Below are 57,671 nucleotides of genomic sequence, written 5' to 3'. Positions count from 1 at the left end.
AAGGAAAGCCAATTAAGAAATGGGCAATTGTTCTTTTGATTCTTACAGGAGCACTTGGGGGCTTTATTTCAACACTGCTTGGTGTAGGCGGAGGGTTTATCATCGTTCCGCTGCTGATTTCGTTATCCGGTTTTCATCCTAAGGACGCAATCGGGACAAGTCTTCTCAGTGTTTTATTTATTGTCAGCATAGGCTTTATTACGTATTTTATAAAATCTCCGATTGATTTATCTACTGGCGCTTTCCTGATTGCAGGAGGTCTTGCAGGTGCACAGGCCGGAGCTTATATGACAGACAAATTTGACCATGCAGAAATGAAATTGCTTCTGGGGCTGCTGTATTTTTTCACAGCAGTAAGCGTTGGAATGAAACTGATCAGGTTTGAGGTATTGGGAATGGTCATTCTGTTTATATTTTTAGGGTTATTATATATAAAAATGGCAGCATCCGTTATCACCAGCCGAAAAAAAATCCGTTCTAATTGAGCGGATTTTTTTACATTAGCTTGATTTGTTTTCTGATTTCTAATCAAACCTTTCCTTCACAACAACACCATCTACAGCTAGTCTTTTTACGTTCCTGTAATCATATTTATTGTGTATGCCCCAAATATACAAAGTCAGCTTCGCCCGTTTGGCCTGCTGATAAACATAAAGATTCAGGCATCGTTTATGCAGAGTGATAAAATCAATTTCATGACCCAGTCCGTTTAACTGATGATAGGGAATTGGAGAGGATATGACGAGGCCTTTGTTTATTTGCGGCAGCAAGATGTTTAAAAGCATAATACTTTTTAGTTCAGTGGATTGTATAGAGAGCAAAGAAAACTCGCGGGGAGAGTAGGCGTTTAAAATCGAATCAGTTAAAACTTTTTCAATGCCGGGATATAAAGAGGGGCGTTTTAAATCAATCAGCAGATGATGCTGATTCTTATATTTTATAAAGACCTCATCCAGCGTTGGGATTTGCTCACCTTTAAACGATTCGTTATACCACAGGCCAGCATCAAGATTCTTTATCTCTTTCAGCGTCAGATCTGCTACTTTTTCATCAAGACCTGCTGTTCTCTTGAGGGAGAGGTCGTGCATCACAATCAAATGTTTGTCCTTGCTCATTTGAACATCAAGCTCAATCATATCAAAACCTTCACGTGCGGCCCTATCAAATGCTGTCATTGTATTTTCTGGAGCCTGTGATGACAGTCCTCTGTGTGCAATCAGGAGATTTCCGCCTGAGGCTTGTGATCCATCCGCCAGAGAAAAATGTACAATAATAATATAAGAAAGAAAAAAGATGAGGGTCCCGAGATATCTCAGTTAAATCACCCTTTCTGACTGAAACTGAGTCTTTTACCCTACTATATGCCATTAATGTACAAAGCGTTTGTATGAATGTTTCTGCGGCTTTTTGAAACCATAAAAGAGTAACAACTTTTTAAAAAAAGGAGGAACTTGTATGGCGCATAAACATCAAAATAGTGCTGAGCAAAAGGCAAAAAAACAGTCTGATAAGCATCAGGAAGAATATTCGGCTGAGATTGCCCATAAAGCAAAGCCTGCTCCTGGACATAAAGAACAAAAAAAACATAAAAAAATCTAGGGATGCAGCGGGGGAGGAGAACCATTGAAAAATATAGCTCTTTTTCTTTTTCTTTTTCTATTTTTCGCTGTACTTTACCGGATAGATGGCGTTCAGATGCTGGATAATTCGGTTGTAAGAGGTGCAGAAGAATTTCGCACAGAGGCTTTTACGGCTTTATTTATTACCATCAGTGATATTGGTTCAATAAAAGTGGAATATCCTCTCATGATTATCGCATCTGTTTTCCTTTTATTTTTCAGAAAATTTTTGCCTGTTATCTTTTTATGGGGCACATTTTATTCCACTCGCTTTATTAATATTGAGCTGAAGGATTTTTTTCACCGCGAAAGACCATCGTTTGATGCCGTTATCCATGCCGCGCATTACAGCTTTCCAAGCGGTCATGCGATGAATTCAACGGCATTTTATGGTTTTCTTTGCTATATAATTCTTGAGGGCACGTCTTTAAATGAACGCAAAAGTAAATGGCTGATCAGTATGACAGCTATACTGGTCGGCGTTATCGGAACAAGCAGGATCTATCTTGGCGTTCATTACTTAATTGACATTTTAGCGGGGTTTTCTGCAGGGATGGTATGGCTTCTTATCCTGATAAAAATGTATGAAATAATAAATGCTAAAATAAAAAAATCAAGGCCAGTTACTAAGTAAAGGAAGCAGATTGGGATAAAACAAGGGGCTGGAAGAAAATAAACAAGATTCCCCTCAAATGAAGAAGGCTGCGATTTCAGATCGCTGCCTTTTTACGTTTAAAGGTTGTGGCCGGGCCCATTTTTTCGTTTAGCTGAAGTTTCTTCTTTGCCGTGTGCATTTTCTTCTGCTTCAATTGCTTCAGGCGGTATGTGATTGTTCTTTTTCTGACCATTGATACGATTGCGGTGTTTTTTGCCCAAATGTAATCCCTCCTTGTCCATTCTATTTTTTACATAACGAGCGATTTTCACTACAGTAAATAAATTTCATGTATAAGATGCCGGATAAATCGGAAATGTAGAAGGAGATATGATTTTTTAGCGCAGATTATGGTATATTGAAAAAGCACCTTTTTATACATATAACTGGAGGTATGAACAATGAGTGTTCACATAGGAGCAAAACCAAATGAAATCGCAGAATCCATTTTATTGCCTGGAGATCCGCTACGTGCTAAATATATAGCAGAAACGTTTTTAGAAGATGCAGTATGCTATAACGAAGTACGCGGCATGCTCGGATATACTGGAACTTATAAAGGGCATCGCATCTCTGTACAGGGTACGGGAATGGGTGTTCCATCCATCGCCATTTATGTTAATGAACTTATGCAAAGCTATAATGTTCAAAAATTAATCCGCGTTGGAACATGCGGTGCGATTCAGCAGGATGTAAAAGTAAGAGACGTGATTCTGGCAATGAGTGCATCAACTGATTCTCAAATGAACAGAATGACTTTCGGCGGTGTTGATTATGCACCGACAGCAGATTTTGAATTGCTGAAGCATGCATACGATGCCGGAACAGAAAAAGGGTTAAAATTAAAAGTAGGCAACGTCTTTACAGCAGATATGTTCTATAATGACAATTCTGAGCTTGAAAAATGGGCGAAATACGGTGTACTTGCAATCGAAATGGAATCAGCTGCGCTATATACGCTTGCAGCTAAGTTCGGCCGCCAGGCTTTATCTGTACTAACAGTAAGCGATCACATTTTAACAGGCGAAGAAACAACTTCTGAAGAACGTCAAACGACGTTTAATGAGATGATGGAAATTGCTTTAGAGGCAGCAATTAAATAAAATATTAAAAAACGATGTTGAACAGGGAACCGATAGTCAGTTTTTTCTGAAGATTACTCTCAACAGCGTTTAAGTAAGAGCAAAAAAGAAGCGCACGAAAATTTTTTCGTGCGTTTTCTCTATTTTTCGACAAGATCTGCCACAATTGACAGATATAGTTTTTCTCATTTTAGGCAATAGTGATAAAATGAAAGCATGAAAGACATACAGGCAGGTAGGGTGAACTAATTTTGAACTTTAAAAAAGCAACTGTAACGACGATTATTCCAATGGCGTTTTTCCTTTCGGCATGTTCAGGAATTCAGCTGTCAAAGGATCTTAATCCATTTGAAGAAGGCCAATCTGAAACTCAGCAGGAAAATCAGAAGCCAGTAGAAGAACCTAAAGAGGAAACGGCACAATTTCAATTAGAAGAGCAATTCTTCAACCAGATTCAAGAAGTTAATGGAAAGCCGACCATTAAGAATCCCGAAAATCGAATGGTGCTCGTAAATAAGGAATACTCTCTTCCTTCAACATATGAGCCTGCTGACCTTGTGTCTCCAAAGGTTGAGTTTTCTTTTGGAGATACGGAAGTTCCTCAGCGTTACATTCGCAAAGAAGCTGCCGCTGCGCTTGAGAAGATGTTTGCACAGGCAACAAAAGAAGGCATTGAGCTATTTGCTGTATCCGGCTATAGATCATATGAACGCCAAACTGGTATTCTAAATGTTGAGAAAGCTCGAAAAGGTGATGAAGCGGCACTTGAAACAGTCGCACTTCCGGGTCAAAGCGAGCATCAGACAGGACTTGCCATGGATGTGACAAGCAAAAGCGCAGGTATGGACATCACCGAAAAATTCGGAGATACGCCTGAAGGGAAATGGGTGAAAGAGAATGCCCATAGATTCGGCTTTATTATCCGCTATCAAAAAGGAAAAGAAGACATTACTCAGTTTGCATACGAACCTTGGCATTTACGCTATGTAGGAGTAAATGAAGCGGCTGAAATGTATAAAAACGATCTGACGCTCGAAGAATTTTTTGATAAAGTGAAGAAAATATAATGAATCATCCTGATCTTGATCTGTTGAGGCATGATCTGGATGTGATCTTCATCGGGTTTAATCCGAGTTTGTATTCCGCAGAAGTTATGCACCATTATGCAAGTAAAAGCAATCGTTTTTGGAAAATTCTTTATCAGGCAGGAATAACGGACAGGCTTTATAGGCCCAGTGAAGATACAGCTCTGCTTGAAAAAGGATTTGGTTTTACAAATATCGTTCACCGGCCAACAAAAGCTGCTGCTGAAATAACAGCTGAAGAATATCGGACAGGCAAAAAAGAGCTCTTAAACAAGCTTTTGTTCTATCAGCCTAAAATAGCCTGCTTTGTCGGTAAAGGTGTTTATTTATCGTACAGCGGAAAAAAGAAGGCAGATTGGGGCCTCCAGCCTGAATCGACTGCACGTGGCGTTGCGGAATTCACAGCTCCATCTTCAAGCGGTCTGGTAAGAATGAAGCAGGATGAAATTGTCGCCATCTACAAGGATTTAACAAAACTTCTAAAAGAAAAGCAGGTTCTCAAATAATGAGAACCTGCTTTTTTGTCATAGAATTTCTACCAAAAAAGCAAACCGCCTAAAACGATGCCTGTTACAAACGCAAGCCCGATTCCATACGGGGCTCCATAGCCGTATCCGCCGCCGTAGAAGCCAATGCCGTAACCGCCGCGTCCGCGTCCTCCCATGGGCTGGATGTAGACCTTTTGTCTAGAAACATTCGTGATTCTGCCAACATGCTGATTTCCAAATCGGTCACTGATGCGGACAACCTTTCCATGATACTGACAGCAAAGGTTATAATAATTTTGAGACAAATTTTTTTCCTCCCTTCAACCTGCTTCTTCATAAACTATGAAAAAAAGGAAAGAAGGGTTTGTACGAATACCCCGATTGGTTCTATTTCATACACCTGAAAATGCGGAATTGAACAGCATGATGATAGTCTTCCCGCAATTTTTCATGCTCAGCAAGCAAATCAAAGTACACGGAATCCAGATTTTCTGACATATCAAACTCTGTTGTTGGTTCATCTTCTTCTATTATATAGTCATTTTCTGTGCGCACTTCAATCGTTTGAAAACCTGCTGTTTGAAATTCTGTTATCCATTCCTGTTCATTATATAGATGATGAAATCCGTAAAATGACTGGATTTTCCCCGTTAATTTGCGGTCTGGCTGGTCTGATCTAGTTACTTCAATCGAAAGCAGAACGCCGTTATCCTTCAGCACACGATTCAATTCTTTCAATGACTCAGCAGAATTTGTAAAGCTTAATACAGACTCACAAAATATGAAATCAAATCGATTGTCCTCAAATGGAAGCTTCTCTAATGATCCTTGAACAAGGCAAGTATCTTCTTTTAACCTGTTTTTGGCCTTTAATAGCATAATGGGATCTATATCTAAACCAGTCACATCGTAATTCAGCGCTTTCAGAAACTGCATCGTTTGGCCTGTGCCGCAGCCGGCATCAAGAATGGATGCAGATTCAGGAATCATTTCAAGTTCGATAATCTCTTTTGTCAGCATAAAGCCGCCGGGATGGGCGCCTCCAACTCCTAGCTGTGCAAGTAAATCAAGATAGCGGGGCATTTGCATGAACTCCTTTCAACCTAAATTATGCTGATTCTGCCTATCAGGTGAAGCGGGATTCTCGAATTTGCCCGAAATCTTAACAGGTAAGGGAGATAATAAATACAGGAAGAATGGTTTTCGCCTAATAGTAAATACTGTTTGAGGGTACCTGTGATCCACTGGATTTATCACAGCGAAGAATATGATTAAAGTATAAAGGCTGTTGATGCGGAAATACCTTTATCTGTACCCATCTCCGGCAGCTAAAACCAGTGTCAGAACGATTTCGCCTTTGTTCTTGACGTTTCTGTGTTCGTTACTCATAATGATTACATAATGAGGGTGGTGTTAATTTGTTTAAAAATAATAATGTGAAATTTCTGTTTGCAATCCTATTAACTGCCATCATTAGCGCAGGTATTACGTTTGCGGTCGTTCAGAAAGACAGCGGCCTGAGTCAGGCAGAGGGGAAAAGCGATGACCCCTTTGAAAAGCTTTATTCTACATACGACACGCTAAAAGGCGAATTTTATCAGGATACAAATCAGGAAAAACTTGTAGACGGTGCAATCAAAGGAATGCTTCAATCTTTGGATGACCCATATTCAACTTATATGGACCAAGAGGAAGCAAAGGGTTTCAATGAGAATATTTCATCTTCTTTTGAAGGTATTGGTGCTGAGGTTCAGGAATCTGACGGGAAAATTATGATTGTGTCCCCAATTAAAGGTTCACCGGCTGAAAAAGCAGGATTAAAGCCCAAGGACAAGATTTTGAAAGTTGATGACAAAAGCGTTGAAGGCATGACAGTAAACGAAGCAGTGATGCTGATTCGCGGAGAAAAAGGCTCAAAGGTTCAGCTGGTAATTGAACGTGACGGTGTTGGTGAGCTCGATTTTAATCTCACAAGAGATACCATTCCATTGGAAACCGTTTATACAGAGGTAGAAAACGGAATAGGCAAGGTCCAGATTACGAAGTTTTCAGAGACAACCGGTAAAGAACTTGCTGATGCTTTAAACGAACTGAATGAGCAGGAAGTTAAGGGACTTGTGCTTGATTTAAGACAAAATCCAGGCGGTTTGCTTGATCAGGCGATTGCAATGAGTGATATTTTTGTCCCTAAAGGAAAAACCATCATGCAAATCGAAAACAAAGATGGTTCAAAAGAAGTTCAAAAATCACAAAATGATTCAGCAGTGAATGTTCCAGTTGTTATTGTAGTAGATAATGGAACCGCAAGTGCTGCTGAAATTATGGCAGGTGCTTTGCATCAATCAGCCGGCATTCCAATAGTCGGAGAAAAAACGTTTGGAAAAGGGACGATCCAGACAGCAAAAAGCTTTGAAGACGGATCCTCAATTAAATATACAATTGCAAAATGGCTGACACCAGACGGATCTTGGATCCATAAAAAAGGAATCGAACCGCAGCATAAAGCTTCACTGCCGGCATACGCCAATCTCCCATATTTAAACCCGGAAAAAGAATTAAAGCAGGGAGATTCATCTGCTGAAGTGAAAGTTGCTCAGCAGATGCTGCAGGCATTAGGATACAAAAATGTAAAAACAGACGGTTTTTACGAAGAAACAACAAAACAAGCTGTCACAGAATTTCAGACAAAAAACAGTTTGAAAACGAGTGGAACGATCAGCGGCGAAACAACAATCAAAATGCTTGAAACGCTGCAGGCCCAGCTAAAAGAAAATGATACCCAGATGGAAGAAGCCATCAAAGTATTGAATGAACAAATGTAGAGAACAGGTTTTAATAGGGGCTGTCCATAAAGTCATTTTTACTGACTTTTTGGACAGCCTCTTCTTTTGGGTTCTTGCTCCATCAAAAGTGTTTAGCACTGAAGAGAGTAGCGCCATTTTTTAAGTTTTGATCTGAAAGAAGTGGAAGCACTAGGGAGAGTGGCGCCATTTTTTTAGATTTGACCCGTAAGAAGTGGCAGTACTAAGAAGAGTGGCGCCATTTTTTTAGATTTTGATCCGTAAGAAGAGGCAGCACTAAGGAGAGTGGCGCCATTTTTTTAGATTTTGATCCGTAAGAAGAGGCAGCACTAAGGAGAGTGGCGCCATTTTTTTAGATTTGATCCGTAAGAAGAGGCAGCACTAAGGTGAGTGGCGCCATTTTTTATATTTCGACCCGTAAGAAGTGGCAGCACTAAAGAGAGTGGCGCCATTTTTTTAGATTTGATCCGTAAGAAGAGGCAGCACTAAGGAGAGTGGCGCCAGATTTAAAGTTTTGAACCGTTAGAATTGTCTGCACTAAGAAGAATGATAAAGCTATAAACTGTTGCTTCATTTTTTAAATTTATTGAATAGCCATTTTTCCATATTAAGGAGTTTTTTCTTATCAAAGAAGGGTATAGTAATAATGGAAAATTAACTTGTTATGAGTTGACTTTAAATTTGGGACAACTTATAATTAACTTGAATTCGAGATATATTGATTAAAGATAGTTGATTTCAAAAAAATACATTGCATGAGGAGAGATCGGAATGTCAAATGTAAAATTAGCAGTCATTTATTACAGTTCTACGGGCACGAACCACAAGCTTGCAGCTTGGGCTGAAGCAGGTGCAAAAGAAGCTGGTGCAGAAGTAAAAGTACTTAAAGTTCCTGAACTTGCCCCACAATCTGCGATTGATTCAAATCCTGCCTGGAAAGCACACCTTGAAGCAACGAAAGATGTTCCTGAAGTAACTTTAAATGACCTTGAATGGGCAGATGCCATTATTTTCAGCGTCCCGACTCGATTTGGCAATGTTCCTGCACAAATGAAACAGTTTCTTGATACTACCGGAGGCTTGTGGTTCCAAGGGAAACTTGCGAATAAAGTAGTGAGTGCGATGGCTTCTGCAAGCAATCCGCACGGCGGACAGGAAGCAACTATTTTAAGCTTGTACACAACGATGTATCACTGGGGAGCGATTGTAGCAGCACCAGGCTACACGGATCAGTCTCTATTTGAAGCAGGGGGAAATCCTTACGGTACCTCTGTCACAGCGGATCAGGACGGAAATTTAAAAGAAAATGTTGAAGCAGCAGTCAAGCATCAGGCTAAACGGACAGTCACGATTGCAGAATCCATTAAAAAAGGCATGCAATAAATAGAAAAGCGGAAGCGCCCGTTTAGCTCAGACAGACAGATAAGAATCCGGCGGAAAAGTCCGGGTTTGACTTCTTTGCTGAATTTGTTCTGGCCGAGGATTTTTGCGGTGGAGCTAGACATTGAAGCGCAACATTTTTTATTAGATTATTTTTAAAAAAGAGGTTTGGCTAACAAGCCAAACCTTTTGATTTCTATACAGGAGTGATTAAGCATGAAACATATTTTTGAAAAAGGCAGAAATCGAAACCGGACATTACTGCTGCTGCATGGAACAGGAGGGGATGAAAATGATCTCATTCCGCTCGCTAAGCATATCGATGCAGAAGCAAATATATTAAGTGTTAGAGGAAACGTACTTGAGCACGGAATGCCCCGCTTCTTTAAAAGATTGGCTGAAGGCGTATTTGATGAAGAGGATCTGATTTTCCGTACAGGTGAATTACATGACTTTTTAACGGAAGCGGCTGAAAAGTATTCATTTGATCGATCGGAACTGGTTGCAGTAGGCTATTCAAACGGTGCCAATATCGCAGGAAGTCTGCTTTTCCATTACGAAAATTCTTTGAAGTCTGCCATTCTTCATCATCCAATGGTTCCTAGAAGAAATATCGATATTCCATCTTTAAACGGAACACCAATTTTTATCGGAGCAGGCATGAACGATCCGATTTGTCTGCCTCAGGAAACACATGATCTTGCGGATATCCTGAAAGCGGCGGGTGGGGAAGTCGTCATCCACTGGGAAAATCACGGACATCAGCTCACTTCATCAGAAGTAGAAGCTGCATCTGCCTGGTATATTGAGAACTTAAAGTAAACTGCAGTAATACGGAAACAGTTAGCTAATTAAGAATACGATTAACAGTTTAACGCGAAAAGACTCGTCATCGATTTTTATGACGAGTCTTTTCGTATGGCTGTTTTCGCATAGATTGTTGTTTTTCATTATAAATGTTGCCCGTTCCTTTCCGCGGCCCGCCTGGAGCTTCATCGGCGTTGCCTGTTCGGTCTCCGGATTTGCTCGATTACCCGCAGGAGTAAAATTTGATCGAACATCGGTGATTAATATTGTACAAGCAAATATTAATCATTATCTTCGGTATATGTATGTTTGCTATTAATAAGTTTTTGTAAATCTTCTCGATAAAATACATCTTTTAATTCTTGTATTTTAAATGGGATTAAAGGTGAAAGATAGGGAACACCTATTGATTTAAGGCTCACCATATAAATGATTAGAACTGTTGTAGCAATGATTATACCGTTAAACCCCAAAAAATTAGAAATAAGCAAAAAGGATATTCTTAAAGTAGCATCAGCTCCCACTAGTCCTCTATTAGCCCCTAAGAAACTAGAAAGTGCTGTTATCCCTACAACGATTAGACTGACTGGATGGATTAATTTTGCCGTAACCGCTGTTTCGCCAATTACTATAGTTCCAATTAAAGAGACCAAAATGACCGCACTTTTAGGAAGACGAAATGAAACATCTACTAACATCTTTATTAAAAATAAGAGAATGGAAATTTCCCAAAAAGTCGGCAATAGCTCATCCTTAGAAATGATTGCTTTTGAAATGTTGTTTGATAAATCATCTTTATGAAAATTTGCTGTCGCAATATAAACGCCGGGCAGATATACTCCTAATAATAAGGCGATAAATCGCATGATCCGATTAGCAGATCTCCCCATTGATATATGATAGTCATCAGGTGCCTGAATAAAATCAACAAATAAAGCAGGGGCTATTATGGCGAAAGGATACCCATCAACAATAACGACTACTCTTCCTTCAAATAAGGAAGATACTACCCCGTCAATTCGTTCTGAATGTCTTACACGAGGAAAAAAAGACTTAGGTTTTCCTTCTAACACATCCTCCAAAACTCTTTCACTAAGGACATACTTTACGGGTAAACTTTTTAGTCTCTTTTTAACTTCTTTTAATATTCCGTTATCAACAATCCCATCTAAATATAATATAGAAGCAGACGTTGGTGAAATCGAGCCAACTTCTATTGTTTCTACACATAAATCGGGAGTTTTTAATGAACTTCTTATCAAATTAATATTTGTTTTCAGTTTTTCTGTTAATCCAATTTGAGGACCCCTTGCTGAGCGTTCTCCTATTGAAGCTTCGATGCTTCTTTCCGCCCACTTAGGGGATGGGATAATTATTCCTTTTTGATACCCGTTAATTAGCAAAACGGTATTTCCTTGTACGATGGCATCTGTCAATTCTTTATATTGGGCTGTGGTTTTCACATCTGCTGTTTCAATAATTCTTTCAAGTATCTGATCAATTGGGGATTCGTTAAAACCTACAGTCTTGAATGGTTCTAATAAAGGTTTGATCACATGTTCCTGTATAAGATCTAAATCGATAATTCCATCTAGATAAACAACATCGATTTCGAAAGAACCTTCGAAGTCCGCTTTCATCTTTCTTACTATAAGGTCAGAAGTATCGTGAAAGGAATTCTTTATATTTTTGATGTTTTTATTAAGGCATTTTTGAATTTCTATAGTAGACATCCTTCTTCCTCCCTTAAAGATAGTATTAGGAAATGTCAAAATACTATACTTTTTACTGTACCTGCACCGTTCGAAAAGGGGATAAAGCTTCTTTTGGTGCTTTAAATTTATTGCCTTAGTGTTTACATTTACTTTAATCACAGCAACTAGCTCCTGATGGAAAAAACATAAAATCTAATTCATACCAGTAAAATAAAATCCATAAATGCATATTAATTGATCTGTTGATTCTTAAGCGATTTAGTTTTGAAAAATTAGTCATATCAAGGGAATAAAAAAGACCAATCGATTGTCGATTGGTCTCTTTTATTCTTGCTAATTGCGGTTTTTGCATCTTAATTTGGATACCTTAGGTGTCCATTTCCACCTCCCAGCTCCTCGGCCAGAACGTCTCCGTCAGTAAAGGCAAAAAGCGCCTTTTCTGGCGAAGTCTTATCTGTCTGTCGGAGCTAAACAGGGCGGTTCCGCTTTTCGGGTTACTGAGCAGTATACCCGCCATCAAGCAATACGGCTTGGCCTGTTACTCCTTTAGCTTTTTCGCTTGCAAGGAAGACAGCGTAGTCAGCAATTTCATCAACTGACAAGAGACGCTTTTGCGGAACGAGAGGGTAGATGACTTCTTCAAGCACTTTTTCCAGGTCGACATTTCTTGTTTTGGCGAGATCCTGTAATTGGTTTCGTACTAGCGGTGTGTCAACGTAGCCAGGGCATAGGGCATTAACAGTAATACCGTCAGCTGCTCCTTCTAATGCTGAAACCTTTGTTAACCCGATGACGCCGTGTTTAGCAGAGTTATATGCTGCTTTTCCTGCAAAGCCAATGACGCCATTGATGGAAGCCATATTGATAATTCGGCCGTATTTTTGTTTTTTCATGTGTGGAAATACATGTTTTGTAGCAAGGAATGGTGCTGTCAGCATGATCTTAATTAAAAGTTCGAATTTTTCTGTCGGGAATTCTTCAATAGGAGAAACATACTGAAGGCCGGCATTATTAATCAAGATATGAAATTCTCCAAAATGGGCGATCGTATCATCAATTGCTTTTTTGATTTCTTCTTCACTTGTTACGTCGCATTTCAGTCCGAGTGTTTCATAGCCTTTTTGTGCTAGCTGGTCAGCCGCTTTTTTTACGCCTTCTTCATTTACATCAGTAAGGACAACTTTTGCTCCATTTTCTGCAAATCGTTCACCTACTTCATAACCAATACCTTGTGCTGCCCCAGTAATAAAAACAACTTTATCTTTTAACATAATAAAATTCTCCTTTTCATTTTACTAAATGCCAAGTGATGCGAGGACAATGGCTGAAATGACGGCAATGATCGGAATGATCAAACCGACTACAGCAACGTCTAAGTATGTTTGTTTATGTTTTAGTCCCGTTACGGCAAGAAGGGTGAGCAGAGCCCCGTTATGCGGAAGAATCGATGCCCCTGAGGCAACAGCTGCTACACGATGGAAGGCTTCCGGTGAGATTCCTGTGCTTTTGGCAAGCTCCATATATTGACCTCCGAGCGCTTCTAATGCAATCCCCATACCCCCTGAAGCTGATCCTGTGATGCTTGCCAAAAGCTGAACGGCAATCGCTTCTGAGATAAGGGGGTTTCCCTTAACACCCAATATTAAATCTGTGAGCTGTTCAAAACTTGGCACAGCCGTTACAACCGCTCCAAATCCAACAGCTGCACTCGTATTGACAATCGCCATAACAGATCCTGCTGCACCGCCATTTATCGATTTGATGAACGTTTTAAACTTGTTCATGCTGAAGAGCATAATAGAGAGGATTCCAATAACCAGAGCCAGCAGAATATCAAGTTTGAACACATTCAAAACGACAACAACAACGACTAAGGGGATGATTGACAAATAGGCATTAGGCAAAGTTGAAGGATCGATGTCCTTTACTTCATCTCCGCCTTTAGGCTCAGTGAATTTTTCGCCTTTGCTATGTAATTTCTTTCCTCGCCATGCGAGATAAAAGTAGCCGCCGACGGCCATAATCAATCCTGAAACAATGCCCATGATGGGTCCGGCAGTGGGAGTCGTTCCAAAATAGTCCGTTGGAATAATATTTTGGATCTGCGGAGTACCGGGAAGTGCCGTCATTGTAAATGTAAAAGCACCAAGTACTATTGTAGCTGGAATCAAGTTGCGCGATACATCTGCAGACCTGAATAGGGCAATTGCAAGAGGATAGATCGCAAATACAACGACGAATAAGCTTACTCCGCCATATGTTAAAACAGCTGCACCAGCAAGAACACCCAGAACCGCACGTTTTTTTCCGATAAACTGGGTAATCTTAAATGCAACCGATTGCGCCATTCCCGTTTCTTCCATCAGTTTTCCGAAGATTGCTCCAAGAAGGAAGATTGGAAACCATTTCAGAGTGAATTCCACAAATCCTGTCATATACGTTTCTGTATAAGCCGGAAGGAGTTCAATCCCCTCAAGAGCTGCTACAATTAGAGCAATTAGAGGGGCAATCCAGATGATGGACCAGCCCAGATAGGCAAGTGCCATCAGTAAAACCAAACCGATAATGATGTTTATCATGCTGCTTTTAGCTCCTTTAGTAAATTTACCTAGGGTTAATTTCCCCTAAAGAAACCAAATAAAACAAAAACCGGCAAAGTTTTTCCTTTGCCGGAGTGAAATTACAAGAATGTGCTCAATTCATCGATGCTGATGCGAGAGCTTTGATGAGCAGGTTTTGCCGCTTTTCCAATTGAGATAAGCATAACTGGGACAAAACGATCTTCAATTTTAAATGTTTCAGATAATTGCTGAGCATTAAAACCGCCGATAGCACAAGTATCGTAGCCTTTAGCTTTAGCTGTTAGCATTAGCTGCATAGCTGCAAGTGATGCATTGCTGAAAGCTGCATCGCGGGCGTATACAGGATTTTGATAAGCGCCATTGATTTGGCCTGCAAGTGTGTCTTTGATTTCTTCTTTCATAAATCCTGCTTCTACAAGCGGATTATATACTTGGTCTGTATTTTTGTTTGCTTCAAGATCCCCTAAAATAGCAACTACTGCTGAAGCTTCAGTAATTTGGCTTTGGTTATAAGCAATAGGAAGAAGTCTTTCTTTAGACTCGTCACTGTGGAAAACCATGAAATTCCAGTGCTGCAGGTTCCATGCAGATGGAGCCTTGCCTGTAAATTCAAGAATTTCTTTGAGTTCATCCTTGCTTATTTTTGCAGATGGATCATATTTGCGCACAGAGCTCCGTTCAGACATAATAGATAAGATACTTTCAGTAGTAGCTGTTGACATTGTGAAAACCTCCATTGTTGAATATCGTTTATAAATAAGGTATAATATACAAAAAGTGACAGACTAACTTTTCGTAAGTTAAATGATTGACTTTTGTTATCATAAAATGATTAAGATTATATGTCAAGAAAAAGACGGTAAAGGAGATTCAGGATGGAATCTAATTTATGTCCCAAAATGGAAAAAGCATTCGGGTTTTTAGGGAAAAGATGGACGGGCTTAATCATCCATGTCATGTTAGACGGACCTAAGCGGTTTAAAGATTTAACAGATACCATTCCTAGTATTAGCCAAAAAATGCTTGTTGAACGATTGAAAGAATTGGAATCAGCCGGTATTGTACAGCGGGTTGTCATTCCTGATACACCAGTTAAGGTTACGTATCAGCTGACTGAAATGGGCCACTCATTAGAAAAAGTGATGATAGAAGTGAAAGAATGGGCAGATCGCTATTGCTTTGAGGAGGGGAAAATGGAATGAAACGGACAGTCCTTATCACAGGCGGCGCAAACGGAATAGGCGAAGAATTGGTCAGGCAGTATGCTGCAGCCGGTGATTCCGTTATATTTGCAGATATCGATGCAAAAAAGGGTAAAAGCATTGAAAGCAGCACTGAAAATGCACATTTTGTGCAAACAGATGTAAAAAATGTTCAGGAAATTGAACATTTGATAAAAGAAGCTGTGCGTTTGACTGGAACCATCGATATCTTAATAAATAATGCAGGTGTATCCGGATTTAAATCTCCTTATGAGCTTACTTTAGAGGATTGGGATCATGTCATAAACACAAATTTAAGAAGCACATTCTTTTGTTCAAAAGAAGCAGCAAAAGTGATGAGAAAGAATCCTGCCGGCGGTTTTATTGTCAATATCGCTTCAACACGGGCTTCAATGTCAGAACCGGGAACAGAGGCATATGCCGCAACGAAAGGCGGAATCGTTGCGCTTACCCATTCGCTTGCCGTTTCCTTTAGCGAAGACCTGATTAAGGTAAACAGCATTTCGCCTGGATGGATCGAAACTAAGGATTACGAGAACCTAAGACAAATCGATCACGATCAGCACCTTTCAAAACGGGTTGGGAAGCCTGCTGATATTGCCAAAGCATGTTTTTATTTAACAGATCCTGAAAATGATTTTGTAACAGGTACGGATATAGTAGTTGACGGCGGCATGACAAGAAAGATGATATATGAACATTAAGGACTGCAGATGTGCAGTCTTTTTTTGTCTGGCTCTTTTCGTAAATATTGCTGCTTTCCGACTAGATGTTTATAACCATTCGTGTATCTACGCAAGAGGAACGTTGACTCCTGCTGGAAAACAGAAAAATGGAGACCCCGCTGGCATACCGAGCAAGGTTCAGCAGCGGAACGAGAATAAAGGCTGTTATTTCCCGGAAGTGCTGAAACACATAATTGAGATAGAATGATATGATGGTAAACAGGCTATATTTCTTACAGTTGTAAATGAAACCAAACTTCCTTAGAGATAAACTAAATGGTAAATTTGTGAAATTATTATATGGTATAATGAGTTCTGGAGGGGGATGTATTATGCAAAAGGCTATCGTAGTTTATTATTTGACCGATAAGAAGAATAACTTAAGTGATTTGAATCAACATTTGCAAGAGGGCTGGAAGGTTGTCTCTCAAAGTGCTATGTCAGGTGCAGGCGGCGGTGGTGCAGTTTATTCACTTGTTATATTAGAGAAAGATTAGGAAACAATGCTTTGGGATTCATTTATAATAACTGGATACGATTTTTATATTAACCGCCTTTTCAAAGGGCGGTTTTTTTGAAGGCGAAAAACATAAGATTGGGAATAGAGTTCAGAAAAGCTTTCACCATAGTAGTTGGGCGGATTTCACTTTTTTTTCTAGTTTTCTATGATTCAACAACGTAATTCCATCAATCCGTGATACAGGCAATCACTTAAAACTTAAGGCTTTTTTTAACTAGTCTCCAATCATTTCGTTTGAATTCATATCACCCGGGTAAACAATGAATAAATAACCCTGAAAGGAATGAGTCTGAAATGCCTTGGACAAAACAAGATTACCCAAGTTCAATGAAAAACCTTCCTGGTAAAACCCGTGAAAAAGCTATTGAGATCGGCAATGCCCTGCTTGATGATGGGTATGAAGAGGGACGAGCCATTCCGATTGCTGTTTCACAGGCTGAAAAATGGGCTGACAATGACTCAGGCAAAGAGGAGTATCTCCTGATGGCAGATGACGATGGATGGATGCTGAAAAAGGAAGGAAACAAACGGGCCAGTTATCGCTTTGATACGAAACAAGAGGCGCTTGAAAAAGGCAGAAAGCTTGTAAAGCAAAATAATTGTGCTTTGATCGTTCATCTGAAGGACGGATCAGTTGATACCAGAATAAACGATTAGAGGGAATGGTTTTTCATAAAATTGACTTTCCCTGAGATATTCGCCCACTCCAAAACCTTTTAGGTGAATACCCTTATAAGGTAAGTGACTTATGGAGGAGGGGAAAGCATGTACCCGCACTATGCAGCACGAGGCTACCGCAGCGCAGGCAATAGAGGACCTTTCTTTTTCGGATTTGGAGCTCCGCTTGTAGGAGGATTGTTGGGAGGATTCCTTGGAAGTGCGCTTTTTAACTATCCAAGACCTTATTATTATCCGCCGCCACCGCCTCCGGCACCGTTTTATGGAGGGTATCCGGGAGGACCAGGACCTGGCGCTTATCCTGGTTATCCGGGTGGACCATATCCGGGAGGACAATATCCAGGAGGACCGTACTAAGAAGAACACTTGAGGAACCATAAACTTAAAAACAATGGACCAGAGCAGAAGCTCTGGTCCATTGTTTTTGGCCTTTATCGTATACTTTGCCGCTGACTCCTGGGGGAAAAGCAAATGTCTGAAAAGTGAGGGACGAACCACTTTCTGGCGTCACTCATATGAGATCCGCCGCCTTTCGGAAAGCAACGAACTATATTAATAATTAAAACAGAAATCTATGAGAAAACAGCCTTGTTTTTTTATTTAAATTAGATCTTTGTCCCTTACTCGTGTGTAATTTCAATCTCCGAAATTTGCAGATCCTCATTTTTCAGCAATTTAATTTCAAGGATTCCATTCCGATAAGATGCTTTTGTACCTTTTCGTTTTACAAGTGCAGGCAAGACGACCTTTTTTTGTTCGCCTTTTGACGGATAGTCTAGAATGAAGAGGTGATTGCTGCTGTGCTGAATGCGGAGATCTTTCAACTGTTCATCTGAAGCCTGCACTTTGACGAAGATGTGGTCATTTGTTTCAAAAAGCTCAATATTATTTTGAGTTGATTGCTGCTGTTTATTGGTTTGCGGGACGCTTCCTGACATATTGCCCTGAAAAGGGAACTGCTGAGGAAAGCCCTCTCCGAAAACATTTCCCATGATATTTTGAATGTAATCCTCCACATTTTTAGGGTTCATATTTTTAAAAGCATCAGGCATTTGCCCGGATTCATTAAATGGAAAGTTTTTTTTCCAGGGAAACATGAATGTTCACGCCCTTTTTCACAGGTATACTTCACTATATGTAAAAGGCTGGGTCATTGTTAAGTTTTTTTTCTTGTAGAAGTCCTTGTATCGGGATTATAATGAGCATGGAGTTTTGAAAAGGAAGGTGCTGTAAAATGGAGCAAAGAAATATAGATATATATCGAACAGGCCTGATGCATACAGCACTAGCCTATTTTTTATGGGGGATCCTTCCGGTTTATTGGAAGCTTATTGATCATGTCGGGGCTGAAGAGATTCTTGCACACCGTGTATTTTGGTCATTTCTCTTCATGATGGGGCTGATTCACCTCAATAAACAATGGGCGCAGCTGCTAGAAGTCTGCAAGAGAATGATAAAAAAACCTCTTCTTCTGCTTTCCCTTATTTTATCATCCGTACTGATCAGCATTAACTGGTTCTTATACATCTGGGCCGTAAACCATAATCACATCCTTGAAACGAGCTTAGGGTATTATATTAATCCTTTAATCAGTGTTCTCCTTGGCATGGTGTTTTTGAAAGAACGGCTTAATAGATGGCAATATGCTTCATTTATCCTTGCTGCTGCAGGTGTTCTTTTCATGACCATGCAATATGGGAAGTTTCCATTTGTAGCTGTCATACTGGCATTGAGCTTTGGTTTTTACGGCTTAACCAAAAAAATAACGAAATTAAATGCTTCAATCGGACTTACACTTGAGACAATGATGGTCATGCCGGTTGCCCTGATTTATTTGATCATGATTGCAAATAAAGGGGAGTCTGCATTTTTTGCCTTTAATACAGGCACGAATGCCTTCTTAATTGGAGCGGGAATCGTGACGGCGGTTCCATTGCTGCTGTTTGCAAAAGGAGCACAGCATATACCATTGTTCATGGTTGGCATCCTGCAATATATCGCACCAACCATCACGCTTTTACTTGGAGTTTTAATATATGATGAATCATTCACAAGCACGGAAATTATTACGTTTTCGTTAATTTGGAGTGCACTTGTGCTCTTTTCATTCTCACATGTAAGAGGAATGAAGGAACATGCATGGAAGCTTAAAAAGAAGAAAACAATGGAGATGTAAAACAGCCTGCCCTGTGCAAGGCTTTTTTCTTTCATTGATATGATTTTTCAGTATACAATAAAAGAGTCAGGAAAGGAATGATGACAGAAGATGACGGAGAACCGCGAGCTTTTAAAGGTATACCGGAAGCTTTGGTCGAATCGGCAGCTTGAGGTCAGTGATGATGATATGCAGACACTTCTCGGCGCCATTAAAGTTGAACTGCAGGATGAAATGACCCATCCGCGCCTGCGGAAAAACACAGAGAAGAAGTTTTTTTCAGCAATCAAACGGATTTCCGCATCCAGCATTCTCGATCAGGAAAAGCTGACCCTGATTGACTTGCATATAAAAGTGTATGAAGAAATCAGACAATCTACATAAAAAGGAGCAGAATGATGGTCCCCATTACGAAAGATGACATTCAAAAACATTTAGACGTTCTCGTGAACAAAGAAGTTTATGTTCACCTTGAAACAACGACAGGCGCTTACTCTGCTCATATAAATGAAAACAATATGACAGTCGTGGCATTTATCAGAAATGCAAAGGTTTCTTTTGAGCAGGCTAAGATCACCGGTCAGGGTCCCTACCGTGTCGGTCTTAAAATAGAACATGGCTGGATTTATGCAGAAGGACTGACAGACTGGGTATACAATGAACATAATCAGCTGCTGATGGCAGGGCATGACCGCGATGGAAAGCTTGCCATCGCGCTTCAAATCAGCGAGACTCCGTTTGCAGAGTAGAAAGGGAGAATGAAAATGAGAGAGCATGTATTAGTCGTTTTGCCTCATCCGGATGACGAGTCATTTGGAGTAGGAGGTTTAATGTCGTTAAAACGCAAAGAAGGGATTCCTGTTACATATGCCTGTGCAACACTTGGCCAAATGGGAAGAAACATGGGAAATCCGCTGTTTGCAAACCGGGAGATCCTGCCTGAAATCCGTAAAAAAGAACTGCGGGATGCCTGTGATGCACTTGATGTTCACGATTTAAGAATGCTTGGCCTGCGCGACAAAACACTTGAATTTGAAGATATCGACCGATTTGCAGATATAATAGAAGAAATTATTCAGGAAGTGAATCCGACTCTCGTTGTTACGTTTTACCCTGGTCACGGTGTACATCCTGATCATGATGCAACTGGTGCTGCAACCATTCGCGCATTAAGCAGAATGCCGCTTGAAGAACGTCCTGTGACATACTGTGTTGCCATTACTAGAAATCGAGTAGAAGTGCTTGGCGAGCATGATGTTGCAATTGACATCTCAAGTGTTGCCGAAATGAAGTTAAATGCCTTGCGTGCTCATCGCAGCCAGACAGAAGGCATGCTTAAACAGATGGAAGAAAAGTTTAAAAATAAAGATCCTGAAGTCATGCATTGGGTGGAGCAGGAGATTTTCTGGACGTATAAATGGAATGATGAATAAAAAAAGATGATCTCGTTATTTCGAGATCATCTTTTTTTATGATGAATGCTTATCCTTGTTTTTCATCTATTGAATAAACCTTTTTTTGAATAAACCACAGCCTTGCAGTCAGTGCAGCAGCGGCAGCGGCAAGACCTGCAATCAAGCCGATCCAGTAGCCAAAAGCCATGAAAGACGTATTGTTTGCGAGCCAGTATCCTGTTGGAAGTCCGATAACCCAGTAAGAAACAAGCGCCATCACCAGGGTGACATTCACATCTTTATAGCCCCGCAATGCTCCTTGTATGGGAGCGGCTATTGCATCTGACAGCTGGAAAAAAATCGCATAGATCAAAAACTGGGCCGAGAGTTTTATGACAATGCCTTCGTTCGTATAGATCGCCGCAATTTCACTTCTTAAGAAATAGATAACCGCTGCTGTAATAAGCGACAGAATTACAGCCATGACAATTCCCATATAACTATATTGCTTTGCATCCCTGTACCTTTTCGCACCAACTTCATAACCGACGACTATTGTCAGCGCCATTGATATGCTGAGCGGAAGCATGTACAAAAGTGAAGCAAAATTGATGGCGATTTGATGAGAGGCAATCGTGACTGTGTCATAATTGCTCATCAATAAAGTAACCGCTGCAAAAATACTGGTTTCGAAAAATATGGCAATCCCAATTGGAATTCCGATTTTTAAGAGACTGAGCCATGCTTTTGCAGAAGCACGGTACAGTTTCTTGAAAATGCCGTAGTTCACAAAAGGGTGCTTTTTCACAATGACATAAACAGAAATCAGAAAAATGCTCCAGTATGTAATCGTTGAAGCAACACCAGCTCCTACACCGCCAAGAGCCGGAAAACCGAACTTTCCATAGATAAATAAATAATTGAATACTACGTTGATCGGCAGAGATAATAAAGTGATGATCATGGAGACTCTGGTAAATCCGAGCGCATCTATGAAACACCGCAATACATTATAAGCAAAGAGCGGCAGAATGCCAAAAGCCAAAGCAGCGAGATAAAGCTTAGCCGTCTCTCTTACATGATCCTCGAGTGTCATCGTGTTTAAAATGGGATCAATGACAAAAAGTCCGATTACTCCAACGATAATGGACAGTAACACGGAAAGGTACAAACCTTGAATGACTGTAAAAGGTATTTTCTCCTTCTGTTTAGCACCCACAAATTGGGAAACAATCGGAGTTACTGCAAGCAGGATTCCGCTTAGTCCGGTATAGACAGGAACCCATATGCTTGATCCAATTGCAACTCCTGCAAGATCTCCAGGGCTGACTTTTCCAGACATGGTTGTATCAAAGAAATTCATTGAATAAAGAGCAAGCTGCGTAATTAATATCGGAAAAAGGATGTAGGAAAATTGCTTTCCTTTCTCCAAAAGAGTAAAGGTTTGATTCATGTTAATATCCTCGGGTTTCATAGAGTAACGAAAGAATTATAACATGAAAAAAAAGAACTCGTGACTATTTCGACTTCTCTTCAAGCTCTTTTTTCTCGGGCTTAAACATTTGATAATAAAAATAACTTAAGATCATTACACCCATACCAGAAAATAGATATTGAAAGATTTTAACTGTTGTCATGGTGCATTCCTCCGTTAGATTAGCAGCAGTGTCAAAGTGCTGTCATTTTATTAGCTCTTTTCGTAAACTTTGGGTTTTAGCATAAATGTATATGACCTAAAGTGGAGCGGAAAGGAAGGGAAACCATTTATCAACTAAAACAACCATTTATACTAAAATCGATTTGTTTTAGTATGAACACTAAATGGAAAATTATTGCATGGAATGCAGAGGTTTTTCAGATAATAAGAAAAACGGTGAAATGACGGAAAGGAGCTGGACATCTTGGAACACGAATTAATCGATCCGATAAAAATACACATCTATGACCAGCTGGGCAACATCATTGAAGAATCCAGACAGCTGATGAACTCGCTTCATGAGAAAGACCATTGTCTGCTTTGTGAGCTTGAAGATTTGCATAAGATCTTTCAGCAGCTTCAATCGCAGGCATCATCCTTTTATTTGCAGTCTTATTTATCTGAGTACACTCCGCATTATGCCGTGCTATCTAAAGTCATTCAGCAGTTGTCTGATCATAAACACGGCGGTTTAATAGTGATAGAGAGGAAAGACCCTCTTTTCTCTTTTCTTCAAAACGGTGTAACGATTGATGCTTATTTATCTGCGTCATTGCTTGAAAGTATTTTTTATCCGGGGAATCCGCTTCATGATGGAGCCGTGCTCGTTTCAGGAACGAAAATCATTTCAGCAGCAAATGTACTTCCGCTATCAACGCAGACCTCTGATGCTAAGGTCGGAACAAGGCACCGGGCTGCCCTTGGCATTACAGAATCAACAGATGCAATCGCGCTTGTTGTATCGGAAGAAACAGGGAAAATGTCATTTGCGATAAATGGCGGGCTGTATCCATTCAGCTCTGAATAAATGCTTTTCATATTAAAAAAAATCCTTTATAATGAAGTTTTTACTTTATGAGCTATGCCTTCATGATTTGCTTCATCCATCAGCATGATAAGACAGCGCTCTTCTATTTATGAGGAGGAAGAACAAATGCAAGACAAGAAAAACCTGTATTCGTTTTTAAACTCGTTTTTCCGCTTAGATGAACGGAAAACAACGGTAAGAACGGAATTTATTGCTGCTCTGACAACATTTATGACTGTCAGCTACATCATCCTTGTCAACCCGATTATCTTATCTGAAGCCGGGATGCCCAAGGAAGCAGCGCTTGCCGGCACCATTTTGGCTATCGTGATTACGACCCTATTAATGGGGTTATGGGCAAACCTGCCGATTGTCATTGGACCAGGCATGGGGTTAAATGCTTTTTTTACATATACGGTTGTCCTCGGTCAGGGTTTAACATGGGAAACGGCGCTCGGGGCTGTATTTATTTCGGGCTTCGTTTTCTTTTTATTATCTGTCACAGGAGTCAGTTCAAAAGTAGTCTCTGCTATTCCCAAAACATTAAAAGCTTCCATTACAGCAGGAATTGGATTATTTGTAGCCTTTATTGGCCTGAAAAACGGGGGCATCATTGTTCCTGATGAAGCTACATATGTGGCACTCGGAAATATTGCCGATCAGGGAACATGGCTTGCGCTTGCAGGACTGATCCTTGCTGCCGTGCTTGTATCCAGAAATATCAGAGGGGGCTTAATTTTAAGCATCTTTGTCATTACTGCACTGTCCATGCTGACCGGCCACTCGCCTGTGCCTAAATCAGCAGGTGATATTCTGTCCTTTGACTGGCCGTCAGTTGAATTAACATTTATGAAGCTTGATATCATGGCTGCCATCGGATACGGTATTTTCTCCGTCATCTTCTCTTTTACAATCGTAGAATTATTTGATACATTGGCCACTTTGATCGGATTAACAAAAAAAGCGAATTTAAATGATGAGAATGGCGAAACAACTAACATGAAACGCGCATTGACGACCGGTGCGCTCGGCACAATGATCAGTGCGGTGTTTGGAAGTACAGCCATGAATACTTACATTGAAAATGCGACCGGAATTGCAGAAGGGGGCAGGACGGGCTTAAAAGCAGTATTTGCTGCTTTGCTGTTTTTGCTGACTCTTTTGTTTACCCCTTTGATTCAATTCATCCCGAATGCTGCGACAGCACCTGTTTTAATTATCATTGGAGCCTTCATGATGACAGAATTGAAGGAGATTCATTTTGATGATTTAACCGAATTGATTCCTGCCTTTTTAACACTCATTATGATGCCTTTGACGTTCAGCATTGCAGAAGGGGTGGCATTTGGTTTTATCTCTTACACATTGTTAAAGGTTTTTACTGGCAGAGCAAAAGAACTGCATTGGATGATGTATGTTATTACAGCTGCCTTCTTGATTAATTTTTATACGATGATCTGACCGGCCCTGTTCAGGGCTTTTTTCTTGTTTTTAAAAAGTTTCGCTAGTCGAAATAAATGCTGGGATGCTATAGTAGATATAGTAAAAAAACAGAAAACGGAGATATCACCATGTGGAAAAATAAAAACGTCTGGATTGTGCTCGGCGGTGAATTTATTGCCGGTCTTGGATTATGGTTTGGCATTATTGGAAACTTGGAATTTATGCAGAAAAACGTACCATCTGATTTTATGAAATCGCTTATTTTATTTATTGGACTGCTTGCTGGGGTGCTTGTCGGACCGCTTGCGGGGAGAATGATTGACAGCTGCTCTAAAAAAATGGTGCTCATATACTCGGGGCTTGGAAGAATGCTCAGTGTCATCTTTATGTTTTTGGCGATACAATTTGATTCTCTTTTCTTTATGATCCTGTTTATGATCATCATTCAATTATCCGCAGCCTTTTATTTTCCTGCTCTTCAGGCAGTAATTCCGATTATTGTAAAAGACAATGATCTGATACAGATGAACGGGGTGCACATGAATGTTGCAACTATGGCAAGAGTGATCGGCACAGCACTTGCCGGCGCGCTTTTAGTTTTTATGAGCCTGACCTCAATTTATGCCCTGTCGATGGCTGCATATGCTGTTCTTTTTGGTGCTACTTTTCTGCTTGATTTTAAAGAAGAGAAGAGAGAGCAGTCAAATTCAGGGAGGTCTGGAAGTTTTAAAGAAGTTCTTCCTGTATTGAAAGCGACGCCTATCGCGATTACAGCTCTTGTTTTGACAATCATTCCCGTTTTGTTCATCGGAGGATTTAATTTGATGGTCATTAACATTAGCGAGCTTCAGGACAGCACGTCCATTAAAGGGCTCCTTTATACAGTAGAAGGCATCGCGTTTATGATCGGCGCTTTTTTTGTTAAAAAAATAACCCATCGTTTTTCATCCGTTCACATGCTGTTTGCGTTCGCTCTAATCATTTCAATCGCACACCTAAGCTTATTTTTCAGTGATATCATGTGGATGTCGCTTATCTCATTTGGATTGTTCGGACTTGGGGTAGGCTGCTTTTTTCCGATTGTTTCGACCATTTTCCAGACAAAAATTCCAAAAGAATATCACGGCCGTTTCTTCTCGTTTAGAAATATGCTTGACCGGGTGATGTTCCAGGTTGTTCTCCTTGGTACGGGTCTGTTCCTGGATACAATCGGCCTTCAGTTCATGGTGCTGATCTTTGGAACATTATCGCTCTTGATGGTCGTCATCTATGGAATGAAATATTTTCAAAAAACAGAAGTAGGCGGTTTGAGTGAAAGCAAGTAAAAGAGAGGGAAAGCCCCTCTCTTTTTTTTTGAACCTATAAGGCTATTTTTTAAAAATAGTTTGCTGGGGTTTAGGGAGCTGTAAGAAATTAATAAACCGTTAAAACGGATTTTAAAGCTTCTTCCTCAACCTTATCCGCTTGCCTGTGCTAACTGGCAATTCCGCTTTTCTATTTGTCTAGCTCCACCTCCTAGCCCCTCGGCCAGAACGGATCCGCTTTTCTACTTCTCTCTGCATTTCTTACAAACTGTAAGCTTCTTGCCATCCGCCTGCAGATTAGGGTAAAGCAGTTTTATTCTCTCTGTTCCGCAGATTGGACAAGTGCCGCGGGCTCTTGATGCCATTTTGTATAATGTCTTTCCCCGATTTCTCTTCGCCATTTTAAACACCCTGTTTCTTTTTTTTATTACTATATGAAATTCAGATTGGATATGCTATCTCAAAAATCGTCCAAAAAACACTAATGCTGTCATTTTTTGCAAGAAAAACAGGACAAAAAGAGAGAAATTTAGCTATTTTAGTAAGAATATAGTGCTATTTTTAGAAATTTGTAGTAATTAATGCCCTAATCTATTAAAATAATCATGTAAGAAAAAAGGAGGTACTTAGCGAACAATGAAACAGAAAATTATTGGGTTAACTGCTTCAGCAGTCATCGGTTCCGGCTTGCTTGGATCCGCAGCTTCTGCAGACAGCATAACCGTTAAAAAAGGCGATTCGTTATGGAAGTTGTCACGCGAGTATAAAACATCAGTCGACACAATTAAAATGGCAAATAAGCTTTCTAATGATATGATTTTTCCAGGACAAGTCCTGAAGATATCCGGAACTGCTGAAAAACCCGCATCAAGTGTGCAAAAACCTGCTGCTCCCGCTAAAACCTCTGTCTCTACATACAAAGTGAAATCAGGCGATTCCCTCTGGGTCATTGCAAGAAACCATAATGTATCAGTAAATGAGCTTAAGAGTTTAAATGGACTGAAATCAGATTTGATCCGTCCAGGGCAGACTTTAAAAGTAAGCAAAAGTGCAGAACAAGCGCCAGACGCTGCTGCTCCGAAACCAGCTGAAAGCAAGCCTGCTTCTTCAGCAACAGCAACCTATAAAGTACAGCTTGGTGATTACCTCGGAAAGATTGCAAATCAATTCGATCTTACTGTTCCTGAATTAAAAGCCATGAACAATCTGAAATCAGATATGATTTACGCTGGCCAGATCCTTAAAGTGAAAGGTTCAAGCCAAGCTGCACCTGGTGAGGTGGAAGAAACAAAGCCATCTGCAAACAGTAAAATTGACACGATGATTGCTGAAGCAAAGAAACACGCTGGAGTTCCATACCGCTGGGCTGGAAATACTCCTTCTGGATTTGACTGCAGCGGATTCATGTACTATGTACTGAACAAAGTGACGTCTGTCTCCCGTCTCAGCACTGCTGGATATTGGGACATTATGACGTCCGTCAGCTCTCCGCAAAAAGGTGACTTCGTTTATTTCACTACATACAAGGCAGGCCCGTCGCATATGGGAATTTATCTTGGCAATGGAGAATTTATTCATGCGAGTTCATCAGGTGTTACGATCTCTAAATTAGATAATTCTTATTGGAAAGCAAGATACCTTGGAGCAAAACGCTATTTAAAATAAGAAGCCATTAAGGCTTCTTTTTTTTACAAAAAACAATCCGCCTTAAAAGGATGAATGCAAGGATCGTTTCATATGATTGAACAAAAGCAACAAGGAGGCGACAGAATGACTGCATTGCCGGCCGGAGTATTAACACATAAAATAGAAGGGAAAAAGCTTTCGATATTCTATCCATCTATAATGGTTCCTCAAGCATTCAGTCAGCAGAAAATCAATGCAGATATCCTTAAGAGTGTTCAGGATCAGATTCGTTTTGGAGGGTATGACGGCGGATTGCAGACGGAGATGCAAGGGACATATGAGATTAAAACGAATGAGCGTGACTTGTTAAGTTTAACGCTGCTGAATTACGTGTATTCCGGAGGCGCTCATGGCATGTCTTTTCTAAAAGGGCTGACATACGATACCCAGACAGGAAAAAAATATAAGCTCCAGGATCTTTTTAAAAAAGACAGCAGCTATATAGAACGATTGTCCTCCATTATTGCAAAACAGCTTAAAGAAAGGGAGATTACCTTACTTGATCCTCCCTTTAAATCAATTCGCCCTGATCAGGATTTTTATTTAGCTGATAAATCTCTTGTCATATATTTTCAGCTCTATGAAATCGCAGCTTATGCATATGGATTTCTGTATTTTCCGATATCCATCTATGATTTGGAAGATCTGATTAATCCGGATGGACCGCTGCCTAAATTGTATGGATAATTTTTAAAAACTCTTGCATTCTTCAAAGATTCACATATAATAACTGTTAATAGAAAAAAATCCCATGATGAAGAGAGTAGTCATTTCAAGTTCATCTATCAGCGATTTAGGAATGGTGAGAGCCTAAAATGAACGGAATGATGAAGCGCACTATCTAGGAGCATGCCTGAAATGATTCCAATAGGGCATGCCGGACGGCTGTCCGTTAAAAAGCTGTGAGTGGTTCAGAAATGAACAATCAGAGTGGTACCGCGGGAAAACGCCCGTCTCTTTTGTAAAAAAGAGGCGGGCGTTTTTATTTTTATTTTTAAAAGGAGGATTATTCTATATGAAAAAGAAACTTGGGGCCATTATTCATGCCTCACTAGAAAACGATCTACCCCTTGAAGCAATAGTAGATCTCCTTGAAATTCCGAAAGCCAGACAGTTTGGAGATTACAGCTTACCCTGTTTCACCCTGGCTTCAATTTATAATAAAAATCCGATTCATATTGCAGGCTTGCTTGCAGAAACAATTGAAGATGAATTTATTACAAGTGCAGCAGCTGCAGGTCCCTATGTGAATTTTTATCTTAACAGAGAGAGCATAAGCAAGGAATGTCTTAAAAAGAAGGTACACTATGAGGTACCTGAACAAACAAAGGTATTGACCATTGATTTTTCATCTCCGAATATTGCGAAGCCTTTTTCGATGGGACACCTTCGTTCAACGGTCATCGGGCAGGCGATTGCCAATCTAGGAGAAAAATGCGGCTATAACGTTGTCAGAATCAATCATATTGGCGACTGGGGCACACAATTCGGCAAGCTGATTGCAGCCTATAAAAGATGGGGAAATGAACAAGCTGTCATGAAACGTCCGATTCAGGAGCTTTTTAAACTGTACGTAAAGTTTCATGATGAAGCTTCCGTCTCTCCTGATCTGAATGAGGAGGGGAGAAGCTGGTTTAAACGGCTCGAGGACGGTGATACAGATGCATTAGTGCTGTGGCAATGGTTCAGGAAGGCATCACTTGCGGACTTTGAGAGGGTTTATCAGCTATTAGGCGTTCAATTTGATGCTTATAATGGAGAAGCATTCTACAACAGCCAACTATCTGGCATATCTGCAATGCTTGAGAAAAAAGGTCTGCTAGAACAATCTGAAGGGGCGAAAGTAGTATCTTTAGATAAGGATAATCTGCCGCCGTGCCTGATCCGAAAAAAGGATGGAGCGACTCTTTATGCAACAAGAGATTTGGCAGCAGCTCTTTACAGAAAAGAAATATATCAATTTGATAAATCACTTTATGTGGTAGGGATGGAACAATCGATCCATTTTAAACAGGTTTTCGCCGTCCTAAAGAAAATGGGCTGCAGCTGGCATCAGGATCTTCATCATATACCTTTTGGATTCATATTGAAGGATGGAAAGAAAATGTCTACAAGAAAAGGCAAAGTAGTCCTTTTAGATGAAGTGATTAGAGAGACCATCTCCGCTGCAAAAGTAAATATTGATGTGAAAAATCCTCAGCTCGAAAACAAAGAAGAGGTTGCCAGAGCGGTGGGAGTAGGGGCGATTATCTTTCATGACCTGAAGAATGAACGAACAAATAATATTGAATTTTCATTGGATGAAATGCTTAAGTTTGAAGGAGAGACAGGTCCATATGTGCAGTATACACATGCACGCGCATGCTCTTTATTAAGAAAAAGCAGCGGGATTAAGTCAGAAAATGCCATGGCTTTAACAGATGATTACAGCTGGGAAGTACAAAAACTCCTTGTCCAGTATGAGTTAGTGATTCAATCTGCGTTTGAAAAATACGACCCGTCCATTCTTGCAAAATATCTATTGCAAGTGTGCAGAGCGTTTAATTCCTATTACGCAAAAGTAAAAATCCTTGAAGAAAATCAATCTCTCACATCCAGACTTTTGTTAGTCCGCTCTGTGTGCAGTACCCTGAAGGATGGACTGACCATACTCGGTATACAAGCTCCTGAAAAAATGTAGGACCCGTATAAACCGTTTTAAAATTCTGCTTTTATGGCAATCATGCTAATGAATTTTATAATGGAGGGATTGTCTATATGAACATAAAAAGCTTTTACACAGTTATAATCGCAGCATTTCTTAGCATGAGCGCCTGTCAGTCTGCTTCAGAAATAAAGTCAGAAGATGAATCACTTCCTGTCAGTGAGAAGGCAGTTGCTCCGGTAAACGTTGATATCATAAACAGCGAGGGCGTTCAGATCGGGACTGCAGCTCTGACTGAGACATCCAAAGGAGTGACAATTCGATTAAAAGCTGAAGGATTAGAGCCTGGAAAGAAGGCCATCCATCTCCATGAAACAGGCAAATGCGAAAAGCCGGATTTCAAATCAGCAGGAGGGCATTTCAATCCCGCCAAAAAGCAGCATGGATTTGATAATCCTAAAGGGTTTCATGCAGGTGATCTGCCGAACATTGAAATTGACGAAAATGGGACAGTTGATGTTGAACTGCATGCTGCTGAGGTCACATTAAAACAGGGAAAGAAGAATTCACTGCTGGATGAAGACGGGAGTTCAATTATTATCCATGAAAAAGAGGATGACTACATGACAGATCCTGCCGGAAACGCAGGGAACAGAATTGCATGCGGGGCAGTCGTGAACTAATAAAGCGGAAAAGAAAGTGTTAGTCAGAATATACGCAAATAAAAAAGCTGATGAGACAACAAGTCTCATCAGCTTTTGCTTATTTTTCTTCTGTTTCTTCAGGACCCATGTAACGGTATTTTGTTTGATCTACAGGTTCAAATCCTTTAGGAGTATAGAAACGCAGGAGATCTCCGTATACAATCTGGTCTGAAAGGTTCAGCTTTTTATCAACCATTTCTTCTGTTTGTTTAATGTCTCCGTTTTCCTGTACCGTTTCTCCAGTAGACGTATCATAGAATTTGCCGTCAACTGAAGTGAACTCAGGTGTTACGAAGTCACCGTTTCTAAAAGGCACCACTTGCTGGTGGTCTTTTGATAATAAATCCGTACCCATTTGGACATAATCTTTTGTATCAATGCCAAGAAGGTGCATAAGAGTAGGGCGGATATCAACTTGCCCGCCGAACTGGTGTTGTTCTCCGCCTTTAAGGCCTGGTACATGAATGAACAGTGGAGTACGCTGCAGCTGAGCATGTTCAAACCCATTAATCTCTTTGCCCATTACCTGAGACATTGCTTTGTTGTGATTTTCAGAAATTCCGTAATGATCACCATACATAACGATCATTGTATTATCATATAAACCTGACTTTTTAAGATCATCGAAAAACTGCTTCAAAGACTCATCCATGTAACGAGCCGTCTGGAAATAACGGTCGACAGAACCATCACCAGTTGTATGAGGATCAATCGTTGCTTCTTCCTCATCAATTGGATAAGGGAAGTGATTCGTTAATGAAATGAATTTCGTATAAAAAGGCTGCTCCATAGATTCAAGAAGCGGAATTGACTCTTTAAAGAATGGTTTATCTTTAAGGCCGTAGTTCACGACATCTTCATCTTTCATTGAATAATAGGCTGCATCAAAAAATTGCTCGTAGCCCAGTGACTTATACATCACATCGCGGTTCCAGAATGATTTATAGTTGCCATGAAAAACAGCTGTTGAATACCCTTTTTGATCAAGAATAGCCGGCGCTGCCTGATACGTGTTTTCTGCTTTCGTTGTAAATACAGCTCCCTGTGGAAGAGGGAATAATGAATTTTCAACCATAAACTCGGCATCAGACGTTTTACCTTGACCTGTTTGATGAAAGAAATTATCAAAATAAAGTGTATTTTGATTTTTTGTTAATGAATTTAAAAACGGTGTAACTTCTTCGCCGTTAATTTTATAATCAATAGCAAATGTCTGAAGTGATTCAAGTGAAATATAAATCACATTCATGCCTTTTGCTTTACCGAAGTATTCTGGATTAGGTTCAGCATGTGTTGCTTTTGTGTAGTTTACAACTTCTGTTACATCGTTGCTGTCAGCTAAAGCGCGCTGAGCAGATGATTTTGAACTTTGAATCGCATCATAAATCGTGTAATTATACATGCCTAAATATTTTACAAGGTAGTTGCGGTCAAAGGTGCGTGTTAATAATTGCGGGCGGTCCATTTCCGCCAAAGCAAGGTTTGCACCGAACAGCATTACAGCTGAAATCAGAACAGCGGAAACTCGTTTGCCTTTCATTCTTACATTTTCCGGCTTCACGAATTTACCAAATACAAGAATCATTAAAATAATGACATCCAGGAAGTAAAGGACATCATATGGTTTAACCAAAGCACCGAAACTTTGTCCAAGGTCACCGGCATTTTTAGTTTGTGTTAATGTTGGAACTGTAATAAAATCGTTGAAAAAACGGTAGTAGACAAGATTTGCATATAATAAGAAAGAAAGAAGGAAATCAATCACGATCATCCAAATAAATGCTTTTCTTCCTTTAGCAAATAATGCTAAACCTAAAAACAGCATTGCAGAGCTGATTGGGTTGATGAACAGCAAAAACTGCTGAATGGAATTATCAATTCCTAAATTAAGTTCTGTTTGATAAGCGGCATAGGTTTTTATCCATAGCAGAACGACTGCGAACAGAAAAAAGCCAAGATGCTTGTTCAAAAAACTCTTAGCAAATACATTTTTCATTTTTTAACACCTCTAGTAATCTTTTAAATTGTCATCTTAATAAATCTTAACTAATTATATATAGCCGCTTTACACTGTTTTGAAACAGGTAATTGTTCAGCAAAAGATAAAAGCAATAATAACGCAATCAGGTGCAAAAAGTCAACTTATTGTCTATTCAATTAATCTTAACTATATGAATTTATCTAATTTATATTTGACTTATTTTCCATAAGAAAACCATCGGACGATTTACATAAAAAGCTTATCCCTAATACATAGTAAGGTTGGGGGTGATTATGAATGAAATTTGTATTAATTGGTGCTATTCTCCTGCTTTCCCAGCAAATTCAGCCTGATCACAGCTTAACGATTATCCATAATAATCATGTAATCGAAAAAGTGAATCGCAATGATGCCGCGCTGTTGATGCAAGAGACATTCATGATTGATGAAACAAAATTAACTAAAATCATGAATCATTTGGATAATCAAATGTATAAGGCGCCGGTAAATGCTGAAATGGATAAAAGCGGTAAAATTATTCCGGAAAAAACAGGCTATAAATTGCACCGTGAGAACTTCAATGAAAAATTCCATATGTACTTTTTCGGGAGCGGGGCCGCCCGCATGGAAGCACCGAAGATAAAATTGTATCCAAGGGTGGATAAAGAATTGCTGAACAGTATTCGCACTGCAAGGATAGGGACTTATGTAACTTTTTTTAATAAAAATAATATCCAGCGTACAAAAAATATTCATCTTGCTGCAGAGGCAATCAATAACAAGGTCGTATTTCCCGGTGAGACGTTTTCCTTTAATGGGGTTGTCGGCAACCGTACAGCAGCGAGAGGCTATATGAAAGCACCAATTATCATCAGGGGTGAACTTTCTGAAGGAATAGGAGGGGGCATTTGCCAGGTTTCTTCTACTTTATTCAATGCAATTGACAATGCAGGATTAAAAGTAATCGAGAGGTATTCCCACAGCAGAAGGGTTCCTTATGTTCCTGCGGGAAGAGATGCAACAGTAAGCTGGTATGGACCTGATTTTCGGTTTACGAATAAATACAGTGAGCCTGTCCTGATCAGGGCAGCTGTCTATGGAGCAAGTGTGATGGTCACCATCTATTCTACAAATGAAGTTGCTTATGAAAAAAGATCAGAACCCCGGAACCAGCCCGTTAAGATGAGGTAAAGGATAAAAGTTTACCATGCAAGATACATAAAAATTGCTCTTTTTAGGAAACTGCCTTATGAAAATGATACTTCTGAATCCTAATGCTTGGACATATAGTTAGAAGAATCTTTTCGTAGGCAAGGTGATCATTATCACTCAAAAAATAGCAGCGATTATAATAGGAAGCTTATTGATCAGCATTGGCATAAACGGCTTTTTAGTTCCCCACCATTTGATTGATGGCGGAGTTGACGGAATAGCCTTGATCTTACATTACTATTTTGGATATAAAACGGGTTTGTGCATTCTGTTCTTAAGTTTGCCGCTTTGTTTATTTTCCTGGTTTTTCAAACCGGTCTATTTCTACAGCAGTATTCACGGTTTATTGATATCTGCCTTTTTTATCGATTTACTGGATCCATTGAGAACTCAATTTTCTTTGCCCATTTTTTTAAGTTCCCTTATAGGAGGAGGATTAATCGGAATTGGTATTGGAGTCATGCTCCGAAATGATACAAGCACAGGGGGAACGGATTTATTGGCACGGCTTATTTCAGACAGCACAAAATTAAATATAGGGATTTCGATTTTACTTATTGATGGTCTTGTAGCAGCCGCAGGGTATAAAACTCTGGGACCCAGAAGCTTTTTCTTTTCATGTGTCACAATTGGAATCATTGGATTGATTACACACATAATTATGAAACCTGCTGATCACTGAAAAAGCAGGCCAGAGCTTGATTTGCTTATTTTTTTAGATTGCTTGTGCTCACCCGGACCATTGCAAGTATAATTCTTCGGCCACTTGAATAACTGTACACACTTTATGTATTACTTAGTATCAAAAAGTCTCGTAATGCTATGCTGCTGAAGAATAACAGGAGATACGTGAAGCCAATAAGTAAGTTCCATTCAGATAAGGAAGACCAAGTTCCGGGTGATGGATTTTGGTCTTTTTTGGGCATTAATCCTTTTTTCTCTCCATACCTTATAAATTCACAAAAAACACCACAAGAAATATTAATGCGAGAGCAATACTGACGATATAGATGGCCGATAAATTTTTCATTCTGGCCTTTGCAGTTTCCCGGTAATTCTCAACTGCTTGATTATGTCCAATTAATAGGGTTACTATTAAGCCGACTAAGCTAATGATTGAAATAATAATGACGCTGAACCAAATTGACAATGCATTGACTCCTTTTTTATATATTCCAAGCTCTTAATCATCATTTTACATATGATCCTGCAGATGGGGACCTCCAATTTTCAGAAATTGAGGCCATCCACTTTTAAAAAGATATAAAATAGTCAGGAGTTGTACCTATAATGGGATATGAATGGAAGCCCGACCGTTCTAGCACACAGCCGATCTATAAGCAGATCGTTCAGTATTTTGAAAAGCAGATTAATAACGGAGAAATGCCTCCATATAGCAAATTGCCTTCTGAACGCATGCTTTCAAAAGAATTAGGAGTAAACAGAAGCACGGTCGCAGCTGCCTACGCTGAACTTAGTGCGTCAGATTTAATTATCAGCAAGAAAGGAAGCGGATCAGTTGTCCGCGGGTCAGATCCCTCCAATAATGGCGGAAGGGTGCCGAACTGGAACCGCATGCTGATAGCTGGAACTTTATTGCCGAATGTACCTATCATACAGCGGATTGCAGAAGAGGCCAATCACAAAAATCTGATTGATTTAGCTACAGGGCAGTTATCGCCCGAGCTATTTCCAAATCAGCAATTTCAGCACATTTTAAAGAATCAGGCCTTCGATCATCCTTTAAGTTATGAGCATCCGCACGGCAACCTGAAATTGAGGGAAACGATTGCGGAACACTTGTTCATTTATAAAAATATTGAATGCACACCATCATCCATTCTTATTACTTCAGGAGCTCAGCAGGCACTTCACCTTATCATTCAGTGTTTATTAAAACCTGGTGATGCTGTTGCAATAGAAAATCCTTCATATACCTATTCATTGCCTATTTTCAAATCCCTGGGCATTAAGACAATCTTACTTGAAGCAGATGAAAATGGAGTAAACGTAAACGAATTGAATAATGCATGTGTAAGCCACCGTATCCGCATGATTTTTCTTAGTTCGGCCTATCAAAATCCAACTGGCAGCGTTTTGCACTCAGAGCGAAGAAAAAAGATTCTCAATACTGCTTTTGAATTTGGCATTCCAATTGTAGAAGATGATCCTTATTCTTTACTGTCCTTTAAAAATGAAAAAGCACCAACCTTAAAATCCGAAGATTCACGTGGCATTGTTATCTACATAAGCTCATTGTCAAAAATGGTATCTTCAGGCATAAGAATTGGCTGGATCCTCGCTCCGAGACAAATTATTGAACGATTGGCAGATGCCAGACAGCAAATTGATTATGGATCAAGCATTTTTTCAGATTGGCTCGCAAGCAAGTTTTTGAAATCAGACTTTTTTGACCCCCATCTGCAGCAGCTGAAAATTGAATTAAAAGACAGAAGAGATTTGCTGGCTTCAGCTATTGAAAAGCACCTGCCCGGACAACTGGATTATTCAGTACCAAAAGGCGGTATTCACTTATGGTGCAGGATCAGACAAGAACATCAAGATGAAAAACTTTTTAATCGTGCAGTAGATAAAGGAGTCATTTATACGCCTGGAATTGCTCTCGGTTCGGAAAAAGGCTTTGTCAGATTTACTTTTGGACGAGCTGCTAAACATACAATCGACCCGGCTATTGCAGCTTTTTCAGAGGCTCTGTTAGAGCAGAAAGAAGAATTTAGCCCTAAGAGGAGTTGATGTTATGAAGCTGAGTATTTTAGATCAATCACCGATTTCTGAAGGTTCATCCGCAAGAGTTGCGCTGACTCAAACCGTTCAGTCAGCAAAAGCAGCTGAAGAACTTGGCTATACTCGGTACTGGCTTGCAGAGCATCACAATACTGACGGACTCGCCAGTACGGCTCCTGAAATTCTCATGTCACATCTTGCATCGATTACAAGCAGAATTAAGTTTGGTTCAGGAGGAGTCCTTCTGCCGCAGTACAGTCCATTAAAAGTGGCTGAAACATTCAATACGCTTGAAACTCTTTTTCCAAATAGCATCGACCTTGGCATTGGACGTTCACCCGGAGGATCTCCTGAAACACGTCTGGCTTTGACAGATGGAATGCGAAAAAGTTTAAATGAATTCCCAAGACAACTGAAGGATTTGCAGGGATTCCTGAAAAAGTCTTTACCCATGGAGCATCTATTTTCAGATGTACAGGCTATGCCTGAATCCGAAACATCTCCAGAAATGTGGCTGCTTGGGGTTTCACACCGCGGTGCAAGAATGGCAGCAGAGCACGGAATGGCGTTTACATATGGTCATTTTATTAACCCATTAAGCGGTAAAAAAGCAATGAACGATTACAAGGAGCAATTTCAGCCGTCAAGTCACCTTCCTGATCCAAAAACCAATTTCTGCATTTTTGCTGTATGTGCAAGAACGCAAGAAGAGGCTGAATACCTGGCGTTAAGCCAAGATGCATGGCTGTTAAATGCAGAAAAAGGAGAAAATACAAAGATTCCATCCCCTGATGATGTGAAAAAACGTGTTTTTTCTGATGAAGAGCTAGAGAAAATAAAAAGAAACCGCAAACGAATGGTTGTTGGCACTCCTGCTAAGGTGAAAGAAGAATTGCTGAGCATTTCAGCAGATTATCAGACCGATGAGATTATGATCATTGCAAATATCTTTGATTTTGAAGCGAAATTGGAGTCATATAAGCTTCTGGCAGAAGTTTTTGACCTTTAAGGAAAGTGAAATCACAGCAGAGGAAAAGTCGTTTTGTTTTCATTCATCAATAAAAATTGATACAATGACGTTGTTTATTTGAATAAGCAAGGTTTAGATGAAGGAGGACAAAAAAATGTCCATTGAAACTACTAAAGATATAAAGATGTCCGTATTGGATCTTGCGCCTGTTGTTGAGGGCAGCACTCCGAAGGAAGCTTTTAAAAACACGCTTGACCTCGCTCAGCATGCTGATAAATGGGGCTATAACCGTTTTTGGCTTGCAGAGCATCATAATATGGAGGGAATTGCGAGTTCAGCCACAGCAGTTTTAATTGGACATGTTGCAGGGGGTACACACAATATCCGCGTCGGTTCAGGCGGAATCATGCTGCCAAATCATGCTCCGTTAGTCATTGCTGAACAGTTTGGCACACTTGAATCTCTTTATCCAGGCAGAATCGATCTGGGGCTTGGACGAGCTCCTGGGACCGATCAGCTGACAGCCCGTGCACTCCGCAGAGAAAACATGAGCAATGGAGAGGATTTCCCAGAACAGCTTGATGAGCTGATGGAGTATTTTCAGCCAACAGAAGCATCACATGTTAGGGCGGTTCCCGGTAAAGGCCTTAACGTGCCGATTTGGCTGCTCGGTTCAAGCGGATACAGTGCTCAGCTTGCAGGAAGATTAGGATTGCCATTTGCATTTGCAAGCCACTTTTCACCTGAACATACGATTCCTGCAATGCGGCAATACAGAAGCAGTTTCAAACCGTCTAATGTGCTGCAAGAACCTTATGCAATGGTAGGCGCGAATGTAATAGCTGCTGACAGTGATGAAAAAGCGGCTTATTTAGCAACGACGATGCAGCAGCAATTCTTGAATCTTGTCCGCAATCGTCCGGGCAAAATGCAGCCGCCGGTTGAAAATATGGAAGAGATATGGACTCCATATGAAAAAGCAGCTATTCATCAGCAGCTTGGATCATCGATTGTCGGAAGTGCAAGTACGGTCAAAAAGAAACTCGAAAACTTCATAGAAGAAACAGGCGCAAATGAAATTATGGTTAATGCCTCAATTTATGACCATCAAGAACGATTGCGTTCATTTGAAATTGTTTCACAGCTCTTTAAGCAGAAGATATAGGAGGCAGCAATCATGAAATGCAAAATCAACCGCAATGCAGCTAAGGAATTGAATAAACTCCTTGCTGCACAAGACGCTGAAGGCAAAATGATCCGTGTAATCGTGACAGAAATGCATGGAGATCACGCTCATTATGACATCACGCTTGACACACCGTCAGAGCACGATGAAATTGTGAAAACGGACAAAGATATTGACGTGCTGCTCGATCAGCGCGAAGACTTCTTGGACGGCGTGTGGATTCAATATTTTTATGTGCCTCAGCCGGGGTTTGTCATTACAAATTCATCAAAAGGCAGTCATCGGCATTAAAAAAGGAGTGGAGCCAATCTTACGGCTTCACTCTTATTTTTTGGCTGTTTTCGCATAGATTGTTGTTTTTGATCACCCTCTATAAATTTGGTTATTGTGCAGGAAAGTAGATACAAATGCACGCTATGTTTCCACTATTTTGGTTCTTTGCAACGGGAAGTGGAATCAACCGCGTGCTATGATTCCACCGATTTGGTTTTTGTAACGGAAAGTGGAATCAACCACATACTGTGATTCCACCATTTAGGTTTTTGCAAGGGGAAGTGGAAACAACCGCGTGCTATGATTCCACGATTTTGGTTTTTACAACGGGAAGTGGAAACAAACGCATGCTATGATTCCACGATTTTGGTTTTTGCAAGGGGAAGTGGAAACAACCGAGTGCTATGATTCCACGATTTTGGTTTTTGCACTTAAAAGTGGAATCAACTGCACGCTATGAGAACAAAATTCCAGAATGGCAGCTGTAAAATGGAATCAACCATTCCCTCTAATCTACAGAAAAAGTCAAGTTCCTTCCCCTACAGTACTTATGGTTATAACTTCTAGTCTAGATCAACAATTCTTAAGAAAAGAGCCTATTTTTTGAAGCTGTTCTCTACTAGTCATTTAATGTAGGCGTTTGCATGAATCAATCCCTTTGAGTCACTCGCTGATTTCTAGTATACTAGGGCAGAGAAATTGTACGAAGAAAGGGAATAAACATACGATGACTACACAATTACAAGCTTTAAACCTCCCGAATCAAATAATGTCTGACATAATAAAAAGATCGGAAACATTTAAAAACAGCGAAGATGCGATGCTGATCGGAAAAGGCGGATACATGCCTTCTGATGATGCGATATTATATGATGCCATGATCGCATTATCATTAGGCAAAAATGTTTTATTAAAAGGACCTACAGGATCTGGAAAAACAAAGCTCGCCGAGACGCTGTCAAATCTTTTCGGCCAGCCGATGCACAGTATAAATTGCAGCGTGGATCTTGATGCGGAAGCGCTGCTTGGCTACAAAACCATCTCGCAGGAAGGTTCAAAAACGAGCATAGAATTTATTGAAGGTCCTGTCATTCATGCAATGAAAAAAGGCCATATCTTATATATAGATGAAATTAATATGGCGAAGCCTGAAACATTGCCAATTTTAAATGGTGTGCTGGACTACCGTAAAATGATTACGAATCCATTTACTGGAGAGGTAATCAAAGCAAGCAGCGGCTTTGGCGTGATTGCAGCTATAAATGAAGGTTATGTAGGTACTGTTCCTTTAAATGAAGCCCTTAAAAATCGTTTCGTTGTAATTGATGTGCCTTATATTCAAGGTGAACAGCTAAAGACCGTCCTGCGAACACAATCTTTCCTTACAAATGAAAAGCTGATCAGTCAGTTTGTTACTCTTTCATCTGACTTGATCACACAGGTGCAGAATGGGCAAATTTCGGAAGAAGCCGCCTCTGTAAGAGCGCTTATCGACACATGTGATTTAGCTGTCTATATGCCGCCGCTTCGGGCCATTTCACGCGGCATCACTGAAAAACTTGAAGACGACAGGGAAAAGGCAGCGATTCAAAATATTGCAGAAACTCTTTTTATGTAAAGGGGGCGTGTCATGAAATATATAAAATTTAATGACAAGCGGGTCGATTCGTTTTTATTTATGGAGCTTTCCGACTTGGCAAAGACTCTTACTAAAAAAGATGAGACTGAGGTTGAATTTGCCGTGCAGTCTTACTATGATCCGTTCATTCAGAAAGTGTATATCAGCCACTTCTGGGATAACCGGCCGCGCCGGGATATGGTGAATGGCTTGAAAAGCGATGTGCTATTAAGAAGCATCGGCAGCTATAAATACACAGATTTCCTTGCAGTGGATGCCTTTTTATCACATGTGCAGAAACTTGCGGTTTCAAGTTTTGCAAAGCAGCTGTTTGTGATGCTTGAGGATTTGAGGCTTGAGGAGCACTGCAAGCATGAACGTCCAGGCACAATAAAGGTGTTTGCTGCCAGACGCTCGATGTATAGACGTTTTTTTAAAAGTCAACTAACGATCAACCAGGAGAGAAGCATTTATACGGATGCACTTTTTAATGCATTTTATTTAAAAGCAACATCAGATTCTCCGCTGGAGGAATTTCCTGGGCTGACAAATCCAATCGATCTCGCTGTGCCGTTTATGCAGGGAGAATTGTTGAAGCTCTATGAAGCCCGCAATACGAATGACATAGGGAAGATTGTCCTGAACATTTCAGAAGTTCTTGAAGACATTCTTCCAAATGACATGCTGAATATGTATTTTCATCTGCCATTATTAAATTACTCAGAAGCAGAATCGGGTTTAACCTTTGATGACCTGAAACGAAAATCAAAGCTGAAAAACGATGATATACTTGAGCGGAAAAAAGAAGAAGATGAAGACATTCACGAGGATAAACTCCCGACCTGGCACAGGGAAACAAGCGAAGCGACAAAGAGTTTTCTTCAATTTGACCTTGAGCAGGGAAGCAAAACAGACCTTCTCGGAGAAGGGGTCAGAGAAGGCGATGACGGCGATCAGGCGCTCGGCATGGTACAGGGATCCTCAAAGAAAACGGCAAGAAATGATTATTCTAAGCTTGAAGCGATGGAAAACGCAGAAAACAAACAAGAGCGCGGGGACAGTGAGGCTTTCGGCAAAGAAAACAAATTTGCCTATCCTGTTTTTACATCACCCGAAAAGCCAAGTGCATCGGATCAAGCTGCTTACATGGAAAAAAAAGAAACCATCGTTCCATTTCAAAAAAAGCTTAAGCAGATGATCGAAAAAACGCTCGAGCATAAAAAGATTTCACCGCGAAGCGATCTGCATACCGGACGCTTAAGCAAAAAACTGCTGAAGCTCCTTACAGACGATAATCCGCGTCTATTTTATAAAAAAAATCAGCCGTCCGCGCAAATTGACGCTGCTTTTTGTCTGCTTGTCGATTGCTCAGCATCAATGTTTGATAAGATGGAACAGACAAAACTCGGAATCACCTTGTTTCATGAAGCCCTGAAATCTGTTTCCGTCGTGCACCAGGTCGTCGGTTTCTGGGAAGACACAAATGAAGCAACTGAAACAAAACAGCCAAACCATTTTAAAACAGTCATCGATTTTGGGAGTTCTCTGCAGAAGAAAAGAGGAGCTGAAATTCTGCAGCTTGAGCCTGAAGAAGATAATCGCGACGGCTATGCTATTCGCCATATGACAAATCAGCTGATAAACCGCAGTGAAAACCAGAAATTTATGCTGGTCTTCTCAGACGGGGAGCCTGCTGCAACAGGCTACGAACAAAACGGAATTATTGATACACACGAAGCCGTCCTCGAAGCAAGAAAACGCGGTATTGAAGTCATTAATATCTTCCTTGCAAATGGAGAAATTGACGAAGGACAGCAAAAAACGATTCAAAACATTTACGGTAAATTCAGCATAGTGGTTCCTGACATAGAGAAGCTTCCGGAAGTGCTGTTTCCCATTCTGAAAAAACTGCTGCAAAAAAGCATCCATGCTTAAGAGTGTCTTTACAAGGCACTCTTTTTGTATCGGTTTCATTCTTTTGCTACTATATAAGTGGAAGCAGATCATTTGAAACATGTTATTCCGTTCATGCATATGAAAAGCAGCCGGGAGAATCGTCAGAATCTTTTGCGGAAATTATCATAATATACTCAAATCTAAAGGATATTCTGTCATAAACCTAATAATAAAAAGACTTCATGGAATACATATGACTTAAGCGTGCAGATTCCTTTTTCAAATTGATTGCTTTTTTATCAAAATTGACCGAATTTACATGAAAAAGAAGAAAATTTGTCAGCTCCATGAGGGGGAAGAAGCCGTTTTTTATCTTGAAAAATAAAAAACATGCTTCTTTTACTCATTGAATTCACTTTTAATTTTTGTTTTTCAGTATTATTTTAAATTTTCTTATGATACTCCTTTGATAAAACAGGCAAGGAGTGTTAAAATGGAAATGGAAGCGTTTTAATCCAAGCCTATCATTTTAAGAAAGATAGGATAGTATATTACAATAATATCCATTTGAATCTGTTTTTTAAAAAATTCAAGTCAGATTCACTACCATTGCTGGGGGTTATGTAAGATGTCAGGAACAACAACAAAGCGCAAGATTCGACTTGAGGATTTTCATGGACCGAACCTTGGCTATGTACTGGAACTGTTTGATCAATTTCAGCAGGATCCAGAATCGGTTGATGAAGAATTAAGAGAAATGTTTGAAGGATGGGACACAGTACCGCAGGCCCAAGTTAGCAATGAAACATCAGCGGGCACAGCAGCATCTGTTCAAAACGCAACAAGCGCGGATAAAATGAAGAAGATTGCTTATGCAGTCAAGCTTGCAGATGATATCCGCACTTATGGACATTTAAACGCTTCAATTTATCCTTTTGAAAGTGTCAAACAAAAAGAGTTTCTTCAGCTGAAAGATTACGGGCTGACAGAATCTGACCTAGAAGAAATCCCTGCATCCATTTTATGTGCGGATGCACCTGAAGAAGTTAAGAATGGTTTAGAGGCCATTCAATATTTAAAAGAAGCTTATACGAAAACGATTGCTTTTGAATTCTCTCATGTACACCGGTTTGAAGAAAAATACTGGCTTAAGAAAATGGTTGAGTCAGGTGAGATCTTCAAAAGTCATTCAAATGAAAAACGAGCGTCTCTTCTTCGCCGCCTCTCTGAGGTTGAAGGCTTCGAGAAGTTTTTGCACCGCACGTTTGTAGGACAAAAACGCTTTTCAATTGAAGGGTTGGATATGCTTGTTCCAATGCTCGATGACCTGATTTCAAACGCGGTTCACGCAGGAACAAATAATGTAAACATCGGTATGGCCCACAGGGGACGCTTAAATGTGCTTGCACATGTTCTCGGCAAGCCTTATGAAATTATTTTCTCTGAATTTCAGCATTCTCCAAATAAGGAGCTCGTTCCTTCTGAAGGATCTGTAGGCATTAACTACGGCTGGAGCGGAGATGTAAAATATCACCTTGGTGCTGACCGTCAAATTACTGACGAAAACACAAAACGTGCAAGGCTGACTCTTGCAAACAACCCAAGTCACCTTGAGTATGTGGACCCGATTGTCATGGGCTACACACGTGCTGCACAGGATGACCGCAAAACTACAGGCTATCCTAAACAAAATGAAAAAGAATCAATGGCGATCATCATCCATGGGGATGCTGCATTCCCTGGTGAGGGCATCGTAGCTGAAACATTAAACTTAAATTCATTGACAGGCTATCAGACAGGCGGTTCCATTCATATTATCGCCAACAACATGATTGGATTTACAACAGAAAGCAGAGACTCGCGCTCTACAAAATATGCAAGTGACCTTGCAAAAGGATACGAAATCCCGATCGTGCACGTAAATGCAGATGATCCAGAAGCGTGCCTTGCTGCGGTCATGATTGCCATTGAGTACCGCAAGCTCTTTAACCGTGACTTCTTGATTGATTTAATCGGCTATCGCCGCTTTGGCCACAATGAAATGGATGAGCCATCGACGACACAGCCGCAGCTCTATGAAAAAGTCCGCAAGCATCCGACAGTTCGTGCACTCTATGCTGCACAGCTTGAAGAAGCAGGCTATTTAAGCAAGGATAAAATCGCAGAAATTGATCAGCAGACATTGGACAAATTTGATGCAGCATATCAAAAAGTTCCATCGAAAAAAGTAACACAGGTCCTTGACATAGAGCTTCCTGAAATCGTTATCAATGGACTGCCGAAAATCAAAACATCCGTTGATAAAGAATCTCTCTTAAGAATCAATGATGAGCTTGTGAAATGGCCTGAAGGCTTCAATGTCTTTGATAAATTGAAGAGAATTCTTGAAAGACGCGCCAATATCTTTGCCGGTGAAGAAAAAGCGGACTGGGCATTAGCAGAAACGCTCGCATTCGCAACGATCCTTGAAGACAACACGCCAATTCGCCTGTCCGGCCAGGATTCTGAACGCGGCACATTCTCTCAAAGACACTTAATGCTTCACGATAGTGAAACAGGCAATGTTTATTCACCGCTGCATACACTATCTAAATCAAATGTGTCGTTTGCTGTTCATAACAGCCCTTTATCTGAAGGATCTGTTATCGGATTTGAATATGGCTACAACGTCTTTGCACCTGAAACACTTGTGCTTTGGGAAGCTCAATACGGCGACTTTGCCAACGCTGCACAAGTTTTCTTTGATCAATTCATAGCAGCAGGACGTGCAAAATGGGGTCAAAAATCAGGACTTGTGATGCTTTTGCCTCACGGTTATGAAGGACAAGGACCTGAGCATTCAAGTGCAAGACTTGAGAGATACCTGCAGCTTGCAGCTGAAAACAACTGGACAGTGGCAAACTTAACGAGCGCTGCTCAGTATTTCCATATCTTAAGAAGACAGGCAGCTCTTCTGAAACGTGAAGAAGTGCGCCCGCTTGTCATTATGACACCTAAGAGTCTGCTGAGAAATGCGCAAACTATCTCTTCCATCGGAGACCTTAGTGAAGGGGAATTCCGCCCGGTTGTTGAACAACCTGGACTTGGCCTGAACTATGCGGATGTGAAGCGCATCGTTCTATGCAGCGGAAAAATCGCAACGGATCTGACAGATAAATTAAAATCTCTTGAAGAGGATGTAAAAGAAATCCATGTAGTACGTGTGGAAGAATTATATCCATTCCCTAAAAAGGAAATTACAGCGATTCTTGGACGCTACGAGGCGCTTGAAGAAATCGTCTGGGTACAAGAAGAACCGATGAACATGGGTGCATGGACATATATGTATCCAGAACTGCGAGAAGTGGCACCTGCACAAGTAAAAGTGAACTATATCGGAAGAAAAAGAAGATCTTCGACAGCAGAGGGAGATCCAAATGTTCATAAAAAAGATCAAGAGCGTATCGTAACAGAAGCATTGACGTGGAAAAACGAAGGGAGAATTTGATCATGGCACAAGTAATCGTACCAGAATTAGCTGAATCCATCTCAGAAGGAACTATCGCACAATGGCTGAAACAACCAGGGGACTACGTTGAAAAAGGGGAATATCTGGTTGAGCTTGAAACAGATAAAGTAAACGTTGAACTGACAGCTGATTATTCTGGTGTGCTGAAGGATGTTGTCAAAGATTCAGGAGACACGGTTCAAGTCGGCGAAGTGATTGCAGTAATCGATGAAAATGGAGAGACCGCAGCTACACAAGTTGAAGAAGTAAAAGAAGAACCGGTAAAAGAAGAGCAGCCGAAAGCTTCTGCACCTAAAGAGGAAAAGCAGGAGAAAACGGAAAGTAAATCACAGCGTCCGATTGCTTCTCCGGCAGCACGCAAGCTTGCTAGAGAGAAAGGAATTGATCTGACTCAAGTTCCTTCAGGAGACCCGCTTGGCAGATTGCGCAAGCATGATGTTGAAGCTTATTCTCCAAACTCGGCACCTGAAAAGCCTGCAGCGCCTCAAAAAGCGCCTGAAGCCAAGCCTGTAAAGCAAGCTTCTGATTCTTTTGACAAACCAGTTGAGCGCGAGCGCATGTCACGACGCAGACAAACGATTGCTAAACGCCTGGTCGAGGTCCAGCAGACAGCTGCCATGCTGACGACATTTAACGAAGTTGATATGACAGCGGTAATGGACGTCAGAAAACGCAGAAAAGACAAATTCTTTGAACAGCATGAAGTGCGTCTTGGCTTTATGTCATTCTTCACAAAAGCGGTAATTGCCGCTCTAAAGAAATACCCATTATTGAATGCTGAAATTCAGGGTGATGAGCTAGTTATTAAAAAGTTCTATGATATCGGCATTGCCGTTTCAGCTCCAGAAGGTCTTGTTGTACCAGTTGTCCGCGATGCAGACCGCAAATCATTTGCTCAAATCGAAGGCACGATCGGTGAGCTTGCAGGAAAAGCGAAAAACAACAAATTAACAATCGGAGATCTTTCTGGGGGTACATTCACGATCACAAATGGCGGCGTGTTCGGTTCTCTAATGTCTACACCAATCTTAAACGGACCACAAGTCGGAATCTTGGGCATGCACAAAATCCAGCTTCGTCCGGTTGCAATTGACAAAGACACAATGGAAAACCGTCCAATGATGTACATTGCCCTTTCATACGATCATCGCATCGTAGACGGCAAAGAAGCAGTAAGCTTCCTTGCAACTGTCAAAGATTTGCTTGAAGATCCAGAATCATTACTGATTGAAGGATAATTGAAAATGAAATCCTCATGGCGTTAATGAATTGAGGGTGGAATAATACAAATAGACGGGTACCACACAGCAAGTGGTACCCGTTTTTTATTGTTTTCACGTTGTTATGGGTGCTAAAGGGTGGAGATTGCCTATACTCTGAAAGATAGTGATGTTTGAGTCTCATCATTTAATATGAAATTACAATCGCTGTATGAGGAAAAATTCGAGATGGCAGCTGTAAAAAGGAATCAAAAAGGATGGATGAGGACAAGCATGCAGAATGGCGGCTGCCAGAAAGGAACCAAAGCCCAAAAATGAGAAACCAATTCCCAATGAGATGAGTCCACTTAAAAGGTCTTGCTAAAGGGGTCAATCTATAATCGGACATACAAAATTACACAAGTAAGGTTCATTTTAGCCGTTTTGTCATTTATAATGTAAACCGAAAACGAGCATCGGCAGCGATGCTCGTTTCATTCTATCTTCAGTCTTTAACAGGAAACCAGCCAGGTGTATGAATGATTGCCTGCCATAAAGGATCAGGCACAACGAGGCGGGACTGGGCATTTTTATCGAGTTTCGTTTCAATTTCATGTTCCCGGCCTTCGGCAATTTTCTGCACCCAATCCGGGTCGATGATTAATTCACGTCCAAGAGCAATAAGGGGCACTCCAGTGCTCATCGCTTTAATGGCGTCATCTGGTGTATAAATCGATCCTACGCCAATCAGCGGTACCTTACCGTCAACACGTTCTTGGATAATTTCAAGGCGGGAGCGTGTATCATCAATACCCCGTCTTGGTGTTGACCAATATTCCATCAGGGAAATATGAAGATAATCCAAGTCTTTTTCAGTAAGTGCATCAACAAGCGCTAACGTATCTTCCATTGTAATTCCCGGTGTTTCCGGCTCCTCTGGTGAGAAACGGTAACCTACAAGAAATTCCTTTGTCCCATATTGATTAACCGTCTTTTTTACCTCATCAACAACTGCAAGAGGGAAAGCAAGTCTTTTTTCGATGCTTCCTCCAAACTCATCCTCGCGGCGATTTGAATGAGGCGAGACGAATTGCTGAATTAAATAGGTATTTGCACCGTGTATTTCAACACCGTCAAATCCAGCTTCTATGGCACGGCGGGCTGATTCACCAAAGTCTTTGATAATGCTGTTTATTTCTTCTATTGTCAGCGCGCGAGGCATCGGTGCGTCTCCAGATGGATGCCCCTGTTCAGCAGCCACTGCACTTGCGCTGACTACATCACCATTTGGAACTAGTTCTGCAGGAACCATGCGTCCGCCATGGAAAATCTGGAGAATCGCTTTAGCACCTTGATCCTTTATTGCTGAAGCAAGCTTTCGCAAAGAAGGAATCATCTCATCGGAATCACTTCCAAATTCGCCGGGAAATCCTTTACCGCTTGGCGTCACATAGGCACATGCGGTAATAACTAATCCTGCTCCGCTTGAACGGCGGCTATAATAATCAGTTTCTGCTTCTGTTACAGTTCCATCTTCATTTGATGAAAAATTTGTCATTGGCGCCATTACGACACGATTCTTTAATTGAATGCCGTTTTTAAATTCGAATGGCTGAAATAACGGCTGATAGTTTGAATTCATAATTCTCGACCTCCGTATTCATAAGTACCTTTACATGATACTGTCTTGATTTAAAAGTTGCATTAAATATGCTCATTAGAGTTTGTTTAATCTTTTCAAATCATTCATGATAGAAGATATGGAGCGTGAAGTCGATGGTAAAAATTGAAGCAGAAGTGATACAGGGGCGAGGAAGTTATTATGACCTTGGCATCAGACAGGGAACATTGCATAAAGATTCTAAACTCTTCCAAAATCATCGGAAAAGAAGAATAAAATCAATTAAATCTTATCAATCCGAATTAAAAGCAGCTCAGAGTCTATATGAACAGTTTGCACCAGGATTATGGATGGAACTTGAGGGTTTGTCTGAAGGATTGGACTGGAGTCTTGAAGATGTGGTCCATGAATACAGCGGATATCAGGCAGATTGGAAAAAATCAGGGTGCAGTGCTCTCGTGCAAAACGGATACTATGCCAGAAACTATGACTATCATCCGAAAACATACGAAGGCCGTTTCTTGATATGGCAGCCCGAAAACGCCTACGCAAGCATCGGTTTCGCCACAAGAATGATCGGACGGATCGACGGCATGAATGAAAAAGGGCTGGTCATTGGCTATCATTTTGTAAATCGGCTGAAACCTGGAGACGGGTTTATTTGCTGCAGCATTGCAAGATTTATCCTGGATACGTGCAAAACGACTGCAGAAGCCATTGAAAAGCTGAAAGAGATCCCGCATCGGCATGCGTTTAATTATTCCCTTTACGATGCAGATGGACATGCAGCCATTGCAGAAGCATCCAGCAAGGGGGTTTCAATCACATCAAATTCTCATTTGGCGTGCACAAATCATTTTGAAAGTCCTTCTAAACTGAGCGAAAACCGTCATCATCTAGCGGAAACTCATTCCAGGAAGAATCAGCTTTCAGCAGTCTTCCGTTCTGACTTTTCAGCATCAGATGCTTTTACTCTCTTTAACAGCACAAGCAGCACGATTTTCAAAAAGGAATATCAGAATTGGGCAGGAACCCTTCATACTGCGGTTTATATGCCAAAAACACTTCAGGTGATGATCGGAGTCGGTGGAGACAGTCAGCCGCTGGTCTTTTCATTTAATGAGTGGCTGAAAGGAAAAAACAGCTATGTGAAAAAAATTAGAGGAATACTTGAAACAAATATTGAACTTCCTTTTTAAAGAAAACGTTTGATTTTGAGTTCCCTTAGGGTACAGGATTAGAGAGTAAAGAAAGTTGGGGGAGTGTATATGCAGCAAGTAATAGACATGATGAACCAGAATGAGCGCCTGCTATTTGAAAAATGGGAGAAAAACGTCGAGAGTCCGCAATTTGTAGATTCAGAAGAAAAACAAAAACTATTTGATATGATTTTCAGCATCATCAGCATATCAGATGAAAAATCCGCTGATTACCTGAGAGAATGGTATGAGAGATATTTTAAGCAGGATGATTCCTTAACGTATCTTGTAAAATCGGTTCAGCAGTTTAGAAGATCTCTCATTGAAATTGCCCTATCACATGAGAATTCAGCTATAGTTGTAAATGATTTATATAAGACCGTTGACAAATGGTTTGATCCCATCATTGCAGATTTAGTGAGTGACTGTTCAAATTCATGGAACGAAGAATTCCGAAAGCAGCAGCATATTGTAAAAGAACTGACAGCTCCAATGATCCCAATCTCAACAGACATATGCATCCTGCCCCTGATCGGCAACATTAACGATGAAAGGGCCCAGGTCATTAAAGAAAACCTCCTGATTGGTGTCGAACATTATAAATGCAATTATATATTTATTGATATTACCGGAGTCCCGGTTGTGGATACATTTGTTGCAAACCATTTAATGCAGGCAGCAGAAGCTGTTCAATTGCTTGGCACAAGCTGCATCATTGTAGGCATCCGCCCAGAAATCGCCCAAACCCTGATCAACCTTGGAATATCGATGGATAATATCCAGACCTTCTCTAATCTTCATACAGGGATTCAATATGTAGCGATGAAGGGAAAGAAAGAACAGCGGTGATGACCGCTGTTCTTTTTTTGCTACTAAGTTTACATAATATTATTATGATTTAAATAAAGTGAAATCACCCGTATGTCGGGCGTCACCTATCTTTTTTACTGCTGTGAACAGGGAATTTCCTATTTTTGTAGAATAGGGTAAGAGAATCTTTAAAAAAGGGGTGTCGTCTATGATTACTTTTCAAAAGCCGGATGTTGAGCAGTTTTTAAAGGTGCTGACGATTCAGGACTTTACGGTTTCTCCAGATAAAAAACAGCTGGTGTTCAGTACAAATATCGGCGGACATTTTAACCTATGGGCAATGGATTTGCCAAAATTGTTGAAGCCCTGAGACATAAGGGCCGAGCGGTAGACTACATGGTATTAGAGGACGAGGGACACGGCTTTACAAAAAAAGAGAATGAAATTCTTGTTTATCGCGCAATCGCTGATTTTTTCAATCAGTACTTATAAGAGAAGGTGAAAAGATGAACAGCAGGAAAATTGCCATCGTAACGGGAGCAAGCAGGCTAAAAGGTATTGGAGCTGCCATTTGCCTTGAGCTTGCACAAGCCGGAACAGATCTATTTTTCACTTACTACCGGCCGTACGATGCTGAGCAGCCTTGGGGGTCTGATCATGAAGAAGCTGAAAGGCTTGAGGCTCAGCTTGCAGCCTTAGGAGTGCGCTCGGCAAGTATGGAGCTTGATTTAACAAATACAGACTCTTTCCGCCTCTTATTTGATCATGTTGAGAAAAAGCTCGGAGAACCAACCATTCTTATAAATAATGCAGCATACTCTGCTGAAAACAATTTCGAAACTATAACATCTGAAAACCTCGATGTTCATTATTTTATGAATGTCAGGGCGCCGCTTATGTTAAGTTCCGAATTTGCAAAACGGTTCAGGCAAGGCCGGGGAGGAAGAATTATTCATATGACATCCGGCCAATCCCAAGGACCAATGCCAGGTGAGCTTGCATATGCGGCAACAAAAGCATGTATTCCTGATATGACCAAGACGCTTGCAGCAGAAATGGGCTATAAAGGCATCACGGTAAATGCAGTGAATCCCGGTCCTACAGATACAGGCTGGATGACAGATGACTTAAAAGCAGGGCTTGTTAAAAAATTTCCTATGAACCGAATCGGGCAGCCTGAAGATGCTGCCCGGATTGTTTCTTTCCTTGCAAGTGATGCAGGTGAATGGATTACCGGCCAGACAATTCATTCTGAGGGCGGATTTTTAAGGTCCTGAGTGAATAGGCTTCCTGGCTTATTTTTAAACATAATACAAAGCACAAAGGTATAAAGGGAAGGGATCTATATGACTGTAATCAGACTGACAAAAGAACGATATCGCGAAGCAATGAAACTATCAGAATATGCGTTTCAATACAAAGTCCCTGAAGAAAAGATTGAAAATAGACTGCAGACGATGGAAAAGCATCATCAGTTATTCGGGATTCTTGAAGGGGATGAGCTTGCTGCAAAGCTGCATTTGCTGCCGCTTGAAGTGTACCTTGGAGAAAAGAAATGGAAAATGGGCGGCATAGCGGGTGTGGCCACTTATCCTGAATACCGCCGAAGCGGGTATGTGAAAGAAATGATGACATTCCTCCTTGAATATATGAGAAAAGAGAGCTTCAATGTATCCATGCTGCACCCATTCTCAGTGCCATTTTACCGGAAGTACGGCTTTGAGCTGTTCAGCAGCAGTCTCAAAGCGTCTTTAAAATCAGAGGATCTAGTTATGAAAAAGCAAGTGCCAGGAAAAATCAGACGCTCTCAAAAGGCAACACATTCTTCTGATATCAGAGAAATCTATGATGAATTTGCCAGACGCTTCTCAGGTATGCTCGCCCGTGAAACGTCTTGGTGGAAAGAGTCCATTTTCGATGACAGGACTGCAGCTGTTTATTATAACGAGGCAGGAGAAGCAAAGGGCTATATGCTATATGAAATAAAGAATGACAAAATGACAGTTGAAGAGTTTGTCCCATTAACATCTGAAGCAAGAGTCGGCTTGTGGAATTTCATCTGCCAGCATGACTCTATGATTAAAGAACTTGAGATTGCTACATACGAGAGCGATCCATTATTCTTTTCACTGAATGAGCCAAGAATTAAGACGGAAGTGAAACCTTATTTTATGGTGCGAATCGTTGATGCGGAAAGCTTTTTAAAGGAATATGAATTCGAATGGCCGGACGGTGATACAGAACTTGTCATTCATTTAAAAGATCAGCATGCTCCTTGGAATAATGGAACATACAAATGGAAGAACAAAGCAGTCATCAAACACAGTGATTCTGAGGCTGATGGACTGTCGCTTGATATTAATACTCTGTCTGCTGCTTTGTTTGGCTATAAACGGCCAGCTGATTTATATGAAATCGGCTATATTGAAGGTGATGAAGAAGCTGTAAAAGTAATGGAAGCATTGATTCCGTCAAGAAATGCATTCTTTTACGACTTCTTTTGATGAAGAAAGAGCTGCGACATGCTAGCTTCTTTCAGAAGGGCAAAAGGTAAGACACATATTATTTTGCACACCATTGTACAGTCTAAATGGTGTGCTTTTTTACATGAATAAGTCAATCAGGATTTTGGGAATTTATGTTTATAAGAAAAGAAGAGTTAGTTTGGGACAGGACCTTGTAGGAAGTGATTTTCTTTCTTTCAGTTAAAGGACCAGAACATTTTTAATAAAATAGGATCATTGTGAAAACTTTCACTTGAAACCTTCTTAATTTAACTGGAATCCAGAATAAGGAGGTAAGGCTTTTATTTAACGGAAGTCGCAGTTTTGCAGAAGAAAATCCCATATAGCAAGAGCTTTTTAATTGACCTGATTAGCTTACTCACACATCTAATTAGTATTAGTAAGAATATGGACAACAACACAAATATATATTTAGACAGGAGTGAGTAAATAGGGGGGGATTTTTCTGGTTAACTCAATCGTTGCAAGGTCGCTGGATGAAACAAAATTTTGGTCAAGAATTATGAAAGAGCATGCCTTATTTTTAAGTTTAGGGTTTACTCATGAACAAAAACAATTGATTACTGAAGCACAGCAATTTATCACTATTTTTGAAAGAATAGAGGAAAAGCTGAGCAAATTCACGGTAAACTCAGATTTACGCCAAATACAGGCCTTTAATAGTGAGGTTTATCAAGCAGCTGCTTCTATTTGGCAATACAAAAGAAAAGTGTTAGGTTTAACATTACGCTGCGAAATTCGTTCTAATAATTTCCCGTTACTGGTTGATCACATTAGCAGAGAAGCAGCTTACTTTGCTAATCGTCTAAAAGAGCTCAATGAAGGTATACTAGCCCCAAAACCTGAAGCTATTATTGAAGAAAATGTATTCTTTCTTAAAATCATGGCTGATCATGCTAAGTTTATCGGACATCTTTTAGATCCTTCGGAACGAAAGTTAGTAGAGCAGGCGAAAGAATTTAGTCATGATTTTGATCAATTGGTTTTTCAGGCTGTTGATTTGGAATCTATGCGGCCACAATCTGAAACTAAGCCAATACTAAGCCAGTTCTTAAATCAAAATAGAGTATCGGTAGCCTCGTTAAGAGATTTTAAGAAAACAGCAAGGGAATTAATAGAAGCATGTCGTATTAAGAGCAATATTCATCCCCTTTTAGCAGATCATACTTTTAGAGAAGCTGAGAGGTTTCTTGAGATCATAGATTTATTTGAAGCTAGTCTGGAATAAGCCTTGAAAAGGTTTTTACTTATTTAGGGTCAGACCGATGGCAGAATCGATTTATACTATAAATAACTAAATGGGTGGCGTTATTGAACTTCTTTCAAAAAGGACAGTAATTTGTCCTTTTTTTGTATTTATAAATTTCCCCCCTGTTCTTTTGAGTAAATTCAAGATCAGGGGGGGCAGATGGCGGAGCTTCGGAGAATTTTACACGCGCCCGCATGGTGAGGGTTAATTTCTGAAATTGGAGGAACTACTTGTATGGATGATTTAGTAAAAAAGCGGGCTGCAAAGTAGAGAAATGATTGAATTCTCTACTATTTGTTCGATCTTATCGACAATTTGCTTTGATAGAAGGAAAAAGGAAAGTAACTCTATGCTGCAGGACTTTGTTTTTTAACAAAGTCCTGCTTAATGGAGATTCCTATAGTGACTCAAAGCTAGCAGCGGGAAAATCTTATTGTAGCTGTGATAATGAATATAAAACTGTTTCGGCAGTCCTATGCCGGTAGGATATGCTGAGCTTTTTTCATCGAAAGGCTGCATTAGGCGTTTTACAGCTTTTTGTATTGCTTCATCCTTTTTATCCATCACACATAATAGCGCATCAAGCGCCCAGGCTGTTTGTGAGGGAGTGCTGAATGCGAGCGGCATGTAGGTTTTTACTTCAGAGCTTCTGCATGATTCTCCAAATCCGCCATCTTCCTTCTGGATGCTCAACAGCCAGTTCACTGCTTTATTAATCGCAGGATGAGAGTTTGATAGACCTGCTGCTTTTAGTCCGGTAATCGCAGCCCAAGTTCCATAAATATAACAAACTCCCCATCTGCCATACCATGAACCGTTTTGTTCTTGCTGATGCAAAAGCCAGGCAACCGCTGCCTGAATCGAAGGATGTTCTTTTGTTAAACCTGCAAAGTTTCCGAAATATTCAAGAACACGGCCGGTTAAATCAGCTGTAGAGGGATCTATAGCCGCGTCTTTGGCATTTTCAAGCGGAATGGATGCAAAAATAGGATTGTTTACATTTTTTTCAAATGCACCAAAACCCCCGTCTCGATTTTGCATCGATAAAAGCCAGGATGAACCTTTATTCCACGCCTCAAAATAGACCGGATCTAAAGCGGAAAGCTGAGTAAGGGCACGGAGAACTGCGGCTGTGTCATCATTATCAGGATGATTGGTATTGATGTTTGAAAACCCCCAGCCGCCCGGAGAGGCAGAAGGATTATGAATGCGCCAGTCCGCCTTTTTCACATGCTGTCGTGAAAGTAAATAGGAAGAAGCGTTCAAAATCATCGAATCATGAGAAGGGATACCAGCTTTTTGCAGGCAATAGCTGAGCAGGGCGGTATCCCATACAGTGGAAGTTGAATTCTCAAGTGTTGTCAAATTGTCATCTTGATAGATGATTGATTTAAGTCCTGCAACTGCCTGCTTAATCTGAGTGGAGTTTTCCTTATAACCAAGAGATAGCAGGGCATAAATCATAAAAAAAGTGGCACTTGCATAACTGTAAAGCGTCCCGTCTGCTTCAATTCTCTGAAGCATGTATTTTTCAGCGGCGTTCTCTCCTGTTCTGTGAACATAAGCTGGGAAGCCGGCAAACGACCGAAGCGTTTCAATGAAGATCTGCTTTGTGCGATGGCTGTCTGTAAACGACAGCCAATCAATGGACCGCGGTTTTGAAACATATAGATGAGATAGATTGATGGATGGATTGGTCCTGTGAACATATCGTTTATTCATCGCCAGAATCATCGGCATAAAATGAATCCGGGCGTAGGAACTCAATTGATACATACTGATCGGGGATTTAGCCGGCAGCAGTAAATAGGCAAGCGGAAAGCGAAAAAACTTTGGCCAAGGATAAAGACCGTTTACTGCCAGGAACCATTTTGTCATAAAATGAACATTAGCTAGGCCGCCTTGAGAGACTATGAAAGATTCTGCCCGATTCAGCAAAGGGTCTGATTTTTTATATAAACCTGTAGAGAGAAGGGCTGTATAAGCTTGAACAGTTCCGGTTAAATTGCCTTCTTTTTCATCTTCGTAAAGCTTCCATGTGCCTTCATCTGACTGCAGATTCAGCAGCCGATTTGCCAGTTTTTTTATCAGGACTTCATCATTGTCCTGCAAAGAACGGAGAAGAATAATCATAAAGGCATCTGTCATCGGACCGCCTTCAAAACAAAAGCGAAAGGAACCGTCGTTTTGCTGCAGCTGTCTAAGCTCATCAGTCATGCTTTTGATTTGCTTGTTTAATTCGTTTATTGAAATCACTGAACTCACCTCATCTTTTTCAATCTATTCGTAAAAAGAGGAGGTTATGAGTTTGCAGCTCAAAGTGGAAATGAGGATCTTAAGGAAGTGCGCTAAACCCAAGTTTACAGCACAAAGTGCAGGTGTCGATCATTAGGAAGTGCGCTAAACCCAAGTTTACAGCACAAAGTGCAGGTGTCGATTATTAGGAAGTGCGCTAAACCCAAGTTTACAGCACAAAGTGCAGGTG

The 57,671-nt window shown here is 40.5% G+C and carries 56 protein-coding genes and 1 other annotated feature (1 of these 57 running past the window's edge); of the genes, 42 read left to right on the top strand and 14 right to left on the bottom strand.

Annotation, left to right across the window (positions count from 1 at the left end; all coding sequences use genetic code 11):
- A protein-coding gene (locus ABEQ24_RS13495; RefSeq protein ID WP_430007269.1) for a sulfite exporter TauE/SafE family protein crosses the window boundary here: on the top strand, window positions 1-485 show its 3' portion. The gene continues 388 nt to the left of window position 1, outside the view; only the last 485 of its 873 coding nucleotides appear in the window; its start codon lies beyond the left edge, outside the window; it ends in the stop codon at window positions 483-485.
- A gap of 39 nt (window positions 486-524) precedes the next feature.
- Here the strand turns inward: ABEQ24_RS13495 and ABEQ24_RS13490 are convergent, their stop codons facing one another.
- Window positions 525-1,202: a glycerophosphodiester phosphodiesterase gene (locus ABEQ24_RS13490; protein ID WP_430007281.1), complete on the bottom strand. Its 678-nt coding sequence runs from the start codon at window positions 1,200-1,202 to the stop codon at window positions 525-527.
- A gap of 253 nt (window positions 1,203-1,455) precedes the next feature.
- Here ABEQ24_RS13490 and ABEQ24_RS13485 point away from each other — a divergent pair, with 253 nt between their 5' ends.
- Both ABEQ24_RS13485 and ABEQ24_RS13480 read left to right on the top strand, forming a co-directional pair.
- A complete protein-coding gene (locus ABEQ24_RS13485; RefSeq protein WP_430007268.1) occupies window positions 1,456-1,599 on the top strand; it encodes a hypothetical protein in 144 nt (47 codons plus the stop codon).
- 24 nt (window positions 1,600-1,623) lie between these two features.
- The gene (locus tag ABEQ24_RS13480; RefSeq protein WP_430007267.1) at window positions 1,624-2,253 is read left to right on the top strand and encodes a phosphatase PAP2 family protein; all 630 of its coding nucleotides are present in this window, start codon (window positions 1,624-1,626) and stop codon (window positions 2,251-2,253) included.
- A gap of 98 nt (window positions 2,254-2,351) precedes the next feature.
- Here ABEQ24_RS13480 and ABEQ24_RS13475 read toward each other — a convergent pair whose 3' ends face one another.
- Window positions 2,352-2,495, bottom strand: a complete 144-nt coding sequence (locus ABEQ24_RS13475; RefSeq protein WP_165970898.1) for a hypothetical protein — start codon at window positions 2,493-2,495, stop codon at window positions 2,352-2,354.
- Between the two features lie 180 nt (window positions 2,496-2,675).
- Between ABEQ24_RS13475 and deoD the strand changes: the two genes are divergently transcribed.
- From deoD to ABEQ24_RS13460, 3 genes are all read left to right on the top strand, one after another.
- A complete protein-coding gene (deoD, locus tag ABEQ24_RS13470) occupies window positions 2,676-3,377 on the top strand; it encodes a purine-nucleoside phosphorylase (protein WP_430007266.1) in 702 nt (233 codons plus the stop codon).
- 269 nt (window positions 3,378-3,646) lie between these two features.
- A complete protein-coding gene (locus ABEQ24_RS13465) occupies window positions 3,647-4,423 on the top strand; it encodes a M15 family metallopeptidase (RefSeq protein WP_430007280.1) in 777 nt (258 codons plus the stop codon).
- Window positions 4,423-4,947 carry a mismatch-specific DNA-glycosylase gene (locus ABEQ24_RS13460; RefSeq protein ID WP_430007265.1) on the top strand — a complete coding sequence of 175 codons (525 nt, stop codon included), beginning with the start codon at window positions 4,423-4,425 and terminating at the stop codon, window positions 4,945-4,947. The genes ABEQ24_RS13465 and ABEQ24_RS13460 overlap by 1 nt, the downstream gene beginning before the upstream one ends.
- Before the next feature lie 29 nt (window positions 4,948-4,976).
- Here ABEQ24_RS13460 and ABEQ24_RS13455 read toward each other — a convergent pair whose 3' ends face one another.
- Window positions 4,977-5,234 carry a hypothetical protein gene (locus ABEQ24_RS13455; protein ID WP_430007264.1) on the bottom strand — a complete coding sequence of 86 codons (258 nt, stop codon included), beginning with the start codon at window positions 5,232-5,234 and terminating at the stop codon, window positions 4,977-4,979.
- An 82-nt stretch (window positions 5,235-5,316) separates the two neighbouring features.
- A complete protein-coding gene (locus ABEQ24_RS13450) occupies window positions 5,317-6,012 on the bottom strand; it encodes a class I SAM-dependent methyltransferase (protein ID WP_430007263.1) in 696 nt (231 codons plus the stop codon).
- Between the two features lie 335 nt (window positions 6,013-6,347).
- Here ABEQ24_RS13450 and ABEQ24_RS13445 point away from each other — a divergent pair, with 335 nt between their 5' ends.
- The 3 genes from ABEQ24_RS13445 (at window position 6,348) to ABEQ24_RS13435 (ending at window position 9,932) form a co-directional block, all read left to right on the top strand.
- A complete protein-coding gene (locus tag ABEQ24_RS13445) occupies window positions 6,348-7,751 on the top strand; it encodes a S41 family peptidase (protein WP_430007262.1) in 1,404 nt (467 codons plus the stop codon).
- Between the two features lie 750 nt (window positions 7,752-8,501).
- Complete coding sequence (gene wrbA, locus ABEQ24_RS13440; protein ID WP_430007261.1) at window positions 8,502-9,113, top strand: NAD(P)H:quinone oxidoreductase; 612 nt, start codon at window positions 8,502-8,504, stop codon at window positions 9,111-9,113.
- Window positions 9,114-9,326: 213 nt separating this feature from the next.
- Complete coding sequence (locus tag ABEQ24_RS13435; RefSeq protein ID WP_430007260.1) at window positions 9,327-9,932, top strand: alpha/beta hydrolase; 606 nt, start codon at window positions 9,327-9,329, stop codon at window positions 9,930-9,932.
- Window positions 9,933-10,198: 266 nt separating this feature from the next.
- Here the strand turns inward: ABEQ24_RS13435 and ABEQ24_RS13430 are convergent, their stop codons facing one another.
- From ABEQ24_RS13430 to ABEQ24_RS13415, 4 genes are all read right to left on the bottom strand, one after another.
- Entirely contained in the window at window positions 10,199-11,650 is a 1,452-nt protein-coding gene (locus tag ABEQ24_RS13430; RefSeq protein WP_430007259.1) for a spore germination protein, read from the bottom strand.
- A gap of 476 nt (window positions 11,651-12,126) precedes the next feature.
- Window positions 12,127-12,903 (bottom strand): 3-hydroxybutyrate dehydrogenase, encoded by a 777-nt coding sequence (locus ABEQ24_RS13425; RefSeq protein WP_070875947.1) that lies wholly within the window; start codon window positions 12,901-12,903, stop codon window positions 12,127-12,129.
- A gap of 24 nt (window positions 12,904-12,927) precedes the next feature.
- Entirely contained in the window at window positions 12,928-14,211 is a 1,284-nt protein-coding gene (locus ABEQ24_RS13420; protein ID WP_430007258.1) for a GntP family permease, read from the bottom strand.
- A gap of 101 nt (window positions 14,212-14,312) precedes the next feature.
- On the bottom strand, window positions 14,313-14,936 hold the full coding sequence (locus tag ABEQ24_RS13415) for a nitroreductase family protein (RefSeq protein ID WP_430007257.1): 624 nt from the start codon (window positions 14,934-14,936) through the stop codon (window positions 14,313-14,315).
- Window positions 14,937-15,089: 153 nt separating this feature from the next.
- Here ABEQ24_RS13415 and ABEQ24_RS13410 point away from each other — a divergent pair, with 153 nt between their 5' ends.
- From ABEQ24_RS13410 to ABEQ24_RS13390, 5 genes are all read left to right on the top strand, one after another.
- Window positions 15,090-15,416, top strand: coding sequence for a winged helix-turn-helix transcriptional regulator (locus ABEQ24_RS13410; protein ID WP_430007256.1), 327 nt, complete (start codon window positions 15,090-15,092; stop codon window positions 15,414-15,416).
- Window positions 15,413-16,141, top strand: coding sequence for an SDR family NAD(P)-dependent oxidoreductase (locus ABEQ24_RS13405; RefSeq protein WP_430007255.1), 729 nt, complete (start codon window positions 15,413-15,415; stop codon window positions 16,139-16,141). The genes ABEQ24_RS13410 and ABEQ24_RS13405 overlap by 4 nt, the downstream gene beginning before the upstream one ends.
- 353 nt (window positions 16,142-16,494) lie before the next feature.
- A complete protein-coding gene (locus tag ABEQ24_RS13400) occupies window positions 16,495-16,659 on the top strand; it encodes a hypothetical protein (RefSeq protein WP_430007254.1) in 165 nt (54 codons plus the stop codon).
- A gap of 317 nt (window positions 16,660-16,976) precedes the next feature.
- On the top strand, window positions 16,977-17,339 hold the full coding sequence (locus tag ABEQ24_RS13395) for a DUF2188 domain-containing protein (RefSeq protein WP_430007253.1): 363 nt from the start codon (window positions 16,977-16,979) through the stop codon (window positions 17,337-17,339).
- Between the two features lie 108 nt (window positions 17,340-17,447).
- Complete coding sequence (locus ABEQ24_RS13390; protein WP_430007252.1) at window positions 17,448-17,717, top strand: hypothetical protein; 270 nt, start codon at window positions 17,448-17,450, stop codon at window positions 17,715-17,717.
- A 263-nt stretch (window positions 17,718-17,980) separates the two neighbouring features.
- On the opposite strand, the gene ABEQ24_RS13385 is transcribed toward ABEQ24_RS13390, so the two are convergent.
- Window positions 17,981-18,457, bottom strand: coding sequence for a spore gernimation protein GerT (locus ABEQ24_RS13385; protein ID WP_430007251.1), 477 nt, complete (start codon window positions 18,455-18,457; stop codon window positions 17,981-17,983).
- 137 nt (window positions 18,458-18,594) lie between these two features.
- Here ABEQ24_RS13385 and rarD point away from each other — a divergent pair, with 137 nt between their 5' ends.
- The 4 genes from rarD to bshB2 all read left to right on the top strand — a co-directional run bounded on the left by rarD (window position 18,595) and on the right by bshB2 (window position 20,948).
- Window positions 18,595-19,536, top strand: a complete 942-nt coding sequence (gene rarD / locus ABEQ24_RS13380; RefSeq protein ID WP_430007250.1) for an EamA family transporter RarD — start codon at window positions 18,595-18,597, stop codon at window positions 19,534-19,536.
- 90 nt (window positions 19,537-19,626) lie between these two features.
- Complete coding sequence (locus ABEQ24_RS13375; RefSeq protein WP_430007249.1) at window positions 19,627-19,899, top strand: hypothetical protein; 273 nt, start codon at window positions 19,627-19,629, stop codon at window positions 19,897-19,899.
- Between the two features lie 14 nt (window positions 19,900-19,913).
- Window positions 19,914-20,264: a YojF family protein gene (locus ABEQ24_RS13370; RefSeq protein ID WP_430007248.1), complete on the top strand. Its 351-nt coding sequence runs from the start codon at window positions 19,914-19,916 to the stop codon at window positions 20,262-20,264.
- 15 nt (window positions 20,265-20,279) lie between these two features.
- Complete coding sequence (gene bshB2 / locus ABEQ24_RS13365) at window positions 20,280-20,948, top strand: bacillithiol biosynthesis deacetylase BshB2 (RefSeq protein WP_430007247.1); 669 nt, start codon at window positions 20,280-20,282, stop codon at window positions 20,946-20,948.
- 49 nt (window positions 20,949-20,997) lie between these two features.
- On the opposite strand, the gene ABEQ24_RS13360 is transcribed toward bshB2, so the two are convergent.
- Complete coding sequence (locus tag ABEQ24_RS13360; protein WP_430007246.1) at window positions 20,998-22,362, bottom strand: MATE family efflux transporter; 1,365 nt, start codon at window positions 22,360-22,362, stop codon at window positions 20,998-21,000.
- A gap of 448 nt (window positions 22,363-22,810) precedes the next feature.
- On the opposite strand from ABEQ24_RS13360, the gene cdaS reads away from it, so the two are divergent.
- From cdaS to ABEQ24_RS13325, 7 genes are all read left to right on the top strand, one after another.
- Window positions 22,811-23,413, top strand: coding sequence for a sporulation-specific diadenylate cyclase CdaS (gene cdaS / locus ABEQ24_RS13355; protein WP_430007245.1), 603 nt, complete (start codon window positions 22,811-22,813; stop codon window positions 23,411-23,413).
- Between the two features lie 126 nt (window positions 23,414-23,539).
- The gene (locus tag ABEQ24_RS13350; RefSeq protein WP_430007244.1) at window positions 23,540-24,874 is read left to right on the top strand and encodes an NCS2 family permease; all 1,335 of its coding nucleotides are present in this window, start codon (window positions 23,540-23,542) and stop codon (window positions 24,872-24,874) included.
- Between the two features lie 110 nt (window positions 24,875-24,984).
- Entirely contained in the window at window positions 24,985-26,181 is a 1,197-nt protein-coding gene (locus ABEQ24_RS13345) for an MFS transporter (protein WP_430007243.1), read from the top strand.
- A 615-nt stretch (window positions 26,182-26,796) separates the two neighbouring features.
- On the top strand, window positions 26,797-27,825 hold the full coding sequence (locus tag ABEQ24_RS13340; RefSeq protein ID WP_430007242.1) for a LysM peptidoglycan-binding domain-containing protein: 1,029 nt from the start codon (window positions 26,797-26,799) through the stop codon (window positions 27,823-27,825).
- A 105-nt stretch (window positions 27,826-27,930) separates the two neighbouring features.
- Complete coding sequence (locus ABEQ24_RS13335; protein ID WP_430007241.1) at window positions 27,931-28,533, top strand: DUF3298 domain-containing protein; 603 nt, start codon at window positions 27,931-27,933, stop codon at window positions 28,531-28,533.
- Between the two features lie 55 nt (window positions 28,534-28,588).
- Window positions 28,589-28,807 (top strand) — a binding site (T-box leader).
- Between the two features lie 54 nt (window positions 28,808-28,861).
- Window positions 28,862-30,526, top strand: a complete 1,665-nt coding sequence (gene argS / locus ABEQ24_RS13330; RefSeq protein WP_430007240.1) for an arginine--tRNA ligase — start codon at window positions 28,862-28,864, stop codon at window positions 30,524-30,526.
- A 77-nt stretch (window positions 30,527-30,603) separates the two neighbouring features.
- On the top strand, window positions 30,604-31,173 hold the full coding sequence (locus ABEQ24_RS13325; RefSeq protein WP_430007239.1) for a superoxide dismutase family protein: 570 nt from the start codon (window positions 30,604-30,606) through the stop codon (window positions 31,171-31,173).
- A gap of 79 nt (window positions 31,174-31,252) precedes the next feature.
- On the opposite strand, the gene ABEQ24_RS13320 is transcribed toward ABEQ24_RS13325, so the two are convergent.
- Window positions 31,253-33,190 (bottom strand): LTA synthase family protein, encoded by a 1,938-nt coding sequence (locus ABEQ24_RS13320; protein WP_430007238.1) that lies wholly within the window; start codon window positions 33,188-33,190, stop codon window positions 31,253-31,255.
- 282 nt (window positions 33,191-33,472) lie between these two features.
- On the opposite strand from ABEQ24_RS13320, the gene ABEQ24_RS13315 reads away from it, so the two are divergent.
- The gene (locus tag ABEQ24_RS13315) at window positions 33,473-34,366 is read left to right on the top strand and encodes a VanW family protein (protein ID WP_430007237.1); all 894 of its coding nucleotides are present in this window, start codon (window positions 33,473-33,475) and stop codon (window positions 34,364-34,366) included.
- Window positions 34,367-34,499: 133 nt separating this feature from the next.
- On the top strand, window positions 34,500-35,069 hold the full coding sequence (locus ABEQ24_RS13310; RefSeq protein WP_430007279.1) for a YitT family protein: 570 nt from the start codon (window positions 34,500-34,502) through the stop codon (window positions 35,067-35,069).
- A gap of 267 nt (window positions 35,070-35,336) precedes the next feature.
- Here the strand turns inward: ABEQ24_RS13310 and ABEQ24_RS13305 are convergent, their stop codons facing one another.
- Complete coding sequence (locus ABEQ24_RS13305; RefSeq protein WP_430007236.1) at window positions 35,337-35,537, bottom strand: hypothetical protein; 201 nt, start codon at window positions 35,535-35,537, stop codon at window positions 35,337-35,339.
- A gap of 140 nt (window positions 35,538-35,677) precedes the next feature.
- Here ABEQ24_RS13305 and ABEQ24_RS13300 point away from each other — a divergent pair, with 140 nt between their 5' ends.
- The 8 genes from ABEQ24_RS13300 to odhB all read left to right on the top strand — a co-directional run bounded on the left by ABEQ24_RS13300 (window position 35,678) and on the right by odhB (window position 47,821).
- Window positions 35,678-37,141, top strand: a complete 1,464-nt coding sequence (locus ABEQ24_RS13300; protein ID WP_430007235.1) for a PLP-dependent aminotransferase family protein — start codon at window positions 35,678-35,680, stop codon at window positions 37,139-37,141.
- Window positions 37,142-37,145: 4 nt separating this feature from the next.
- Window positions 37,146-38,141, top strand: coding sequence for an LLM class flavin-dependent oxidoreductase (locus ABEQ24_RS13295; RefSeq protein WP_430007234.1), 996 nt, complete (start codon window positions 37,146-37,148; stop codon window positions 38,139-38,141).
- 115 nt (window positions 38,142-38,256) lie between these two features.
- Window positions 38,257-39,267 (top strand): LLM class flavin-dependent oxidoreductase, encoded by a 1,011-nt coding sequence (locus tag ABEQ24_RS13290; RefSeq protein WP_430007233.1) that lies wholly within the window; start codon window positions 38,257-38,259, stop codon window positions 39,265-39,267.
- 12 nt (window positions 39,268-39,279) lie between these two features.
- Window positions 39,280-39,579, top strand: a complete 300-nt coding sequence (locus ABEQ24_RS13285; RefSeq protein ID WP_430007232.1) for an iron-sulfur cluster assembly accessory protein — start codon at window positions 39,280-39,282, stop codon at window positions 39,577-39,579.
- A 709-nt stretch (window positions 39,580-40,288) separates the two neighbouring features.
- A complete protein-coding gene (locus tag ABEQ24_RS13280; RefSeq protein WP_430007231.1) occupies window positions 40,289-41,179 on the top strand; it encodes an ATP-binding protein in 891 nt (296 codons plus the stop codon).
- A gap of 12 nt (window positions 41,180-41,191) precedes the next feature.
- A complete protein-coding gene (locus ABEQ24_RS13275) occupies window positions 41,192-43,114 on the top strand; it encodes a vWA domain-containing protein (RefSeq protein ID WP_430007230.1) in 1,923 nt (640 codons plus the stop codon).
- Between the two features lie 589 nt (window positions 43,115-43,703).
- Window positions 43,704-46,562, top strand: coding sequence for a 2-oxoglutarate dehydrogenase E1 component (gene sucA, locus ABEQ24_RS13270; protein WP_430007229.1), 2,859 nt, complete (start codon window positions 43,704-43,706; stop codon window positions 46,560-46,562).
- 2 nt (window positions 46,563-46,564) lie between these two features.
- Window positions 46,565-47,821 (top strand): 2-oxoglutarate dehydrogenase complex dihydrolipoyllysine-residue succinyltransferase, encoded by a 1,257-nt coding sequence (odhB, locus tag ABEQ24_RS13265; RefSeq protein ID WP_430007228.1) that lies wholly within the window; start codon window positions 46,565-46,567, stop codon window positions 47,819-47,821.
- Between the two features lie 466 nt (window positions 47,822-48,287).
- On the opposite strand, the gene ABEQ24_RS13260 is transcribed toward odhB, so the two are convergent.
- Window positions 48,288-49,424, bottom strand: a complete 1,137-nt coding sequence (locus ABEQ24_RS13260; RefSeq protein WP_430007227.1) for an NADH-dependent flavin oxidoreductase — start codon at window positions 49,422-49,424, stop codon at window positions 48,288-48,290.
- Between the two features lie 134 nt (window positions 49,425-49,558).
- Here ABEQ24_RS13260 and ABEQ24_RS13255 point away from each other — a divergent pair, with 134 nt between their 5' ends.
- The 7 genes from ABEQ24_RS13255 to ABEQ24_RS13225 all read left to right on the top strand — a co-directional run bounded on the left by ABEQ24_RS13255 (window position 49,559) and on the right by ABEQ24_RS13225 (window position 55,165).
- Complete coding sequence (locus ABEQ24_RS13255; RefSeq protein ID WP_430007226.1) at window positions 49,559-50,602, top strand: C45 family autoproteolytic acyltransferase/hydolase; 1,044 nt, start codon at window positions 49,559-49,561, stop codon at window positions 50,600-50,602.
- A gap of 69 nt (window positions 50,603-50,671) precedes the next feature.
- Complete coding sequence (locus ABEQ24_RS13250) at window positions 50,672-51,451, top strand: STAS domain-containing protein (RefSeq protein ID WP_430007225.1); 780 nt, start codon at window positions 50,672-50,674, stop codon at window positions 51,449-51,451.
- A gap of 169 nt (window positions 51,452-51,620) precedes the next feature.
- Window positions 51,621-51,782, top strand: coding sequence for a hypothetical protein (locus tag ABEQ24_RS13245; protein ID WP_430007224.1), 162 nt, complete (start codon window positions 51,621-51,623; stop codon window positions 51,780-51,782).
- Window positions 51,746-51,904: an alpha/beta hydrolase family protein gene (locus ABEQ24_RS13240; RefSeq protein ID WP_430007223.1), complete on the top strand. Its 159-nt coding sequence runs from the start codon at window positions 51,746-51,748 to the stop codon at window positions 51,902-51,904. Before ABEQ24_RS13245 ends, ABEQ24_RS13240 begins: the two co-directional genes overlap by 37 nt.
- A 14-nt stretch (window positions 51,905-51,918) precedes the next feature.
- The gene (locus ABEQ24_RS13235) at window positions 51,919-52,689 is read left to right on the top strand and encodes an SDR family oxidoreductase (RefSeq protein WP_430007222.1); all 771 of its coding nucleotides are present in this window, start codon (window positions 51,919-51,921) and stop codon (window positions 52,687-52,689) included.
- Between the two features lie 69 nt (window positions 52,690-52,758).
- Window positions 52,759-53,916, top strand: a complete 1,158-nt coding sequence (locus ABEQ24_RS13230; RefSeq protein WP_430007221.1) for a GNAT family N-acetyltransferase — start codon at window positions 52,759-52,761, stop codon at window positions 53,914-53,916.
- 466 nt (window positions 53,917-54,382) lie between these two features.
- Entirely contained in the window at window positions 54,383-55,165 is a 783-nt protein-coding gene (locus ABEQ24_RS13225; protein WP_430007278.1) for a DUF2935 domain-containing protein, read from the top strand.
- Between the two features lie 405 nt (window positions 55,166-55,570).
- Here ABEQ24_RS13225 and shc read toward each other — a convergent pair whose 3' ends face one another.
- The gene (gene shc / locus ABEQ24_RS13220; protein ID WP_430007220.1) at window positions 55,571-57,442 is read right to left on the bottom strand and encodes a squalene--hopene cyclase; all 1,872 of its coding nucleotides are present in this window, start codon (window positions 57,440-57,442) and stop codon (window positions 55,571-55,573) included.
- Window positions 57,443-57,671: the final 229 nt, after the last annotated feature.

The sequence above is a fragment of the Metabacillus idriensis genome (assembly GCF_050483325.1).
GTDB classification, from domain to species: Bacteria; Bacillota; Bacilli; order Bacillales; family Bacillaceae; genus Bacillus_P; species Bacillus_P idriensis_A.
The sequence above is the reverse complement of the archived record's forward strand: the minus strand, read 5'-3'. Positions and strand labels throughout refer to the sequence as shown.

Excerpts from the sequence above, each read along its gene's own strand:
- odhB (WP_430007228.1), top strand. The coding sequence starts at position 46,565 with ATGGCACAAGTAATCGTACCAGAATTAGCTGAATCCATCTCAGAAGGA.
- wrbA (WP_430007261.1), top strand. The coding sequence starts at position 8,502 with ATGTCAAATGTAAAATTAGCAGTCATTTATTACAGTTCTACGGGCACG.
- ABEQ24_RS13395 (WP_430007253.1), top strand. The coding sequence starts at position 16,977 with ATGCCTTGGACAAAACAAGATTACCCAAGTTCAATGAAAAACCTTCCT.
- ABEQ24_RS13235 (WP_430007222.1), top strand. The coding sequence starts at position 51,919 with ATGAACAGCAGGAAAATTGCCATCGTAACGGGAGCAAGCAGGCTAAAA.
- ABEQ24_RS13385 (WP_430007251.1), bottom strand. The coding sequence starts at position 18,457 with ATGTTTCCCTGGAAAAAAAACTTTCCATTTAATGAATCCGGGCAAATG.
- ABEQ24_RS13260 (WP_430007227.1), bottom strand. The coding sequence starts at position 49,424 with ATGAATTCAAACTATCAGCCGTTATTTCAGCCATTCGAATTTAAAAAC.
- ABEQ24_RS13430 (WP_430007259.1), bottom strand. The coding sequence starts at position 11,650 with ATGTCTACTATAGAAATTCAAAAATGCCTTAATAAAAACATCAAAAAT.
- ABEQ24_RS13465 (WP_430007280.1), top strand. The coding sequence starts at position 3,647 with ATGGCGTTTTTCCTTTCGGCATGTTCAGGAATTCAGCTGTCAAAGGAT.
- ABEQ24_RS13405 (WP_430007255.1), top strand. The coding sequence starts at position 15,413 with ATGAAACGGACAGTCCTTATCACAGGCGGCGCAAACGGAATAGGCGAA.
- ABEQ24_RS13250 (WP_430007225.1), top strand. The coding sequence starts at position 50,672 with ATGCAGCAAGTAATAGACATGATGAACCAGAATGAGCGCCTGCTATTT.
- ABEQ24_RS13345 (WP_430007243.1), top strand. The coding sequence starts at position 24,985 with ATGTGGAAAAATAAAAACGTCTGGATTGTGCTCGGCGGTGAATTTATT.
- ABEQ24_RS13425 (WP_070875947.1), bottom strand. The coding sequence starts at position 12,903 with ATGTTAAAAGATAAAGTTGTTTTTATTACTGGGGCAGCACAAGGTATT.
- ABEQ24_RS13295 (WP_430007234.1), top strand. The coding sequence starts at position 37,146 with ATGAAGCTGAGTATTTTAGATCAATCACCGATTTCTGAAGGTTCATCC.
- rarD (WP_430007250.1), top strand. The coding sequence starts at position 18,595 with ATGGAGCAAAGAAATATAGATATATATCGAACAGGCCTGATGCATACA.
- ABEQ24_RS13420 (WP_430007258.1), bottom strand. The coding sequence starts at position 14,211 with ATGATAAACATCATTATCGGTTTGGTTTTACTGATGGCACTTGCCTAT.
- deoD (WP_430007266.1), top strand. The coding sequence starts at position 2,676 with ATGAGTGTTCACATAGGAGCAAAACCAAATGAAATCGCAGAATCCATT.
- ABEQ24_RS13375 (WP_430007249.1), top strand. The coding sequence starts at position 19,627 with ATGACGGAGAACCGCGAGCTTTTAAAGGTATACCGGAAGCTTTGGTCG.
- ABEQ24_RS13460 (WP_430007265.1), top strand. The coding sequence starts at position 4,423 with ATGAATCATCCTGATCTTGATCTGTTGAGGCATGATCTGGATGTGATC.
- ABEQ24_RS13335 (WP_430007241.1), top strand. The coding sequence starts at position 27,931 with ATGACTGCATTGCCGGCCGGAGTATTAACACATAAAATAGAAGGGAAA.
- ABEQ24_RS13415 (WP_430007257.1), bottom strand. The coding sequence starts at position 14,936 with ATGTCAACAGCTACTACTGAAAGTATCTTATCTATTATGTCTGAACGG.
- ABEQ24_RS13485 (WP_430007268.1), top strand. The coding sequence starts at position 1,456 with ATGGCGCATAAACATCAAAATAGTGCTGAGCAAAAGGCAAAAAAACAG.
- ABEQ24_RS13230 (WP_430007221.1), top strand. The coding sequence starts at position 52,759 with ATGACTGTAATCAGACTGACAAAAGAACGATATCGCGAAGCAATGAAA.
- ABEQ24_RS13410 (WP_430007256.1), top strand. The coding sequence starts at position 15,090 with ATGGAATCTAATTTATGTCCCAAAATGGAAAAAGCATTCGGGTTTTTA.
- ABEQ24_RS13255 (WP_430007226.1), top strand. The coding sequence starts at position 49,559 with ATGGTAAAAATTGAAGCAGAAGTGATACAGGGGCGAGGAAGTTATTAT.
- ABEQ24_RS13315 (WP_430007237.1), top strand. The coding sequence starts at position 33,473 with ATGAAATTTGTATTAATTGGTGCTATTCTCCTGCTTTCCCAGCAAATT.
- ABEQ24_RS13390 (WP_430007252.1), top strand. The coding sequence starts at position 17,448 with ATGTACCCGCACTATGCAGCACGAGGCTACCGCAGCGCAGGCAATAGA.
- ABEQ24_RS13285 (WP_430007232.1), top strand. The coding sequence starts at position 39,280 with ATGAAATGCAAAATCAACCGCAATGCAGCTAAGGAATTGAATAAACTC.
- ABEQ24_RS13290 (WP_430007233.1), top strand. The coding sequence starts at position 38,257 with ATGTCCATTGAAACTACTAAAGATATAAAGATGTCCGTATTGGATCTT.
- ABEQ24_RS13275 (WP_430007230.1), top strand. The coding sequence starts at position 41,192 with ATGAAATATATAAAATTTAATGACAAGCGGGTCGATTCGTTTTTATTT.
- ABEQ24_RS13370 (WP_430007248.1), top strand. The coding sequence starts at position 19,914 with ATGGTCCCCATTACGAAAGATGACATTCAAAAACATTTAGACGTTCTC.
- ABEQ24_RS13300 (WP_430007235.1), top strand. The coding sequence starts at position 35,678 with ATGGGATATGAATGGAAGCCCGACCGTTCTAGCACACAGCCGATCTAT.
- ABEQ24_RS13450 (WP_430007263.1), bottom strand. The coding sequence starts at position 6,012 with ATGCCCCGCTATCTTGATTTACTTGCACAGCTAGGAGTTGGAGGCGCC.
- ABEQ24_RS13325 (WP_430007239.1), top strand. The coding sequence starts at position 30,604 with ATGAACATAAAAAGCTTTTACACAGTTATAATCGCAGCATTTCTTAGC.
- argS (WP_430007240.1), top strand. The coding sequence starts at position 28,862 with ATGAAAAAGAAACTTGGGGCCATTATTCATGCCTCACTAGAAAACGAT.
- ABEQ24_RS13360 (WP_430007246.1), bottom strand. The coding sequence starts at position 22,362 with ATGAATCAAACCTTTACTCTTTTGGAGAAAGGAAAGCAATTTTCCTAC.
- ABEQ24_RS13320 (WP_430007238.1), bottom strand. The coding sequence starts at position 33,190 with ATGAAAAATGTATTTGCTAAGAGTTTTTTGAACAAGCATCTTGGCTTT.
- sucA (WP_430007229.1), top strand. The coding sequence starts at position 43,704 with ATGTCAGGAACAACAACAAAGCGCAAGATTCGACTTGAGGATTTTCAT.
- ABEQ24_RS13240 (WP_430007223.1), top strand. The coding sequence starts at position 51,746 with ATGGGCAATGGATTTGCCAAAATTGTTGAAGCCCTGAGACATAAGGGC.
- ABEQ24_RS13400 (WP_430007254.1), top strand. The coding sequence starts at position 16,495 with ATGCAAAAGGCTATCGTAGTTTATTATTTGACCGATAAGAAGAATAAC.
- bshB2 (WP_430007247.1), top strand. The coding sequence starts at position 20,280 with ATGAGAGAGCATGTATTAGTCGTTTTGCCTCATCCGGATGACGAGTCA.
- ABEQ24_RS13245 (WP_430007224.1), top strand. The coding sequence starts at position 51,621 with ATGATTACTTTTCAAAAGCCGGATGTTGAGCAGTTTTTAAAGGTGCTG.
- ABEQ24_RS13435 (WP_430007260.1), top strand. The coding sequence starts at position 9,327 with ATGAAACATATTTTTGAAAAAGGCAGAAATCGAAACCGGACATTACTG.
- ABEQ24_RS13340 (WP_430007242.1), top strand. The coding sequence starts at position 26,797 with ATGAAACAGAAAATTATTGGGTTAACTGCTTCAGCAGTCATCGGTTCC.
- ABEQ24_RS13280 (WP_430007231.1), top strand. The coding sequence starts at position 40,289 with ATGACTACACAATTACAAGCTTTAAACCTCCCGAATCAAATAATGTCT.
- ABEQ24_RS13350 (WP_430007244.1), top strand. The coding sequence starts at position 23,540 with ATGCAAGACAAGAAAAACCTGTATTCGTTTTTAAACTCGTTTTTCCGC.